Source organism: Alteromonas sp. (assembly GCF_984505615.1).
The window spans coordinates 1-57,671 of sequence record NZ_CFHOXV010000019.1; the positions used below are offsets into that span (position 1 = coordinate 1).

At 46.7% G+C, this 57,671-nt stretch carries 52 protein-coding genes; 13 read left to right on the plus strand and 39 right to left on the minus strand.

Features of this window, described 5'->3' with window-relative positions:
* Positions 1-275: 275 nt before the first annotated feature.
* The 15 genes from AC4PME_RS11740 to AC4PME_RS11810 are packed head-to-tail and all read right to left on the minus strand — an operon-like array spanning position 276 to position 13,652.
* Positions 276-1,580, minus strand: a complete 1,305-nt coding sequence (locus AC4PME_RS11740) for an MFS transporter (protein ID WP_491529600.1) — start codon at positions 1,578-1,580, stop codon at positions 276-278.
* A 17-nt stretch (positions 1,581-1,597) separates the two neighbouring features.
* Positions 1,598-2,530, minus strand: a complete 933-nt coding sequence (locus AC4PME_RS11745; RefSeq protein ID WP_491529601.1) for a sugar phosphate isomerase/epimerase family protein — start codon at positions 2,528-2,530, stop codon at positions 1,598-1,600.
* A gap of 17 nt (positions 2,531-2,547) precedes the next feature.
* Entirely contained in the window at positions 2,548-4,224 is a 1,677-nt protein-coding gene (locus tag AC4PME_RS11750) for a GMC oxidoreductase (protein WP_491529602.1), read from the minus strand.
* Position 4,225: 1 nt separating this feature from the next.
* Entirely contained in the window at positions 4,226-4,786 is a 561-nt protein-coding gene (locus AC4PME_RS11755) for a gluconate 2-dehydrogenase subunit 3 family protein (RefSeq protein ID WP_491529603.1), read from the minus strand.
* Positions 4,773-6,236 (minus strand): amidohydrolase, encoded by a 1,464-nt coding sequence (locus tag AC4PME_RS11760; protein ID WP_202980705.1) that lies wholly within the window; start codon positions 6,234-6,236, stop codon positions 4,773-4,775. Before AC4PME_RS11760 ends, AC4PME_RS11755 begins: the two co-directional genes overlap by 14 nt.
* A 12-nt stretch (positions 6,237-6,248) precedes the next feature.
* The gene (locus tag AC4PME_RS11765; protein WP_161599099.1) at positions 6,249-6,740 is read right to left on the minus strand and encodes a flavin reductase family protein; all 492 of its coding nucleotides are present in this window, start codon (positions 6,738-6,740) and stop codon (positions 6,249-6,251) included.
* A gap of 6 nt (positions 6,741-6,746) precedes the next feature.
* Positions 6,747-6,938, minus strand: coding sequence for a 2-hydroxymuconate tautomerase (thmT, locus tag AC4PME_RS11770; protein WP_119500273.1), 192 nt, complete (start codon positions 6,936-6,938; stop codon positions 6,747-6,749).
* 20 nt (positions 6,939-6,958) lie between these two features.
* Entirely contained in the window at positions 6,959-7,912 is a 954-nt protein-coding gene (locus tag AC4PME_RS11775) for a PDR/VanB family oxidoreductase (protein WP_491529604.1), read from the minus strand.
* 19 nt (positions 7,913-7,931) lie between these two features.
* Positions 7,932-8,675, minus strand: a complete 744-nt coding sequence (locus tag AC4PME_RS11780; protein WP_119500271.1) for an SDR family NAD(P)-dependent oxidoreductase — start codon at positions 8,673-8,675, stop codon at positions 7,932-7,934.
* Positions 8,676-8,691: 16 nt separating this feature from the next.
* Entirely contained in the window at positions 8,692-9,174 is a 483-nt protein-coding gene (locus AC4PME_RS11785) for an aromatic-ring-hydroxylating dioxygenase subunit beta (protein ID WP_491529605.1), read from the minus strand.
* Positions 9,175-9,184: 10 nt separating this feature from the next.
* The gene (locus AC4PME_RS11790) at positions 9,185-10,480 is read right to left on the minus strand and encodes an aromatic ring-hydroxylating oxygenase subunit alpha (RefSeq protein WP_491529606.1); all 1,296 of its coding nucleotides are present in this window, start codon (positions 10,478-10,480) and stop codon (positions 9,185-9,187) included.
* Positions 10,481-10,487: 7 nt separating this feature from the next.
* Positions 10,488-11,006, minus strand: a complete 519-nt coding sequence (locus AC4PME_RS11795) for a nuclear transport factor 2 family protein (protein ID WP_491529607.1) — start codon at positions 11,004-11,006, stop codon at positions 10,488-10,490.
* Complete coding sequence (locus tag AC4PME_RS11800; protein ID WP_119500268.1) at positions 11,003-11,359, minus strand: IacB protein; 357 nt, start codon at positions 11,357-11,359, stop codon at positions 11,003-11,005. The genes AC4PME_RS11795 and AC4PME_RS11800 overlap by 4 nt, the downstream gene beginning before the upstream one ends.
* Positions 11,360-11,375: 16 nt before the next feature.
* A complete protein-coding gene (locus AC4PME_RS11805; RefSeq protein ID WP_491529608.1) occupies positions 11,376-12,518 on the minus strand; it encodes an acyl-CoA dehydrogenase family protein in 1,143 nt (380 codons plus the stop codon).
* A 3-nt stretch (positions 12,519-12,521) separates the two neighbouring features.
* The gene (locus AC4PME_RS11810) at positions 12,522-13,652 is read right to left on the minus strand and encodes an amidase (protein ID WP_491529609.1); all 1,131 of its coding nucleotides are present in this window, start codon (positions 13,650-13,652) and stop codon (positions 12,522-12,524) included.
* Positions 13,653-13,903: 251 nt separating this feature from the next.
* On the opposite strand from AC4PME_RS11810, the gene AC4PME_RS11815 reads away from it, so the two are divergent.
* Positions 13,904-14,362, plus strand: a complete 459-nt coding sequence (locus AC4PME_RS11815; RefSeq protein ID WP_119500265.1) for a MarR family winged helix-turn-helix transcriptional regulator — start codon at positions 13,904-13,906, stop codon at positions 14,360-14,362.
* Positions 14,363-14,400: 38 nt separating this feature from the next.
* On the opposite strand, the gene AC4PME_RS11820 is transcribed toward AC4PME_RS11815, so the two are convergent.
* Positions 14,401-16,518 (minus strand): TonB-dependent receptor, encoded by a 2,118-nt coding sequence (locus tag AC4PME_RS11820; protein ID WP_119500264.1) that lies wholly within the window; start codon positions 16,516-16,518, stop codon positions 14,401-14,403.
* 236 nt (positions 16,519-16,754) lie between these two features.
* On the opposite strand from AC4PME_RS11820, the gene AC4PME_RS11825 reads away from it, so the two are divergent.
* From AC4PME_RS11825 to AC4PME_RS11845, 5 genes are all read left to right on the plus strand, one after another.
* On the plus strand, positions 16,755-17,129 hold the full coding sequence (locus tag AC4PME_RS11825) for an NYN domain-containing protein (protein ID WP_491529617.1): 375 nt from the start codon (positions 16,755-16,757) through the stop codon (positions 17,127-17,129).
* A 574-nt stretch (positions 17,130-17,703) separates the two neighbouring features.
* Positions 17,704-18,354, plus strand: a complete 651-nt coding sequence (gene trhA / locus AC4PME_RS11830) for a PAQR family membrane homeostasis protein TrhA (protein WP_491529610.1) — start codon at positions 17,704-17,706, stop codon at positions 18,352-18,354.
* Between the two features lie 10 nt (positions 18,355-18,364).
* Positions 18,365-18,850 carry a protein-tyrosine phosphatase family protein gene (locus tag AC4PME_RS11835; protein ID WP_491529611.1) on the plus strand — a complete coding sequence of 162 codons (486 nt, stop codon included), beginning with the start codon at positions 18,365-18,367 and terminating at the stop codon, positions 18,848-18,850.
* 208 nt (positions 18,851-19,058) lie between these two features.
* Positions 19,059-21,149 (plus strand): right-handed parallel beta-helix repeat-containing protein, encoded by a 2,091-nt coding sequence (locus AC4PME_RS11840; RefSeq protein WP_491529612.1) that lies wholly within the window; start codon positions 19,059-19,061, stop codon positions 21,147-21,149.
* Positions 21,150-21,196: 47 nt separating this feature from the next.
* A complete protein-coding gene (locus AC4PME_RS11845; protein ID WP_491226049.1) occupies positions 21,197-22,648 on the plus strand; it encodes an oligosaccharide flippase family protein in 1,452 nt (483 codons plus the stop codon).
* Between the two features lie 46 nt (positions 22,649-22,694).
* Here the strand turns inward: AC4PME_RS11845 and AC4PME_RS11850 are convergent, their stop codons facing one another.
* The 4 genes from AC4PME_RS11850 to AC4PME_RS11865 form a co-directional block, all read right to left on the minus strand.
* The gene (locus AC4PME_RS11850) at positions 22,695-23,534 is read right to left on the minus strand and encodes a class II glutamine amidotransferase (RefSeq protein ID WP_303573610.1); all 840 of its coding nucleotides are present in this window, start codon (positions 23,532-23,534) and stop codon (positions 22,695-22,697) included.
* 107 nt (positions 23,535-23,641) lie between these two features.
* Positions 23,642-24,445, minus strand: coding sequence for a polysaccharide pyruvyl transferase family protein (locus AC4PME_RS11855; RefSeq protein WP_491045207.1), 804 nt, complete (start codon positions 24,443-24,445; stop codon positions 23,642-23,644).
* Positions 24,446-24,516: 71 nt separating this feature from the next.
* The gene (locus tag AC4PME_RS11860; RefSeq protein ID WP_491045206.1) at positions 24,517-25,308 is read right to left on the minus strand and encodes a Stf0 family sulfotransferase; all 792 of its coding nucleotides are present in this window, start codon (positions 25,306-25,308) and stop codon (positions 24,517-24,519) included.
* A gap of 31 nt (positions 25,309-25,339) precedes the next feature.
* Positions 25,340-26,200 carry a glycosyltransferase family 2 protein gene (locus AC4PME_RS11865; RefSeq protein ID WP_349584526.1) on the minus strand — a complete coding sequence of 287 codons (861 nt, stop codon included), beginning with the start codon at positions 26,198-26,200 and terminating at the stop codon, positions 25,340-25,342.
* A 77-nt stretch (positions 26,201-26,277) separates the two neighbouring features.
* On the opposite strand from AC4PME_RS11865, the gene AC4PME_RS11870 reads away from it, so the two are divergent.
* Positions 26,278-27,087 carry a sulfotransferase family 2 domain-containing protein gene (locus AC4PME_RS11870; protein ID WP_491045205.1) on the plus strand — a complete coding sequence of 270 codons (810 nt, stop codon included), beginning with the start codon at positions 26,278-26,280 and terminating at the stop codon, positions 27,085-27,087.
* A gap of 67 nt (positions 27,088-27,154) precedes the next feature.
* Here the strand turns inward: AC4PME_RS11870 and AC4PME_RS11875 are convergent, their stop codons facing one another.
* From AC4PME_RS11875 to AC4PME_RS11890, 4 genes are read right to left on the minus strand one after another with little or no spacing between them, the layout of a single operon-like run.
* Positions 27,155-28,144, minus strand: coding sequence for a glycosyltransferase family protein (locus AC4PME_RS11875; RefSeq protein WP_119500254.1), 990 nt, complete (start codon positions 28,142-28,144; stop codon positions 27,155-27,157).
* Positions 28,144-29,271, minus strand: coding sequence for a glycosyltransferase family 4 protein (locus AC4PME_RS11880; protein ID WP_119500253.1), 1,128 nt, complete (start codon positions 29,269-29,271; stop codon positions 28,144-28,146). Before AC4PME_RS11880 ends, AC4PME_RS11875 begins: the two co-directional genes overlap by 1 nt.
* Before the next feature lie 38 nt (positions 29,272-29,309).
* Entirely contained in the window at positions 29,310-30,629 is a 1,320-nt protein-coding gene (locus AC4PME_RS11885) for an O-antigen ligase family protein (protein WP_491045204.1), read from the minus strand.
* A complete protein-coding gene (locus AC4PME_RS11890) occupies positions 30,613-31,782 on the minus strand; it encodes a glycosyltransferase (RefSeq protein WP_119500251.1) in 1,170 nt (389 codons plus the stop codon). Before AC4PME_RS11890 ends, AC4PME_RS11885 begins: the two co-directional genes overlap by 17 nt.
* A 453-nt stretch (positions 31,783-32,235) precedes the next feature.
* Between AC4PME_RS11890 and AC4PME_RS11895 the strand changes: the two genes are divergently transcribed.
* Positions 32,236-32,649, plus strand: a complete 414-nt coding sequence (locus AC4PME_RS11895) for a 3-phosphoshikimate 1-carboxyvinyltransferase (RefSeq protein WP_491045203.1) — start codon at positions 32,236-32,238, stop codon at positions 32,647-32,649.
* A 56-nt stretch (positions 32,650-32,705) separates the two neighbouring features.
* On the opposite strand, the gene AC4PME_RS11900 is transcribed toward AC4PME_RS11895, so the two are convergent.
* The 4 genes from AC4PME_RS11900 to AC4PME_RS11915 all read right to left on the minus strand — a co-directional run bounded on the left by AC4PME_RS11900 (position 32,706) and on the right by AC4PME_RS11915 (position 37,482).
* Positions 32,706-33,434 carry a tyrosine-protein phosphatase gene (locus AC4PME_RS11900; RefSeq protein ID WP_491045202.1) on the minus strand — a complete coding sequence of 243 codons (729 nt, stop codon included), beginning with the start codon at positions 33,432-33,434 and terminating at the stop codon, positions 32,706-32,708.
* A gap of 19 nt (positions 33,435-33,453) precedes the next feature.
* A complete protein-coding gene (locus AC4PME_RS11905) occupies positions 33,454-35,670 on the minus strand; it encodes a GumC family protein (protein WP_491045201.1) in 2,217 nt (738 codons plus the stop codon).
* Positions 35,671-35,731: 61 nt separating this feature from the next.
* Positions 35,732-36,280 (minus strand): polysaccharide biosynthesis/export family protein, encoded by a 549-nt coding sequence (locus tag AC4PME_RS11910; RefSeq protein WP_474852488.1) that lies wholly within the window; start codon positions 36,278-36,280, stop codon positions 35,732-35,734.
* Positions 36,280-37,482, minus strand: coding sequence for an outer membrane beta-barrel protein (locus AC4PME_RS11915; protein ID WP_491045200.1), 1,203 nt, complete (start codon positions 37,480-37,482; stop codon positions 36,280-36,282). The genes AC4PME_RS11910 and AC4PME_RS11915 overlap by 1 nt, the downstream gene beginning before the upstream one ends.
* A gap of 328 nt (positions 37,483-37,810) precedes the next feature.
* Here AC4PME_RS11915 and AC4PME_RS11920 point away from each other — a divergent pair, with 328 nt between their 5' ends.
* Positions 37,811-39,217 carry an undecaprenyl-phosphate glucose phosphotransferase gene (locus tag AC4PME_RS11920; protein ID WP_232373537.1) on the plus strand — a complete coding sequence of 469 codons (1,407 nt, stop codon included), beginning with the start codon at positions 37,811-37,813 and terminating at the stop codon, positions 39,215-39,217.
* Between the two features lie 156 nt (positions 39,218-39,373).
* Here AC4PME_RS11920 and AC4PME_RS11925 read toward each other — a convergent pair whose 3' ends face one another.
* From AC4PME_RS11925 to AC4PME_RS11940, 4 genes are all read right to left on the minus strand, one after another.
* Positions 39,374-40,321 carry a hypothetical protein gene (locus tag AC4PME_RS11925; RefSeq protein ID WP_491045199.1) on the minus strand — a complete coding sequence of 316 codons (948 nt, stop codon included), beginning with the start codon at positions 40,319-40,321 and terminating at the stop codon, positions 39,374-39,376.
* A gap of 15 nt (positions 40,322-40,336) precedes the next feature.
* On the minus strand, positions 40,337-41,002 hold the full coding sequence (locus AC4PME_RS11930) for a hypothetical protein (RefSeq protein WP_491045198.1): 666 nt from the start codon (positions 41,000-41,002) through the stop codon (positions 40,337-40,339).
* Positions 40,989-41,537: an RNA polymerase sigma factor gene (locus AC4PME_RS11935; protein WP_119500243.1), complete on the minus strand. Its 549-nt coding sequence runs from the start codon at positions 41,535-41,537 to the stop codon at positions 40,989-40,991. Before AC4PME_RS11935 ends, AC4PME_RS11930 begins: the two co-directional genes overlap by 14 nt.
* A gap of 233 nt (positions 41,538-41,770) precedes the next feature.
* On the minus strand, positions 41,771-42,679 hold the full coding sequence (locus AC4PME_RS11940) for a hydrogen peroxide-inducible genes activator (RefSeq protein ID WP_119500242.1): 909 nt from the start codon (positions 42,677-42,679) through the stop codon (positions 41,771-41,773).
* A 266-nt stretch (positions 42,680-42,945) separates the two neighbouring features.
* On the opposite strand from AC4PME_RS11940, the gene AC4PME_RS11945 reads away from it, so the two are divergent.
* On the plus strand, positions 42,946-43,926 hold the full coding sequence (locus AC4PME_RS11945; RefSeq protein WP_491045197.1) for a universal stress protein: 981 nt from the start codon (positions 42,946-42,948) through the stop codon (positions 43,924-43,926).
* A 125-nt stretch (positions 43,927-44,051) separates the two neighbouring features.
* Here the strand turns inward: AC4PME_RS11945 and AC4PME_RS11950 are convergent, their stop codons facing one another.
* From AC4PME_RS11950 to AC4PME_RS11970, 5 genes are all read right to left on the minus strand, one after another.
* On the minus strand, positions 44,052-45,323 hold the full coding sequence (locus AC4PME_RS11950; protein ID WP_491045196.1) for an inorganic phosphate transporter: 1,272 nt from the start codon (positions 45,321-45,323) through the stop codon (positions 44,052-44,054).
* A gap of 280 nt (positions 45,324-45,603) precedes the next feature.
* The gene (gene phoU, locus AC4PME_RS11955) at positions 45,604-46,323 is read right to left on the minus strand and encodes a phosphate signaling complex protein PhoU (protein WP_119500239.1); all 720 of its coding nucleotides are present in this window, start codon (positions 46,321-46,323) and stop codon (positions 45,604-45,606) included.
* Positions 46,324-46,335: 12 nt separating this feature from the next.
* Entirely contained in the window at positions 46,336-47,142 is an 807-nt protein-coding gene (pstB, locus tag AC4PME_RS11960) for a phosphate ABC transporter ATP-binding protein PstB (protein WP_491045195.1), read from the minus strand.
* A 2-nt stretch (positions 47,143-47,144) separates the two neighbouring features.
* Positions 47,145-48,719 carry a phosphate ABC transporter permease PstA gene (gene pstA / locus AC4PME_RS11965; RefSeq protein WP_491045194.1) on the minus strand — a complete coding sequence of 525 codons (1,575 nt, stop codon included), beginning with the start codon at positions 48,717-48,719 and terminating at the stop codon, positions 47,145-47,147.
* Positions 48,712-50,886: an ABC transporter permease subunit gene (locus AC4PME_RS11970; RefSeq protein ID WP_491045193.1), complete on the minus strand. Its 2,175-nt coding sequence runs from the start codon at positions 50,884-50,886 to the stop codon at positions 48,712-48,714. Before AC4PME_RS11970 ends, pstA begins: the two co-directional genes overlap by 8 nt.
* Before the next feature lie 170 nt (positions 50,887-51,056).
* Here AC4PME_RS11970 and AC4PME_RS11975 point away from each other — a divergent pair, with 170 nt between their 5' ends.
* The 3 genes from AC4PME_RS11975 (at position 51,057) to ppx (ending at position 55,280) form a co-directional block, all read left to right on the plus strand.
* Entirely contained in the window at positions 51,057-51,563 is a 507-nt protein-coding gene (locus tag AC4PME_RS11975) for a glycine cleavage system transcriptional repressor (protein ID WP_491045192.1), read from the plus strand.
* A gap of 105 nt (positions 51,564-51,668) precedes the next feature.
* Entirely contained in the window at positions 51,669-53,738 is a 2,070-nt protein-coding gene (ppk1, locus tag AC4PME_RS11980; RefSeq protein ID WP_491045211.1) for a polyphosphate kinase 1, read from the plus strand.
* 6 nt (positions 53,739-53,744) lie between these two features.
* Positions 53,745-55,280, plus strand: a complete 1,536-nt coding sequence (gene ppx / locus AC4PME_RS11985; RefSeq protein ID WP_491045191.1) for an exopolyphosphatase — start codon at positions 53,745-53,747, stop codon at positions 55,278-55,280.
* 28 nt (positions 55,281-55,308) lie between these two features.
* Here ppx and AC4PME_RS11990 read toward each other — a convergent pair whose 3' ends face one another.
* Both AC4PME_RS11990 and AC4PME_RS11995 read right to left on the minus strand, forming a co-directional pair.
* A complete protein-coding gene (locus AC4PME_RS11990; RefSeq protein WP_491045190.1) occupies positions 55,309-56,469 on the minus strand; it encodes a GGDEF domain-containing protein in 1,161 nt (386 codons plus the stop codon).
* Positions 56,470-56,732: 263 nt separating this feature from the next.
* On the minus strand, positions 56,733-57,632 hold the full coding sequence (locus AC4PME_RS11995) for a fructose bisphosphate aldolase (RefSeq protein WP_491045189.1): 900 nt from the start codon (positions 57,630-57,632) through the stop codon (positions 56,733-56,735).
* Positions 57,633-57,671: the final 39 nt, after the last annotated feature.

The window sequence follows — 57,671 nt, forward strand, 5'->3', positions numbered from 1 at the left end:
ACCAATAACTTAAATCGGTTATCGCAGACCCACCAATTACAGCTGCCAAAGCGGTCATCGTTAGATCGGACAGGATGATTTGTAATGGTCAAGTAATTTTGCTTCGATACTCCAGGGTGTTTATGCCAGAGCGATTCAAGGTAACGCGAGTTCGGCTGATGCACTTGATGTAGGCTCGCGGGCGGCGCAATTAGCTGTAACCGCAAAGAACCTCCTTGATTAGGTAAACCATGGATGCGACCAGGCTTCTCCTGGTCGCTTGTACTTACAAAGTATCATTTGGTTTCAATCATTATTAAGAATGCTGCAAATGAAGATATTAGAATTGGTAAAGAAAATAGGCCAATGCTCGAAGATGCGCCCGTTCCGTTTGCCAGTAGCACACCAGCAACAGCAGGAGCAATAACAGCGCCTAATCTGCCAATGCCTATTGCCCAACCCACTCCGGTACTTCGTACAGCAGCAGGATAAAGTCTCGTAGCTACAGCATAAAGCGCATTATAAGCACTCTGAAGCGTAAGCCCCACAAAATAGATACTGAATAAGAACATAACTTCGTTTTCCGCACCATAAGCCATTAGCAACATGAACAAGGTAGAGAAAAATAAAAACACTCCGACTAATTTTACAACTTCGAACCTTGAGGATAAAAAACCGAGTAAAAGAATTCCGCATACACCACCGAAACTAAAATAGGAAAATGCAGAATAAGACACTGACTGCTCAAAGCCAATTTGGGTAGCGAGCTTCGGAATCCAGCTCATTAAAAAATAAAGTGTTGATGAACAGGAGCAAAAAACCAACCAGAGCAGCAATGTGGATTTGCGGTTAGATGGTAGAAACAACGCCTGAATATTACTTATAAGACCATTCTTTCGGGTTATTGATTCGAAATGAACCGGGCCATTGCTAATATTAAAATCACTTAAGATCTTTTTTAACTTTACGTCTGCATTCTTAGGCTGCTTAATTAATAAAAACTCGACAGATTCCGGTAGCAGTGTTGAGGAAAGAACGAGAAGAAAGAGTGTCAACGCTCCGCCAATATAGAACATTACATGCCAGCCATATTCGGGTATTACCAAAGTTGCCACGAAGCCGGTAGTCATAGCGCCGATAGGATACCCAGCAGTTACAAATGTAACGCATAATGTTTTATATTTTTCAGGTGAAAACTCACTGACAAGTGTAGCCTGAGCTGCGAGAAGCGCCCCGCCCCCGAGCCCGCTGAGAAAGCGAAAAAATGCAAGTGTTGATAAATTTACAGATAAGGGAGTGCAACTAACACTGATCACAATTGTGGTCAAAGACAAAAGCAATAATACCCGGCGACCAATTAAATCGGAAACAGGAGCAACGACCATTGCACCGATCATCATCCCTGCTAGTGCAAAACTAAAAACAATTCCTTGCGATGCTTCACCAATTTCGAGGGATTTCCCAATATCGGCAATAGTGACAGCAATCATAGTAATGTCGAACCCGTCCACGATATTGAGAAAAAAGCAAATGATTATCAGGACGTACTGTCTGTAAGACACAAATCTATTTTCCGGAATTACGGAAGATGACATGCTCATGTTTTCCTCCCGGAATATTACAAATATCGACTTAAATATGAAAAACCAATCTGAGCTTCTTCCATTGGAGTTTTAGGTAAATCTACCTCTAAAAATCTATGCTTTATGCCCATGCTGTCTAACGCATTAAAAATATCTTTAAATTTAAGATCGCCATGTCCCGGAAGCACCAATTGAGACATTTCAGGAATTGGATATTTTGTAGAATCCAGGCCTGCAGGTATTGAAGATGAATAATCTTTCAAATGTACTGATTGAATGCGGCTTCCATATTTGTTAATCCATTGAACAGGACTGAGCCCTGCCGCTGCAACCCAACCTAAATCCAGTTCAATTGCAACTAAGTTTCTGTCGAGTTGTTGCATAAGATAATCAAAAGCTACAACCCCGCCGACGTTCTTAAATTCCATATTGTGGTTGTGATAGCCGAAGCCAATACCGTGTTTGCTTAGTTTACTGGCCTCGTTATTAAGCCTTTCGCTCATCCGGTCAAGTTGTTCAAGAGACTGAACACCAACAATCCTGGCCCGTCCGCTCGTCCTGTCAACAAACTCCGGCGGCATTGCTATGACAAACCTTTTTATTGCAACGATATCGGCAAGTTCAGCAAGTTTCTCTTCATCATCTACGCTCCCGGCGAGGTGAGCTATCGGGGCAGTAAGACCATTGTTTTTCAACGCTTCAGAAAATCTACGGGGCCCAAGACCAAAGAACGGATCACTGTTGAACAGACTTTTACCAAATCCGAAAAGCTCCACCTCTTTAAAACCAATACCAGCAATTTCCTCCAGAGTTTTCTCCGGCGATTTCTGCATCGATTCTCTAAGCATAAATAGCTGAACGCCAAGACTTGTATTCAGAGACTTTGATTGCACCTGAACAGCGCATGCTCCGGCTCCCACTGAAGCGAATAATACAGTTGAATATTTTATAAATTGTCTTCTGTGCATGTGAGCCACTCCGGTAATTATATTGTTTTAATGTTTTTCGCAGCAAAATCTGCGGCTCTGGCGGTGAGAGCCATGTAGGTTAGTGACGGATTTACACAAGATGATGAGGACATACATGAACCGTCGGTAATAAAGACATTGGGAACTGAATGCATCTGATTCCAGCCGTTGAGTACAGATGTCCCGGCGTCATTCCCCATCCTGGCTGTCCCCATCTCATGTATAGTTCTTCCCGGAACAGGGGGGCGGATGTCGACAGCGACATCCTTACAACCTGCGGTGAGAAGCATAGCTTCAGCTTCCTGACCAATATCTTTCATCATTTCGTGTTCATTTTTCTGATAAGCAAAACTGATTTTGGCCTGAGGAATTCCGAAACGGTCTGTTTTTTCTGCGAGGGTAACCCGGTTGGATTCATCAGGAAGACACTCACCAAGCCCGACTAACGTCATCTTCCACTTTCCGGGAGTTTCCAGATGCTTTTTAAAATCGACACCAAAATCACCAGACTCTGCGAGTTGAGCTCTCCAATCGTCCCTTTTTGCACGTCCCTGAAATCCATATCCCCTCACGAATGGCAGGTTCTCTTCATTCGAGATATTTCTGAACCTGGGAATATATATACCTGTAGGCCTTTGACCAAACTCAGTGTAATCCTGAAACGTGTCGAAATATCCCGTAGCAAATACACCCATAGTGTGATCCATCAAATTGCGGCCGACCTGACCCGAATCGTTTCCGAGTCCATTTGGGAACCTGTCACTTTTGGAATTGAGTAGTATCTGTGCTGTGGCAATAGTCGACGCACACAAAAAGACTATTTTTGAGCGAAATGATTTCTTTTCACCGGTGGTGGCGTTGATAACATGAACAGCTGAAACACGTTTTTTATGTTCATCATATTCAAGCTTTTCAACAACCATGTCGGAGAGTAAAGTAAGGCGGCCGGTTCTTTCAGCAGCAGGTAGGGTAGAGCTTTGACTGGAAAAGTAAGCTCCAACCGAACATCCTCTCTCACAGGGACCGCAATAATGACATTGTCCCCTGCCATTGTGAGGTTTTGTTAGTACGGCAATTCTGCCTATGGTAAGTGTTCTTTCTGCATAGTTGCCGGTAAGTACTTTACGAAAATGCTTCTCAGCAATGTTTAATTCCATTGGCGGCAAATAGTTACCATCAGGAAAGTGCTCTAACCCTTCAGGTTGACCACTTACTCCGATAAAGCTTTCAACATAGTCATACCACGGAGCAATATCCTGATACCTTATTGGCCAGTCAACACCATAACCATCAACATTGTTTGCATTGAAATCCAGGTCACTTAATCTATATGAATGCCTCCCCCACATAAGGGAGCGACCACCAACAACGTCACCCCGAATCCATTCAAAATTGCTATCTCCTGCATCGTAGGGGTTAAGTTTGTCGTTATTCCAGAAGTGTCTCGTCGTTTCATTAAACGCATAGCAATTTCTTTGAACTGCATATTCTTCATCATAAAGTTTGTCAATTGGCATCCCACCGTAGGGTATTTTCCAGGGGGGCATATGCTCCCCTTTATAGTCCCGGACATGTTTAATCATCTTCCCCCTTTCGAGAACAAGAACGTTCAGGCCTTTTTCTGTCAATTCTTTCGCGGCCCAACCACCAGATATGCCCGATCCAACAACGATAGCATCATAATGTTTGTCCATTTTAATACGCCCACTGCTTTGGAAAACCACTAACCTCAACACTTCCATCGTATTTAAGTGGCATAGGGTTGTAAGAAAGTGCCTTAGTAACCCCGTTCATTGAGGTAAAATAGCCGACTGTGATAATGCGCTGCAGAGACTTGTATAGCTCATATGAGTGGCTGGAAAAGGTCGATACAATCTTGTTTTGCTCACTCACCGGGCATTCTGAAAAAGTGAATCCAAACTCTTCTTGCGCAGCTTTGTTCAACTCAGCCAACGCAGTAAAAAACTCACTTTGCGCTTCGGTGGATAACAAGTCTGCGTAAACAGATTCAACAAACTGGGGGACACCTGATTCAATTGCCCCCGGCGTGTCTGTTTTTGGAATAATACATTCGCACAAAGACGCTACCATTGTTTTGGTCTCTTCCGTCCAATCCGTGACCGATGGGTTTATTCGACTGAAAGCAATTGAATAGTCAGCGAGTACCTGACCGGACACACCTGCCAGACTAACGCTTATTGCTTTGAGTAATGAGCGACGGCTGATGGGAGGGAGATTAGAGTTATTGCTGGTCATATTTCACCCTGTAATTCAATGCCGGAGCTCTATCACCTAAAAGTGATTCGTATTGAAATTCATTACCTCTGCGACTCAACCATTCTTCCCGGACCTGCTTCACTTTTTCAGGGTCCTTGATCAAATCAATTGCCGACAAGGCAAGCGTTTTCGCTGCTAGTAGCTCTCCTTTATGACCAATAGACATACCGCTGGCTGCAACAGCTTGCCAACTGTGAAAGGACGTACCAGGTACCCATGTAGCGATATTTATTCCTGCAGTAGGTACAATCCATGACACGTCACCTACATCGGTAGAGCCCGAAGCCAGTACGATTTCATTTGTCAGCGGGGGGATGTAGTTTGCAGAGTCTAACTCTGGCAATTTAGAGCGCGAAACGGTCTTTCGGATTTCGTTGGCATATGCGATTTCTGTTTCGCTGTATTCGACGCCACCAAATTTTCTGAGGTTTGTATCCAATATTGAATTAAGTGTTAAGTTAGCAAGCAGACTATATGTACCCCCTACCTTTTCATAATCCATACGCGTTTCGGTTCCGAGAGCTGCACCATCAGCTGCCTTGACTACCCGATTAAATACTTCCTTAAGCACGTTTACATCCGGACTCCGCACGTAGTAATAAACTTCGGAAAAATTTGGCACTACATTGGGCGCACCGCCACCATCGGTAATAACATAGTGAATTCTTGTCGAGTCAGGTACATGCTCACGCATCATGTTGACCATGTAGTTCATTGATTCCACTGCATCAAGTGCGGACCGTCCTTCTTCAGGTGTCCCGGCGGCATGGGCTGATGTTCCGTAAAACCTGAACTTGGCTGAAATAACGGCAAGCGTCTTCAATAATGAGTTGGTATTGTTAGAGTCACTTGGATGCCAGTGCAGGACAATATCGACGTCATCAAAATAGCCATCCCGGGCAAGATATACTTTCCCTGAACCACCTTCTTCAGCAGGTGCCCCAAAATATTTTACCGTGGCATCTACTTCATTCTCTTCCAGCCATTTCTTTACAAGAACCGCGGCACCAGCAGAAGCAGCTCCAAGTAAGTTATGCCCACACCCATGGCCTGCTACACCGTTAGCTGATTGTCTGAAAGTGTCAGTTGTTTGTGATAATTGAGGTAATGCATCGAACTCACCGAGCAAGGCGATTACCGGTCCTCCGGAACCATATGAGGCGACAAATGCTGTTGGCATGCCTGCCACGTCCATGTCGATCTTAAAATCGTTTTTTTCAAGATAAGCCGCCAATTCAGACGAACTCTTTCGCTCCACAAATCCCACTTCAGCATAGCGCCAAACGGCATCGGAAAGCCGGGTGATTTCACCCGCAATCGCTTTTGTATTTGTTTCTACAAAACGCTTATCATCTAACTCCTCAGAGACAGCCCACTGAATTGAAGACCCGATAAAAAAAAGAAAACAAAGCAAAACTGTAATTTTCAAAAGTCCGGACTCCTAATTTTGCAGTGTAGCCATGGGAACAAGACTGCTATATTGACCCTGCGAAAAAACAAGTGGCTTTAGATTTTCACTGTAATCATACTTTTTAACTTCACCAATTATGATGTAGTGGTCGCCGCCATCATGAACGTTCCAGACTTCACATTGAAAATTAGCTATACAATGATTCAGTAAAGGTACATTCCCCAAACCATTCTCAAAATCCACATCAGAAAACTTATCAGCGCCTTTACTCGCAAATTTGTTTGAAATATCTGTTTGTGATTCGTTGAGTACATTCACCGTGAAATAATCACTGTTTATAAAAATATCGGCGCTGAACGCGGCTTTATCTATGCTCCACAGAATAAGTGGAGGCTCAAGTGACACAGTATTGAAGCTGCTGGCAGTCACACCAACCAATTCGTTGCCTTTTCTGGCCGTCATCACTGTCACACCGGTCGGAAACTGACCTAATGCACGACGCAAATTTTGTTTAATACTCATAGTCATTTACCTTCCGAGCTTATAAGCTTGCTTTGTCCCGATACCCCAATGTGTGTTCGGGTATTCTTTTACCATCACCCTGATGCTTTCTTCAGGGGCTCCTATTGATTCATTAACCGCTTTCGCTACTGATTCGATAAGTTTTTCAATTTGCTCAGGTGTTCTCCCCTGAATCATTTCAACTTTTACAATTGGCATTGTCGGACCTTAAATATCATTTATATATCAAGCACTAATCGTTTTGACTTTGCTCTCGAACAGCACACTGCAATTTGATCATTGTCAGCTTTTTCTTCGTCGCTAAGGAACAGATCACGATGCTCCGGCTCACCTTCAAGAACATCAGTGATACAGGTCCCGCAAACACCTTCAGCACATGACATTTGAACCTTAATGCCTGCAGCTTTCAGGGCATCTGCAATCGTCTCATCAGCTGCTACACTAAGGGTTTTTCCACTTTGCTCACATACGACTTCGAAAGCTTGACCTGATGTGTCAATGTCGCCAGAGAAATACTCTGTATGGATTTGTTTTTCCGTAAAACCTGCTGAGGAAGCACTGGACCGGATTGACTCCATAAATTTATCTGGTCCGCAGATATAAATCTCTTCATTGCCTTCCAACCGGCTAAACAATGCCATCGCGTCTAACTTGTTCGGTGTCGCTGACTGTGACTCATAAATATGAGTAGAATCAGCAAAATTTTGAGCCAGCTCATCAATGAACCCCGCCGTCTTTGACGTCTTCACACAATAGTGAATTTCAAATGGTTTTCCTTCAGACTTTAATTTGTAGGCCATTGACAACAAAGGGGTAATGCCAATCCCACCGCCAATCAGGATTGCTTTACTGACGTTATTTTCCAGAGGGAAATGATTTCTGGGATTGCTGATGAAAACAGTACGTCCTTTGTCGAAATGCTCATAAATAAAACTTGATCCGCCCCGGGACTCCGGATCATTCAAAATGCCGACTTTATAGAGATTAGCGATCTCCGGGCTTCCGCATAAAGAGTACTGACGAGTTATGTCATCACTTACGAATATATCTATGTGTGCTCCGGCAGAAAATGCAGGTAGTTTGCAGCCGTCTCCGGTTAATGAAATAACAGCTACCGAGCCACCATGTGTCTCCCGGGATATAATACGTGCCTTGATAAATTGACTTTTCACTTTGCTCTCCGAAGACCTGTTAACGCATGTAGATGCCGCCGTTGATATCCCATGTGGCGCCTGTAACAGTTTCGGCATCCTTTCTAGCCAGCATCACAACCATATCCGCGATGTACTTTGCCGATGAAAGTGCTTTTACTGGAATGGCATTGTTAACAATGTCTTCGAGTTGTTGTGCTGACAACTTTTCAGACATAGAAGGGACATCAATTGGACCCGGAGCGATAGAATTAACAGTGACCCCCAATGGCGCTAGTTTCCGAGCGAAAATTTTGGTCAGGGTTATTATTCCTGCTTTTGAAGCGGCATAGTGAGCGCCGGATGCAGTCCCCCCCATCTGTCCTGCCAGCGAGCTGATATTAACTATTCTTCCGTAATTTTTTCCTGCCAGGTATTTACCAAAAACCTGGCAGCCTAAAAAAGTACCTCTGAGATTGGTATCAACAACCTCGGAAAATTCCTCGGGGGTAATTTCCATTACATCTGTAGTTGGTGTTATAGCAGCGTTATTGACCAGAAGTTCGCAACTTCCAAACTCTTCAATACAAAACGAAAGCGCATTTTCAAAGTCAGACTTATCTCTGACATCGAGTGCCAAAGTACGATATTTATCATATTCAAGCCCAAGTTCACCTGCGACTAGATCAACCCCCTTGCGTGAACTCGAAGTCATGACGACCTTGTATCCGTCGCCAATTAACGCTTTGACGATTTCAACGCCCAACCCTTTTGACGCACCTGTTACCAGCGCTACTTTATTCATAGTTTTCAAGGCCTTTCTAAAATAAAAAACTTACAGTTGTCAGATACTCATCAGATTTCATAATCCGGACAACCTTTCTCAGAATTTTGTAACCATCTGACGTAACTTTAAGCACAAACTCTACGTTCGCGGGAAATTGCCTGATACCATTCTTATTATTCTCAAACAGACAATAAGCACAGCGAACGGTAAGTTCAGTCCCGGTATTTTCTAAAAGACGAAACCTGGATAAAGTTCTGACAGTCGGAAGTGAGTTAGATGTAGAAACAGCTTCCCCGCCCGTCAGCCTTCTGACTCGCTCAGAACGCATTTCACTGTTGTCGTAAGCAACATTTACAGAGTTTTCAAAATCTGTTGCTGAATGATCTACTGGCACGATATACAGGCCAGCTTCATCCCATAAAGAAAGCCATGCTTCGTACTCTTTATTGTCTAAATAATCTGCTTCACACTCTAAAAATTGTCTGGCTTTTTCATCAAGTAGTTCCAAATCTTGCATCAGGGGCTCCTCAACCTTTTTTAATGGTCATTAGTTTTTTATATTGTTGATAGGCAGCTCTCATTCCCGTTTCAGAACAAACTGCTCCCTGTACATTCCCATCTTCTGAAGTTCTCAGGTTGTTTTGACCCCGGTTGACCATGATCCAGCCGTCAACCCCTGATAACGAACCTTTCTGGACCCGCTCCCAGGCTTCACCATCATCCGGAGTACCGAAGCCCATTGGTCCCTGAAAATGCTCATGCAATCGAATGCGCTTTTGATTAAAAGGAGTTGGTGCGCCGTCTCCACCAATGGCAATATGATGGATTTCTGTTTCCCGGGCTGAAATGGGTACAAGGTTTCGGAAAAAAGCCATGGAACAGGATATATTCGGAAATAAATTCAAGTTGAAGCCGGTTCCGCCCACCGCGCGAACTAATCTCCTGATTTCAGGTTCTTCAATACCTTCACTTCTGAGATCTTGGGCGAGCTCTTCAAACCTTTCTGGTATTAGCTCTTCAAGATTACTTTCCAGGTCGACTAACTCGGGAATCATGACCATCACACTATGTCCGTTCCCAAGGTCTTCGACAAATCCATCCCCGCCCAGGAAATCAAATACTTCTTGTGTTTGCTCGTCTATCGAAGAGATGAAGGATTTATGAACTATTGGAAAGTGGTATGCATCAGTTGTGTTTTCCAGTTGTATTTTCCAATTTCCCGGAAATCTGAACCTGTGGTCTCCGAGTACCTTCATTGGGTAGCCACCAGACTGTTTCATGAATAACTTTATCCACTTTTTTGCACCTGCAAGAAAGTCCTCAAGTGGTTCAAGATCAACGTCAAGTGTTGCAAATATCATCCCCATGAAAGTCTCATGCCGGAGACTTACCAGACCAAATTTTTCTTTCTCTAAAATTCCATCGTATTCTTCCGGGATAGGCAGAGCTCTGAGCTCGCCATCAAGAGCGTAACCCCAACCATGATAAGGACAGCTAAAGGATTTAGTTTTACCTTTTTTACCCTCACAAACTGTTGCGCCTCTGTGACGACACCGGTTCTCTAATACATGAATATTGTTTTTGCGGTCCCTGGCAACAATCACGGGCTGTTTGCCAATCATTGCGGTTTTATAAGATCCTTTGTCTGGAATCTCACTCTCATGTGCGACCCATACCCAAGTGTGGTTAAAGACTTTTTCCAACTCACGATTGAATATCGTTTCATCTGAATAAAGAGATTTATGTACCCGGTCTTCCTGAACGAGTTCATCTTTCCAATTTGATTCTGAAATTTTTTTATCTGTAAATATTATATCTGTCATGGCATACCTACCTTTGTGGTACAGGTTGACTTGTCTGGTCATCCCACTGACTGTTCATAAGCCTGTTAAAAATACTTCTCGTCTGGAAAAGTGTAATTTTCCATTGGTGGTCAATTTTCTTAAATTCTGCAGTAATTTGCGCACAGCTGAGCCTGGATTCCCCGCTACTCATTGAACAGGGTTGCAGTAATGTCCACTCGCCCCTGGCATCGAGGTCGCTTATATGAATAGTTTCGTTTCCCAAAAAGTGGAGATTCATAGAAAAGTGAGGTGGCGCTTTACAGTACTTTGAAAACATCGACCTGATGGCATCCTGTCCATTAATGCTTCCAAAAGAATTACTATAGCGAGAGCCAACTCCTTCCCAGACTGCATTATCAGCAAACAGGCTCAGTAGCTCATTCAGGACTTTTTCCGAATTAAGATCGTCACAGAGCTTCATATATCGCTTCATACACTCCGACACAGCTTTTTCTTCTTCCAGAAGCGTCAGCCTTGATATCAGCTCCTTTTCAACCTGCATCATTCTGGAACCACCAGTTTTCTGCCAATTCGGGCTTCAACTTTTGCGTATTTCCACAATTTGAATTTTCCGTCTCCCACTGGCGTAGTGCGGAAGAAATTGCAGGCTTCTACGACTGTTTGATAATCAGGGACATCTGCCATGATGTAACATGTCCAGGGCGCATCTGCTGAAGCGCCAACCTGGGATTGGTCATCATCCAGAATACCGAGAACATTTACGTCAGGAAGTGATGCTATGGAACTCATCATAGTGCTGAATGCACCCCAAACATCTTTCATCTCCTGTTCGGTACCATCCATAAAATTTTGGTTAATACCTATACAAAACAAAACTCTAAGTGAATCTGACTTCATAATTTTCTACTCCGTTTTAAAGGTAACCAGGAAAAGGATTGGAACCGAAGAACATTCGGCCAGCATTCTGATAGGTGAACTCACCCATGAATGCATGCTGAGTGATGACTTGAGAATCTCTGAAAATTCTCGACATCGTCTGATCCCGGTAGATACCGGCCATTCCCAGTATTCGATATACTGTCTGAATTGCGGATGCACACTCTCTCGCAACATTTGTAGTTGCCAAACGAACAGCGTTTGTCAGATTGTCATCTGACTCCCCGGTCTTCAGTATGTGTGTCCATAGGTCGTGTGTGGCGTTGTAAAAGAATGCACGTGCTGCAAGTACTTTTGCTTCTGCTTTTGCTATATCAATTTGTGCATACTCGCGATCGCCGATACTGGGTGCACCGGTGACAGTTTTGTTCCGGCTTCCAACTTTACGGATGATATTCAACGCTTCGCGCGCAAGCCCTAACTGATTTACTGACAAAACCTGAGCAGCGAGTGCGAGGGACGGATATGTAAAAAATGGAGATTTGATAGTCGGCATACCACCACGGACGAAGGTCCAGTCGTGAGCGACGTGCTGATTCTCGACAACCAGATCAAAACTCCCTGTACCGGTCATACCATGCACATCCCAGGTTTTCTCTATTTTGACCTGTCCAGGCCGTAACACGGCCATTCTGGGCAGTTTTTCATCATTAGAAGGTTTGATTCCGACGCCCAGATAATCTGCACTCATACAGCCACTGGCAAATTTCCATCTGCCGTTAACTGTGTAGAGTCCATTTTCTTCACTTGACGGAGTTGCGGGGAAGATACCTCCGGCAAACACTATATCGGGACTATCCTTCCATATCTGTTGAGCTGTGTGCTCTGGCAGCGCCGCCAGATAAGCGGGGTTCATTCCAAAGCTGGCTACCCAGCCAGTTGAGCCATCTGACTTTGCAATTTCTTCAATCAGTAGTAAAAAGTCGATAGGTGAAACTTCGAGACCACCGAATTTTTTTGGAACAAATGCCCGATAGACACCTATTTTTTTCAAACCGTCTATGATGTCCTGAGAGATAAAGCGCTGCTCTTCAAACTCGTTCGCTCTGCTTCTTATTTCGGTCAGTATCTGGTCCAATTCGTCTTCGGAACCCCAAAGACTTCTATCGATTTCCCACATGTTTCAAAATTCTCCGAATTTGACTAATTTTCTTTTGATTAAATAAGCAGCGCTGCATACAAGTTCGTCCGAACCGTGAGGTCCAATTATTTGTAGAGAGAAAGGTGCTCCTTCCAATGTTCCGGCAGGAATAGCTATAGAGGGATTGCCTGATAAATTGAAAGGCCGGACTAATGCGCTAAGACTCAATACATCTTTACCGTCTTTCACCTCGCTTAAAGTTAATGGGGAAGATGGCAATGTTGGGGTGATTAAAAGATCAGAAGATAAGAAAACTTTGTTCAATTCATTGTTTATATTGTTTTTAATACTCGCAATTTCATGTAGCTTCTTATTAGTCAGAGGTTTTACCTCTTCCAGCCGTTTCTGAACATCAGCACCAAGTTTTTTGTAGGGTAAGAGGTGTTTGAATTCAGTAAACATTTCGGTCCCCATGAGTATGCGGGCCGCTTCATTTGCATCTGACAGAGATTTTATTTCCACAGCTTTTGATTCATCAAATAACTGACTCAGAAGTTCTGTGAATTTAGAATTTATAAGTGGATGAAGTTGAATTACCGGAAAAGCAAATCTCAGTTGCTTAAGTTCAAAGTCAGGAATGCTCCAGTCGAACGTCGGGTCAATGATGGAAAGACCTTTAGTAAGGCATGTAACTTGTGATGAAAGCACGCCAACGCAGTCTAAAGAGCTGTTTTCCGGCAGAACACCTTTTCTGGACACTCTTCCGAAAGTCGGCTTGAACCCATAAACACCGCAACAGGCAGCGGGTAACCTGATCGATCCGCCTGTATCAGTGCCCAATGCAAAATCTGCAATCCCCGAAGCAACAGCAACCGCTGAACCACTAGAAGAACCTCCGGGCATCAAATTCGGATATCGAACATTTACTGGTGTTCCTGCCCAGTGATTAATTCCGGTCATACCGAAAGCCAACTCATGCATCGTGACTCTGCCAACGAGGCTACATTGATTGCTCGCCACTATTCTCTCAACTACTTCTGAATTTTTCTTCGCAGCGTTCATATCCGACAATGCCTTGCTTCCACATGTCGTTACTAACCCTTTGATATCAAAATTATCTTTAATGACAACTTTGATATCTCCGGTGCCACTGATAAAACTATGAGTGAACAAAATAGCCGCCTTACTTGAAAAAGAAGTTGAATATTCAACAAATTAAATGTAACAAGATTTTTATTGTTTGTAGAACTATGCGCCTGTTGCGTGACTATATATTCCACACATTTACTTTACTTTTCAAGTAATTTTTCAAATTATATTTTGTTCATGCCCGTTAACTGTAATAGTTATGTGAAAATTTAAATAAAAATAGTAAAGGCAGGCGGCTTTTAGTAAATTTACAAACAAAATAAACAGGACAAACTATGTCAGATTCACACTTTAAGCCTTTTGATAAAGATTTCGAATTCCGTCAATTCCCGTTTTACTGGATTTCCAGAGTCGGGAACCGGTATGAACACCGTATGGAGTTTGCTTTAAAAAAGGTAGGTATGAACATCACATCATGGCGAGTGTGTATGATCTTGCGAGAAAACGGTGCGATTAGTATGAGCGACATAGCCACTCATGCTGTAGCCAGGTTACCGACTATTACTAAAGTTGTTTATAAACTCAAAGAAAAAGGGCTCGTGGAGGTCAAGCCGAGCCTTGACGATGCCAGAGTTTCTATAGTCAAAATCACCACTGAGGGTGATGAAACACTTCAATCCGTATTAAAGTCAACAACCAAAATATTCAATGAAGCCTTTGAGGGCTTCAACGAAGAAGATATAAAACAATTAAATACTTCTCTTGCGAAACTATTTACTAACATCGAAGGCTAGAAGCAAGAAGCTGTAATCCAGCTTCTTGCCATTTTGATTTAGAAAATGTAAGAAATGCTTGCGCCAAATGTTCTGGGAGCCATCAGACCATAATTGTAGGTACCGAATAAACTACTTTTATTTGCGCTGGTGATAACCACGTCATCCTCGATATTGCGAATATACGCCCTGACATTCCAATCATCTTTGTAATAAGTAAGAATGAGATCTGTTTTTGTGTAAGCATCTCTCGACTGGAAGCCGAAGTTCTCGATACCTAAGAAGGACTCAGACTCGTAATGAGTTTGCACTTTAGCTACAAGCGAAGCGTCGTCCAACAAAAACTCATGTTCGTAACTCAAGTTAAACTGAGAATCTGGCGTCATAGCTGTCTCATTACCAGCATAATCAGTCGCACATACTCCATCTGAGCTATAAGCGAGACATAAATCTTCATATTCTCCGTCCAGAAGCACCACGGAACCATCAACCCGGTCATAACTAGTCACTTGCCATACAAACTCTACTTCTAAACCGTTGATTTTAGATTCCCCGGCATTTTCAATAGCTGATAGACCACTGGCGCCAGTAACTTTAACTTGTTGATCTTTATATTTGTATGTAAAGGCAGATGAATTTATCCGAAGTGAATTATCAAAAAACTGCGATTTCAATCCGACTTCAATAGCATCCAACGTTTCCGGAGAATACGCATCACTTCCAACATCCGTAGAATTATTGAAGCCTCCGGCCTTATATCCACTTGTCGACTTTACATAAAGTAAGGTGTCTTCATTCATTTTCCAGTTAAGGCCAAGGTGGTGCGTAGTTTTAGCACTATCTGCATTGTTATCATAAACACTCGCAGTACCGAATACATCTTGCTGCCCTTTCCGCGATACTTCATCCTTTGAACGGCGCAGGCCCGCTTCGAGCTCCAGCGTTTCTGTTAACTTGTAACCTGTATGAATGAACGCTGCTTTGGACGTTGTTTCAACATCAAAATCAAAAGTCATCATTCCATCTGGCGAATTCGCTACAGCCCAACTTTCGAACACTGAATACAGTGAATTTGTCTCGTTAAAGTAGTTGCCACCAAACTGCCAGCTAAACGCATTATCTGTATTTGAAGAGAATCTTAATTCGTGTGAAACATCCTGAACATCTTCATTTACGTTCATATACCGGTCAGCACGGGCAGTCCCGTCTAAATCTCGTCTTTGACTGTAGTCAGAATTTCGCAATCCACTAAGTAGTGTGATATCCATGAAGTCAAGAGAATAATCAACCTGAACCTGGTAGGTTTCGTAGAAGTGATCTAATTTCTGACTCGGCAAGCTATGTTCTATACCTTCTTTCTCAAAAGAAGGTACTTCATCATTATTCCATTCGTCAATTGCAACCCCTTGTACGGTCGCTCCAACCCCACCAAGATCGGTCCACTGACCGCTGAGTAAAATACTAAGATCATCGCTTGGAGCATAACTTAAGTGCACGCGTCCGCTTTTCATGTCAGCATCATCGCCAGGAGTCGCAGGAGCTTCATTTTCTCTGTATCCGTCATGAGATTTACTAAAAAAAGCAGCACGCATATTGACTTCATCGGTCACTGGTACGTTTAACATACCTTCAGCAGTTATGAGATTATAGTTGCCTATTCCAACGGAAACGCTGCCTTCTTGTTCTGATGTAGGCTTATTTGTAATAAAATTAATTACTCCGCCCGTCGCATTTTTACCGTAAAGAGTGCCTTGAGGGCCTCGTAAAACCTCTACTCGCTGCATGTCATATAGAGCATTTGAAAAAGAATTTGCTCTTTCGATATAAAAGCTATCCTGTGCTATTGCAACTGCAGGGTTACCAGTTTCGTTGGTGTCCTGACTGTTCACACCCCGAATACTGACTATGACATTCGCAGAATTTTGCGTAATTGATACTCCGGGAGCAAGGGTCGCAATGTCAGTAACTTCGCTAACGCCGTTCTCTTTTAAAGTTTCACCTGTAAAGGCACTCATTGCTATTGCTGTATCTTGAAGGCCTGTTGTTCGTTTTGTCGCTGTGACTTCTATTTTCTCGATTCCCTGATCACCATCTTCAGCATAAGCTGAACTCGCAAAACTGACAGAAAAAATACTAATTACCGCACACGCCAATCTGGAATGCTTAAATTCACTCATCTTGTTGTTCCTCGCTGGATCCTGTTGTTTTTTCTACTGAGGGACTTTTGCCCCTTCTTTTCACAGGTATCAAAACTGCTTCGCTCAAATGCCTTGTTTTTGATCAACTTAGCCAGAGTACAAAAACCTGATAATTTGATTGAATTTTCAACCTTCGAACTATCCTTATACAACTTACTTTACTTTTCAAGTAAAAAATCAACAAACTCCATTTATCTAATAGTTACGTTCCGTCAATTCAACAATTTGCCTATACCACTGGGAAGACTGCTACCGACGCATCAATGATTATTGATGCTATGGATCTACTCTATTCTGACCGGATAGACGCTTTTGAACTGGTCAGTAGTGACAGCGATTTTACTAAACTCGCATCCAGATTGAGGGAATCAGAGAAATTCGTATTTGGTGTGGGAGAGAAGAAAACGCCAGTTTCGTTTCGGAATGCTTGCGATGATTTCGTCTTTACTGAAAAGCTGGATACAGGTCAGGATGCCAAACCCGAAAAAGTAGTAGCAGGCCCCTCGCCTGTCAGCTCTTCTAACGGTGCTGAAGAGCTTATTCCGGCATTTCTTAAAGCATGGGAACTCTGTCAAAATGAAGACGGCTAGGTTAACGCTGGTCCTGCTGGTAGTTTCCTGAAACGGGCAAAACCAGACTTCGATCCTCGTACTTATGGTGGTAAGAAAAAGTAATGTTCAGAATCAACTCTCAATGCTTCAAAGTTAAATGGTTGTTTGCAGTATGGTCGAAGTCAGCCTATTGAATTCGGAATTCAAACAACTCTTTTCAAATCAATATAAGTCATTAATCTACGTATATAATATCGACGAAAAAGAATCGTCCAAAAGGTAAGTGTAGCCCATACTCCAAAATTAAATATGGTATTTACTTAACTAGCCGGGAACGGTTCGGTGTCCATTGCATTATTTCCTACTGATCATGCTTTATTTGTGCGTTTAGACAGGGCTGGACTAAAACAGAAGAAACATTCCCCTTGGATAAAAAACCATAAGATACAATAATTTAAATCAAGTCCATAACTTTGAACATAAGTTCAATGGACCTAAAACTCACACGTAATCCCCGGAGAGCGTCATACTTCTGCAGCATTTTGAGTGTACAAGTGTACGCTGAAACTATACACTGGTTTTTATTGACTGGTAAGATCTGTGGGAGCATCACATGACACATTCAGAAAAGCGGCCTGTTGCGGCAAAAGCCTACTCTGTGCTGGAAGAATGGTTAAACAGCATCAGCCATGGTGCGGGGTTTGTTGCGGCCATTGTAGGGCTGGTGTTTTTACTGCTTCGTGCTGAGCAACCGGTAGCCATCGCCGCAGCCGCCGTTTATGGTGCCACGCTGATCCTGATGTTTCTCAGTTCTACCCTTTATCACAGTATCTCCCACACCAAAGTAAAGGGGATGCTGAAGCTGTTTGATCACAGCGCAATATATTTGCTCATTGCCGGGACTTATACTCCCCTGCTTCTGGTCGGTATCGGCGGATGGCTGGGTATTACAATGACCGCAATTGTGTGGATATTAGCTACAGGCGGTGTTGCCTTTAAACTCATTGCCCGGCACCGTTTCCCGAAAGTATCTGTGGCGACTTACCTGCTGATGGGCTGGATTGCCCTTGGTCTGATTTATCCGCTTTATATGGCGCTGCCGGGAGCCGGACTGTGGCTGATTGTTGCCGGGGGATTATGCTTCAGTATCGGTGTGTTATTTTACGTTGCCAAGTCAAAGCGTTACACTCACGCTATCTGGCATTTGTTTGTGCTGGGTGGCTGTAGTTGCCATTTCTTTTCAATTTATTATTTTGTGATGTAAACGCTCAAGCATGAACACAACCAACAAACCGGCTTCTCACCGTCTGATCACCGGAACGGCCTCCATCACACTGGGTGCGGTGCCGGATGCGCAAAGCATTCAGACACTTAAACAACAGGGTATCACCCACGTTATCACGCTGCAGACCTCATCAGAGCATGCTGAACAGGTAGAACGGCTGGTTAAAGATGCGGGCATGCACTGGCGCTGGTTTCCGTTCACCGAAACCCTCGACAGCACGGAGACCGGACTCGAATTACTGAGACAGTATATTCAGGAACTGGGTAAGCTTACCACTGAAGGTAAACAGCTTTATTTTCACTGCAACGATGCCAGAAACCGTTGTATGTTGTTGATTTTTGCCCTGCTCCACCATCGCAGGATCCCGTCATCCAGTGCTTACCCTATGCTACACGACCTGTCATCAGGCTCAGCAAACCGTTTAAGCCGTGCAGAATTACAGTGGGCTGCCAGCCTCGGGTTATCGGTGCATTAATAAGACAACTTGTTGCCTGCAAAGTGTATTCAAAACAAGACACTCCGCAGGTTTCCTCTTACCTCTTTGCGATTCCGACCAGTACTGAACCGGTCGAAACCGCAGAGCCGCAAGGCTTCACCGTTAAATCCCCATTGTGGCCTTTGTTTTGCTTCTGACAGTAATGAGTAATTAGTTTCTTCTCATTTTCCCGTCACGGAGTATCTTAATGCGACTATCGCCGCAATCAGTCTATGCCTCACTGTCACTTCCACAAAATCTTCGCACGTCACGCCCTTCGCACTTCGTTAAAGTACTTGCGTTAGGGTTGTCCTGCCTGACTGTACCCTTCGTACAAGCCGCGAGCGTAGCACCGGCCCAACCGGGCAGCGTGGCGCTGGAGAAAATCGCTGCGCAGGGCGTGTCAGATTTACAAAGTGCAGAGGCATTAGTTGAAGATTTAGCGGCTTCGAAGCGCTACGGACGGATGCTGAATCTGCTCAAGCAGGACTACAACGACGAGTCCGGTGAGATTTTAATGATGATGAGTCACGGCGAGTCACTGGAAAACGCGACATTGAAGTTAGCCAAAAGAGCTGGATCTGAAACCGCGATGGGCCATGTGGTCAAATCGGCATTTATCCTGTTTCCCCTTAATCAGGCTGACTTATACCATTATTTGCAACAACACCTGGGGATACGGGATACGCTGCTGAACAAGTGGGCAGAAAATTCCGGGGTCCTTACTGAACCGACTATGCCGGCACCGGATGATAAAGGTCTGTTTATCCAGCCACTCATTGAGTCAGCCAGTATATCTGTATTTGATGTCACCGCTGACACCCGCGCAGAATTACTTTATCGCCGCTCAGGTGCTGAACAATGGCAGCAGGCAAGGGATTTAAGTTTCGAGCCGGTCAACGGGATCCTGACCGGGCCGGTTGTGTATCTTGAGGCCGGTACGGCGTACGATGTGAAGGTAGTTCTGCATGCTCCTCAGCAGCCTGTCAGGGAAATTGAAAGCCGGTTTACCACCCGCGCGGATAAACCTGTGATTGACCCGGATAAGGTATATAAACTCTCCGACATTTATAAAGGGGGCATGCTGGATCTTGAAGCGCTGGGCATTGAAGGCAGCAAAGACGGGTACGCCAAAATTGTGGGGGACGCCGGCACAGTTATTACCCCTGACGATTCAGATAAATACGCCATTTTTACCGGCGACAACAGCTATATCTACTTTGAGAACATCACCATAGAAGGCGCGAGAGTGCATGCTATTTATGGTGAAAAAGGCCATGATATCTGGATAAACCAGTGTGATATTTCCGGCTGGGGCCGGGCGCCTAACGTCATGAAAAAAGGCATTGCCTATGAAATGGAAGATGCCGGCCCGATTAACTATGACTCAGCCATTTACTTTCGTCAGTCCGGCGTGATCACGGTGGAAAACTGTCACGTGCACGATCCCCGCGCCATTGCCAATGACTGGTCTTATGGTCACCCGAAAGGACCCAACGCGTTTCTTGCACACGCAAACCATCCTGATCCGCAATTTAAAGGCCAGGTGATTGTTCGTAACAATCACTTCACCGGTACGGCAGACCACCGTTTAAATGATGTGATTGAAGGGCGCAAGAATGCAGAGCCTCTTGGCGGTTTTGTCCGTGACTCGGCGATTTATAACAATGTACTGGCATATTCCAACGATGATGCCATTGAAGTGGACGGCGGCCAGCAGAATGTACTGGTTTACAACAACGACATTTCACACACTTACTCGGGGATAAGTATTACGCCGGTCCGCGTTGGCCCGGGCTTTGTGTTCAATAATTATATCCATGATTTGGGCGACTTACGGGGAAAACAGTGGGCATCAATCAAGATGGGTGGCCTGCTCACCAGCCCGCTGGGACAAAGCATTATTTTGCATAATCTGATCACCACAAAACGTAACGGATTAACCGCTTCGCGGTTTAAGGACGACAACACTTTCTGGACGCAGGTACAGAATAATGTGGTAATAAATCAAAAAGACGCGAACCGTTCAGGCTTTGCCGTTTTCGATCCGCAGGGCTATCCGGGATCAGAATATATCAACAATTACTTCTATAACCTTTCTGCGGGCAAGCCGAAAATTCAGGCGAATATTACCGTGCCCTATGAATTTGATGAGGCTAAACTGAATCAGCAAATCGCAGAAGCTTTATTTATAAAAGGCAAAACCGTATTGCTCCCAAATTCTGACAAATACCGTATAAACAACTTCACCAGACTCAATGAAGACGGCACACAAGCAATCTACGGAATTATTGAGTAACAATTAAATAAGCAACATCAAGTGCAGTAACAAGGACGTCAGTCTCTATGTCGTTGAAAGCCAAGTCCCTTAAGGGCGCGTTTTTTAATTTATCCGCGAATGGCGCAGGCCAGCTGGTAAATTTTGTCGTCTACGCCATCATGGCGCGTATTCTGGGCGTTGAAGAGTTCGGTCTGGTGGCTATTTGTCTGATGGTCACCGATTTCTGTAACCTGTTCGTCACCGTGGGCGTATCGCAAAACCTCATTCAGCGAAAAGAATGGGACAACAACTTCGCCAGTTTATCCTTCTGGTTTTTGATGGGTGTGTCACTGGTCATCGCAATTTTGATGTTCGCCGTAGCAGTGCCCGTTGCCTGGTACACCTATTCAGAACTCGCCGCTCAACTTATTGCGGCGCTGGCAATTATTCCGCTGGCCAACGGTTTGCGCCTGGTCCATAAAGCAAAAATGGAAAGGGACTTTGCCAACAAACGGCTGGCAGCCTACGACACAGCGGGCGTGCTGGTTGGTGGTGTAGTGTCTGTCGCTACGGCATTAACCGGTTTCGGCGCATGGGCGATTATTTTCGGCAAAGTTGTTCAGGCATTCGTTTCCACGGCCCTGACCTGGCACGGTTCGGATTTCCGTCCCGGTAAGGTAGAAGATAAGTCCCATCTGCCTGAAATCATCCACTTTGCGAAACCGCTGATCGCCATGTCTTTCATGAATTTCTTCTCCCAGCGTACATCAAACATCGTTATTGCTGCCTTTCTCGGGGCCGCCACCTTCGCCTACACCTCTGTGGCAAGACAAGGGTTTTCAGTATTAAATAACCTCACTTTCCAGCCACTGAACAGAATTGCCCTGGCCGGCCTGGCAAGGGTTGAAGACGACAAACTACCGGCGACCTTCGCCCGTGTGGTCAGTATGACCGCCATCTTTGTTACACCGGTGTACTTCGGCGTCGGTGCAATCGCTCATCCGTTTATTGATGTGGTGTTCGGTGATAAATGGACTGACAGCGCATACTTATTGTCTATTCTGGCGCTGCAAACGCCCTGTAACGTGATGGCGTACTACCTGCCTAACTTGCTGATTGCAAGAGGCTTACCGGCTCAGGCATTTAAACTTAACCTGATAAACCTGACGTTTAACTTCCTGTTTCCGTTAGCTGCTGTTCCCTGGGGTCTGTATGCAGTGATCACCGCGCTGGTTATTGCCAACTTTGTCACCCTGGTGCTGAAATTCATGCTGGTGAAAAAATCACTGAACATTACTCTCACTGACGCATTCAGAGAGACCTGGATGTTCACCCTTACCGGTACAGTTATGTTCTGCGTAGTGTTGTATGTCGAGCGCAATCACTTACTGGGACTGGATAATGTATTTCTTGAGCTCCCCGCTCTGGTTGGCCTTGGCGCACTGATTTATTGCGGCAGCCTGCTACTGTTTTTCCGCAAGAAGACTCTGGCCATTGCGAAAGAATTTAAATCAGGAAAGAAAAAGAAGAAGGTATAGCTGGTTTATCCTGCCGGATTGACCGACAGCCATGCTGAGAGATTTGCTAAGCGCAATCTCTCGGCATGTTTGAGGGACTGACCATGGCGGCTTCAGACTTGTGTACCGGCACATCGACTTTTCCACTGGCAATCACTTCACCCAGTTGCCATAACCGCCATTCTCCCCGTTCATAGATATCCCAGGTTTCATCGTGAGTCAGCGGTTCTGTTGCGATAACACTGACCACGTCTGCCGGCGTGGTTTCAGAAGCAAAATCCACTTCCACCTCCACATCTTTCAGACAGGCCGGTCCGAATGGCGCACGGCGGGTAATGCTGGCCAGTTTGGTACTGCAAAAGGTAAACAGCCAGTCACCGTTACTCAGCAAGCAGTTAAACACGCCCTGCTCTGCATATTCTTTTGACAGGGCCACCAGCGAAGAGGCCAGTTGCTCAGGCATAGCATCGCGGGGCAAAGTCTGACGGATTTGATTCATTAAATCGCAGAACAGCTCTTCACTGTCTGTGTCACCGATAGCTTCGTACATGCCGGCTCTGCGGGTAAACCCGGGGATCTGGCCATTATGGGCAAACACCCAGCAACGCCCCCACAATTCACGGGTAAACGGATGCGTATTAGAAAGGTTGATGTTACCCACATTCGCCTGCCGGATATGGCAGATTGCCGTTTTACTCTTTATCGGTAATTTTGAAACGAATTCAGCGATTTGAGAAGTCGCGCAGGGTTCCGGATCGTGGAAAAGCCGGACGCCCTTTCCTTCATAAAAAGCGACACCCCAGCCATCTTTGTGAGGACCGGTTTCCCCTCCCCTGCGGGTCAGGCCGGTAAAACTGAAACATAAATCGGTTGGCGTATTGGCACTCATGCCAAGGAGTTCGCACACAATGCATTCCTTACAACATTACCTGTTGCAGGAGCATAGCCAAAACCCCGTTGCTATTCAAATTAACAACGGGGCGTGCTGAGCGTTTATTACGTGCTGGTAACGACTTATGCGCCCCAGAGATCGAAGGGGAAAGCCTGATAAAGCTTATCTGTGATTGCGGTGAAATCCGGTGGCGCAGGTAAATCCATAGAGATGCCTTCCGCCAGGCTGGTCACTTTAGGAATTTCAGTACGCCCTGTGCCCTGATAATAATCTTCATACTTAAACATCGACTCGCCGCTGCCGGAATCGTAAAAGATAGCAGGCACGCCGTATGCTTCGGCAATGATGACACCATGTAACGAACTGGAAATAACCCGTTTACTGTTCACAATAGCTTCAATGAACGAGCCGGGATACTGCATGGGTGTAACCAGATCCTTCTCATAGCCTTCGTACTGCGCCATATCATCGTTCATGTGGTTGATAATGATGTAGTCTTTTTTGTGCGCCTTTTCCATCAGGTGCTTTGAATAAAAATGGGGAAGCAGTAACGCCGGGTCACCGTAAACTTCCGGCACACTGATGCCGCGGTTCATAAGATATTCACGGGTAAGGGGGCCACGCACAGCACGGACGTCGAGGTTATCAAACTGAATGACCTTATCGCCCATTTTTTTGTTATAACCTGTGCCCCACAATGTATCTCCGTCCCGCGCAAAATGCAGAACAGAGCCCACACTGACCAGCTTGGTTGAGGGATCCAGTTTGTCTTTGATGAGCTTTCCTTTCATAGCGAGTACGCGCTTTACCAGATCGTAAGCCACATAATCGCCGATATTTGGCCGGTCATCTTTCTTCGACTGCCACCAGTACACCCGCTTTTTCTCTTCTGCCAGTGCCTGTTTTTCTGCCCATTGATTTAACATAGTTTTCCTTTAATACTCACGGCGGATTACGCCGTCGTTCCACTCTTTATCTGGCTCAGAACCTGTCTGATTCAGGATAATTTTTTCGACAACTTGTGCCAGAAACTTTCACGGTTAAAACGTAACAGTTCGTCGTCGCCGTTAAACTCCTGCTGAAACCGTACCTGCCACTGCTTGTTTAAAATGTTACTTTGCTTTTTGGTCACCGGCGTTGGCGGAATACGGTGACTCTCCACCGCCAAATCCATAAAGTCAGCAATTCGGAGTACAGAATTAGCGGTGTTGGCTTTGACATCTGCAAAATTCAATTCCATATATTTGCTGCCGGTTGCCGCCAGGGTATATCGCCAGGACGCATTTTCCAGGCTGACGCGGCGCAGGCCTGCTTCAATATCTTCAAAGTTGTATTCCGGATCTGCCGCCGGCTTTCCCTGCTGTGATATCCAGGACCCGGTTTGTCTGGCTACTGCCAGCGATACAGCCTGAGCCATCACATCTTGGCGGGTAAGCAACACAAAATGCGGATTCGGCAGCATTTTGCACATCGCTTTGAATCCGCCGAACTCTTCGATATGGGAATAGTGCACTTTGATACCGAACACGCCGTTCGGGGATGTCCGCCGCGCCCTGAGCTCATCAAGCACTTCCGGCAAAGTTTTGCGATTGAGACGCAGTTTCCATTCGTCGAGGTTTTTTCTGTTCACGTATTCAAGGGGAAAGCCAAAAGCACCGGTTTCATGAAGAACATGTCCAAGCATATGACTGCCTGAGCGCACGGTTGATGCAATCACCAGTGTTTTTTGGGTTTCCGTCTGATGAGGGAAGTCGTGTTCTGAAGAAAACTGATCCTGATAGAGTTCCATGATTCTTCTCCTGTAATGAGGGTCCGTAACCCTAACTGACCCGCTGTCGCACTTTTTTTACCGTTACCGCAGCCAGGTGGTTCAATGTCACAGACAAACCGGCAATGTGAACAGACTTCATCACCCATTTAAGCTTGTCTTTTTTGAGTGGCAAATACACCAGCAATTGAGCAGCCACCCGTTTACGGTAATTCCCGTCTCCGAGAAACTGGCGGTGTTTGTCTGCTGAGCGCAGGCGCACCACCGCTTCGTCCGGCGTCATTTTCGCTACTTTGGCGCCGATGCCATCCATGTTCATGAAGCGGTATAAGAAGATGGGCTTGGGAATATTCCATAATGAATAGCCCAGCTCTGAAAGCCTCACGTACATATCCCAGTCCTGCCCGTTGGGCAGGGTTTCATCGAAACGTTCCTTCAGAGCGATATCACGTTTCACACTGAAACCACTCATACCGCAATATTGATTCCCAGTGCGGAGTACTTCGCGCTCTACCCGTCTTGAAGGCTGCACGAACAGTTGCTCACCACCTAAAACCTGATAACCGCTGACCACAGCGTCCGCGCCGTTGTCGTAAGCTTTTTTGTGTTCCCACAAATATTCCGGCAACCATATGTCGTCGTCATCGAGAAAGGCGATGTAATCACCTTTTGCGCTGTCTACTCCAATGTTACGAGCCTTGTTCGCACCCGATGATTCTTTCAAAAAGTGATAGTGGAAGTTCGGCTTTTCTGAAAATTCAGTGAGAATGTCATCATATGGCAAGGAAGATGCATCATTCACTACAATCACCTCAAGCGGCTGCTCAACTTGTGCATATACACCGTCCAGCGCTTCTTTGAGTTCTGCAGGTCGATTGAATGTTGTAATAACAACGCTGAATTTGTCGCTCATTGGTATCCCTGTGAGTTGCAATCCGAATAGGAAGTCTGCGTAGATTTCCCGAACATGAATATGATGGAGCAAGAATCATGCAAGAAATCTTAAAGCAGCAATCAGAGAAGTATCTCGCCCGATATCCGAAAATCTTTTTTTGCCACGTTCCTAAGTGTGCCGGCGTCTCTCTGTCTAATGCCATCTATCAGTCTGTCTATCCATCACTGCTGAAAGCAACCCGCTTCACCGGCCATATTGATCTCAGAGCCAGCAGGGAGTGCGAGAAGTTACTGGGAGTGGACATGATGACTGCAAGGGAAACCCAGTTAACTTTCCAACTCAGCAGTAAACACCAGGTATTTACTACCGGCCATTGTGTGGCGCGCCCTGAGGTAGTCAGTAACTTTTACAAAGACTGGCACTTTTTGACGATACTCAGAAAGCCTGCAGACCGCTTTATTTCTGAATATGTATACAACCGCTTTAAAGAATCGGAATGGCAGAAAAACGAAACTGACATCGAAGAATATCTGCAGTCAGAAAAGGCGCTTAACTCGGCAGTCACCTATGCCCGCTATTTTTCCGGATACCGCAATGCCGCTGACATTATGGCGAATACAGATGATGTGATTGCTAAAGCTGTTGCAAATTTGCGTCATTTCTCGGTGTACGGCACGCTGGAGCAAATGGATAAATGGCAGGAAGATTTTAATCAGCGCTTCAGCACCCGTATCAATATTGCCAGCAAAAATACCAGCCCGAATCGTGGTGCCTCATCAGCCATTACCAGTAACCCGAAATTAATGGGCGTTATTACAGAGCTGAACCGCGTTGACCAGGCCATTTATGATGCTGTGTATGCGATGGTGAATGACAAACAAACCTTGCAGGCCAGAGCAAGCTGATTTTTGGCTGCAACGAAAAAGCCCTGCTACGACGCAGGGCTTTTTGTTATGAAACTGCAGGAGATAATCAGGTAGTCAGTACTACCCGCCAGGATTCTCTGATAGCTTCCTCACCGTAGCGGTCTACAGCTTGATTCACTACCACACTGGAATCAACGTACTCCAGATTTGCCAGTTGGGTTTCCAGATTATCCGGTTCAATAATTTTAACGAAAGGAAACTCTCTGGCCTTCATTCGCGCGAAGGCGGAATCGAAACACAGAACATTAGCGCCTAAACTCATAGCCATGTAAAAGGTGCCGGAGGATATCATCGCGTTATCATCGTGGGCCATGATAACAAAGCGCGTGTCAGACACCGCGTCTTCCAGCGTTTCTTCTTTTACAAATTCATTATTCCAGTCCACCTGCAAACCTCTCTGGTCAATAATACTGTACAACCTGGCTGCATATTCCTTGTCGGAACAAAAGCCCATCACCTGCAATTTTTGATTCAGCGGCCATACCTCTAACAGTTTATCGAGGCGCTTGTAGGGCTTAATTGATCCAAAGTACAGAAAATCTATACCTTTTTGGGTATCTCCGATGGCCTCAAAGAATTGAAATAAATCCCTGTCGTTAAAATAAAGCGGGTGCTTCACCACGCTTGATTCTATTCTGTCGGTCATTTCAAGGGTGACAACACGGTCCGCAATAAGCGTCAACAGCTTCAATATGAATGTGTAAAGGGCAGAGTGAGTACTTACATTGTGAGGCTTGTAGTTGTGACGTACCCAAATTACTTTGCTACTGAACAAGGGGATGGAACAGACAGTAAGAAAGAATGCGAGGAGGAAGGCCCAGCGTTTGGGCCCGCTCATGCCCTTGCGAAAGGGCTGATCTTCATACCAGTTTAATACCAGCCAGTTTTCCTTTCTGCTGAACAGGTTTGCCGGACGGAAGAGGTGTTTGAACGGCCGGATATCATATCCCAGCTCGCTGAACGCCCCTTTTATCCTGTCGACAAACCCGTTGCTATGTACAAAAGGATACAGAAACAGCTTACGTCTTTCAGTCATCAGGCCGCCGTGCGTGGTTGAACAGGAATGCCCATAGCAAGGTTATTCGCAATCACGTAAGTATCATCAGAGATGGCATCCCAGTTGAAGGTGTTCAGGAACGCTTCTTTATTAATAGCCAGCTTCATATCATCCACGTGGGTGATTTTGTAGGCCAGCGCGTCAGTATCGCCAACCTTGAAGTAAGCATCTTCCGGCAAACCGATATCAGTGTTCGGTGTAATATCACTGATTAACACTTCTGTACCGGCACTGATGGCTTCCAGTGCAACGATAGGCAAGCCTTCGTGGTAAGACGGTAATACAAACACCCGGGCGAACTTATACAACGCGTTCAGTTCATCCCCCTGACGGCGGCCGGCAAAAATAATTTTATCGCTGGCCTGTTTTTTCAGTTTCATAGAGTATTCATCTTCGTGGTCTGCACCACCTACAATGACCAGTTTCAAATCTGTGTCAGATTTTTTGTAAGCTTCGACTAAGTCGTGAAAGCCTTTCTCAGGAACGAGGCGACCAACAGTAAGTACATACTTACCCGGTTCAATACCTAGATCCTTTGGCAATGCTTCAGCACCCATCTGAGTATCCATATCGGTTTTAGCACCGTTGGGTACGAACAGGATACGGTTCGATTTACCGGAGAAACGGTTCTTCAGCACGCCGGTGAGAGAACGGCCAACCACAATGGCGCGGTCTGAGAATTTCACTGCCATGGTTTCACCAAACTTCAAAATATTTTTGGCAAACTGATTCCATTTCTGTCTGTCATAGTCAGCGCCATGGTGAGTTACCATAACCTGCATACCCAGCAGCTTCGCCAGTGGTGTAAACAGAGCCGGCCCGATACCGTGGATATGTAATACATCCGGCTTCACCACGAAGCGGGCGTAAAAAATAGCCAGGAAGGTGTGTAAAAATGTCTCGATGAACTTATGCTTCAAAGTCCACACAGAACGCAGTTTTACGCCTTTGTATTCTTCAACAGATTGATCCACATACGGTGAGCGGCAAATCACAGTGACATCCATGCCCGATTTGACCAGCCGCGGATACAGTTGCTGGCAATGAGATTCAATTCCGCCCATTACGTCGGGAATTCCTCTTAGTCCTACGGCACATAGTTTCATAACTTTCTCCAAAATCTCAGGACAAACCTGAGTTAAAATCAATTCGCCAAACGAGACGCAAAGGCAGGTGAGTCAAACCATGCATTGCGAGGTAATTTCACCGGTCCGATGGCGTTGCCAATTAAGATGGCAAATAAAATCAACCCCTCGATATTCCAAAGAGGCATGGTGGCGAAGTTCATAATCAAAAATCCCACCATTGATGAACAAAGCATCCAGGCAAACTGCTTGTTCTTAATCCTCATCGCCTGCACTACAAAGCTGGCAGCAGCGAAGAGGAATGTGAGCAGACCAATCAGGCCATACTCATACAAATACGATACGTAGGTGTTGTGTGCGTATTTCGGGAATACGCCGGACCATGATTCAGGGCCCCACCCCACCAGCTGATGTACAAATGAACCGTTCACATACTCATAGATATACAAACTCCAGAGGTACACCCGGGCAGAGAAAATGTCTTTTTCAGCCTCGGAGTAGTAGAACGGTGCCTTGATCAGATCGTCGATACTGGTCAGGAATACAAATACATCAGCAAAACGGTCCTGCATGGTGTACGAGGCCATGAGGAACAACATGCCCATGCCGAAGAACGCGGCAAAGAAAAACACAGTCTGGTAACGCGGTGCGATTTTTGATGACATTGCGGTGTAAGCAAAAATGGCAGCCAGCGGTAATATCGCCAGAACCGAGGTGCGGTAGTTCACCAACACCAGTACTACACAACCTAATGCAAACAGCGCGCCACGAAATCGTATCGCGCCCGGAGACAACAAACCCACCACTAAAATGAACCCGGCGATGATCATCGAAAACGCCGCTTCGTGGTTATAACCCCCGATATAGCTGGCTGAACCATCGGCTTCAGTGGCTTTCACCTCACCCAGCAGCACTGACATCACAGCGAGAGAAACAGGTAAAAAGAAGCTCACCAGCAGTTTCTTTAATACAAAATCTTTGTCAGTTTTTCTTATCGCCATGAACATTGCACACGCTATTGATAAGAAAAACATCCACTTAACCATTACGTTGATCAGGCCGCTTACTCCGCCGTTAATCACTCCGCTGGCTACCACAGCAACAAAGAAAGCGTAAAGGGGCAGCAAAACACGCAACTGGTACACTTTTGGCGGCAGCATCAGTAAACCGGTTGCAGCAATGCCGATTGAAGCCAGGGCATTAATAGAAAATCCGGCAATAAGCGGGTCATAAGTGATTTGATGGAACGCGGAAAGGAAAAAGCGTAACCAAATTGCGACAACTACAAAGGCAAGATACTTATTACAGTGCTGACGAATTGTCTGCCAGACCAGCCAGGCGCTGATAAGGCTGAACAGTAATTTAACGGCCAGAAACATGTTCAGTCTCCGGCTGTGATTGTTGTAATTTAAGGGCTTTAAGCAGTTTTTCGCGGAACACGGCATTACTGAATGTAGCGGCACGTTCAGCACTTCGCTGTTCGTAACGCTGTTTGTTTTCGTCCCGCGACATATAATCCAGAGCACCGGCAACGCCTGATACACTGTTTACTTCACAAATACAGCCGTATGACTGAGCTTCAAATCCTGATACGTTGTACGGATACTCACCGGTAAGAATTTCAGCAGGACCGGACTCACAGTTGGTCGCCACCACGGCCTTGCCCAGGCACATAGCTTCAGCAATGGCGTTGGGGAAACCTTCAGCGTTCGACGTCGACACAAAAAAATCTGCGCCTTTGATATAAGGATACGGATTGGACTTAAAGCCCAATAAATGCAGGCGCCCGCTTAACCCTAAAGACTCAGCCCGTTGCAATAAGGCCTGCTTTTCCTCTCCCTGTCCGAGAATAACGATGTCGTGTCCGACAGAAGATGCCGCTACGGCTTGCAGCAGCAAATCAAAATTCTTATTGCGAACCAGTCTGCCAGTGCCAATGATGTAGGGCTTTGACGGTAAATCATCCACCGGTTGTTGTGCCATGGCGCTGATGTTAGCCATGTTGTACGGGTTGTAGATAGTTTTAATCCGTTCCCGCTTTACCGAAAAGTTTTCGATAAGGTCAGCTTTTACGCCTTCGCTCACAGCAATTACGCAATCAGCAGAAGGATATGTCGCTTTCACCAGGCAACGGGAGATAAAATCTTTGAGGCCACCGGACAGGTGACTGGATGTATTTACCCGTTCGCTGATCACAGCGCGATACCCCAGGCGTTTAGCCAGAGAGACATTAAGCATATTGGCGCGGGTTAAAAAACTTACGCAGGTATGCGGCGCTATTTTTTCCAGCGCTTTTTTCAGTGCGCTGTAGCCACTGTGCAAACTACCTTTCGTATCGAGTACGACCTGATTCACATACTCAGGACACTGCTGTTCCTGCGGCAAATCATCAAGCAGTATTAAATGCACGTTATAGCCAGCGCTCTGAAAATCCGCTTCCATGATAGTCAACAACTTACACATCACCCGCTCAGCTCCACCGCCTTCGAGGGAGTTGATAATAAACGCGATGTTGTGTTTTGCCTGTTGCATGTGCTTTTCCCTGCTGGTCACTTCCGACACATATTTAAATGCGATATACAGGGTCTATTCAGCTTTTATGCCAGATCGTAAAATAATGTACGGGCTTTATGTCTGGCTGAAAGAATATCTAAATCCGATGTTCTCTACTTCTACACCAGCCAAGATTAACCAACTGATTTTAAATCAGTTTTAAAGTTTGGCGTGAATTTATTTTATGCTTGCAGACGGATTAAAGATCCATGCACCAAACCCAAAATTACAACTTTAGTATAAGAAATGGCATTTCAGATCTGAATGACTGTTGCTGTGAAGCAACATTTACGCTGTTGATGGCAATTTATTCCCTGTCACATAAATTTCCTCTGCCCGGATCTCAGTACTTCCTGAAGCAGAGCACATTTATACCGGCTGTCTTTTTGAGTTAAGATGACGGAAAGCCACATCACCGGAAGATTATTTGCCGTGGATAACACACCTCATCCTGTCCATGAGTCACAACTGATCCAAAAACTACTCAGTAAGATGCCCCCGGATATTGCCGAATCTTTTTCAGAAGAACAGCTGATAGCCATGAACAAAGCGATTGGCGGGCGCAGCTGGGCCAGACATAAACTGGATGTCCGGGGCACAATCAATATATGGCGGACGAGTTTCTACTTTGTAGTGCTGGCCGGCAAGAACCGCCGCGAATTGTCCCGGCTTGAGCAGCAGGTTGGACGGGCGACAATGGCTCTGATGTTTGCTCTGTTCATTACATTCAGTGTTCTGAGCGGGCTGCTCATCCTTTATCTGATCAAATCAGCACTGGGAATTAACTTGTTTGAAAACTTTTCGCTGGGGATATGGAGCTGGTTTAAAGCTAACATTCTTAATTAGAGGCTTAACAATACAAAACCCGCCGGATGGCGGGTTTGTTATTAATATTGTATCCGTCACGCAGTTGCACCTGCTGCAATGATATCGCCGGGCGTGGTTTTGAACAGAGTATTCGCCACCTCCTCAGAAGCCAGCTCACTGACCACCGCAAAAGCCTCACCCATATCATTAGGACGACGTTTGGTATCATGGGTGTCCGATGCCACCAGATCAATCTGATTATCCCGCAACATGTCTTTGGCAATCTTTTCTACATGCTCACCGAAGCGTCCGGTGAATGCCCCGGCCGTCACTTGTAGTAAACACCCCTGATTGCGCAGCCACTGGATCTTCTCCGGACGCTTCCATACGTCACGGTTGCGCTCCGGATGAGGGATTAAAGGTTGCACGCCTGCATTCAGTAACCAGCGAAATAATTGATCGAGTCCTGCCGGCATGTTGCTGTGAGGCATTTCCAGCAGTAGTACTTTTTTACCACGGTATTCACCCAGAAAAGGTAGTTTATCCTCCCTGAACCACACCGGCACCATTTCGTTTATCCGCACTTCCCCTGCACGGGATAAAGACAAGGGGATCCCTGCTTTATCGACAGCGTCTTTCAGGGCACTGAATCCTGTGGCAATAATTTCGGGGGTATTGTCAAAAGTGCCCCAGTGAACATGCGGTGTGCATACCAGGTGCGTAACTCCGGCCGCAACAGTCTGCCGCGCCATATCCAGAGCCATGTCCATGTCTCGGGCACCATCATCAATGCCCGGTATTATATGACTGTGTAAATCAATCACAATTTGTCCTCACACTAACTCAGTTAGCATTGTAACCATACTGGTCATAGAAACCACCATAGCGCTCAGACACATCTGATTTTTTAAGATCGACCTGGTTCAATACTACGCCGTCAACACGGTGCCCCACTTGCAGGAACCGGCCCAGACCATTTTTGATCATTTTTTCACTGGTACTGTCAGCACGCACAACATAAATAACCGAGTCACAGCTTTTTGATACAACCATAGCATCAGAAACCGCCTGAGTAGGCGCGGTATCAACAACCACGTATTTGTAGGTTTTCTTAAGATAATTGATCAGTGCTTTAAAGCCGTTACCCGCCAGCAATTCCTGAGGATTCGAAGGAATACTGCCGGCACAAATAATATCAATACCCGATTGCTCGTCATGAACCAGACATTCTTCCAGAGAGTGGGTTTTCATGATCAGGTTAGACAGTCCGGGCTGGTAATTAGGTACATCGAACCGCTTGCCAACGGCCGGACGACGTAAGTCGGCGTCGATAAGAATGGTTTTGTCCAGTTGACCCAGAGCGAAGGACAGGTTGATAGAAACCGTTGTTTTACCTTCTTTCGGCACTGATGACGTCACCAGTATGGCCTGATTCTGCTTCTCAAGATTTATCAGAGATAAACTGGTACGCAGGGTTCTTACCGCCTCGCTGAACTGATGATATTTACCGTCAAAGAAGGCGCGCAGGTCCATGTCTTTACGGCGTTTTACCGAAATAACAGGGATAAGTCCCAACATGCGCTGACCCAATTTCTTCTCAACATCATCCACAGAGCGCACACCGCTGTTCATAGCTTCCAGCACAAAGGCCAGCAGTACGCCAAAACCAAAGCTGGCAATGAATGCCGCCACGATTAACAGCGTTTTATTCGGTGCAGTGGGATTGTTCGGTACCGGAGCAGGATCCAGCACACGGGCATTCGCTGACTCGAAGCCGCCCATCTCACTGGTTTCTTTCAGACGGGTAAACATGGAATTGTACAACTGCTGGTTGATATCCACTTCCCGCTGTAATGCACGCCGTGTATTTTCCAGGTTAGACAACTGACGGTATTCAGATTTAGCCTCTGCAACTTCTTTTTGCAAAGTCACAACCCGTTCCTGTGAAGCACGGTATTGTGTAGTAATACTGGAAATAAGATCGCGGATCTGAGTTTGCAGTGTATCGCGGACGGAATCCAGTTCCGCATTGGCCGCCACCATTTGCGGGTGTTTAGGACCGAATACTTTACTGAGCTCTGATACACGGCTCATGGCTTCCGCCTCCTGACGACGGACGCTTTGAATATTCGGATGATTCAGCACTTCCGGTAAACGGGCCAGCGCACTGTAGTCAGCACCGTTACGCTGAGTTTGTTCATAAATCGTTCTGTTCTGCTTTAACGTAGTTTCAGCTTTCAGCAATTGATTACTGAGTTGCTCAAGCTCTTCCGCTGCCAGACCGACAACACCATTGGTAAGATTTACCAGCTGATTTTTTTCATAAAAGTCAGATAAGTCTTTCTCAGCAGAAGTAAGCTTATCACGCAGGCCTTCCATACTTTCAGTCAGAAAAGAAGTTGCTTTGGTGGTCATTTCCACTTTGGCCTGCAGATAGTTCTCTACATACACATCGCCCATCGTAGTGGCAATGGCGGCAGCCAGACGCGGAGAATCACTGGTCGCAGTAATATTGATGACCTGTGTATTTTCTACCAGTGACACATTAATAGACTTCATCAGTTTATTGATTGCTGCCTGGCGACGCTTTTCTTCCCGCTCGCTTTCGGTTAACTCAGTTTTGGGCGCTTTTTCAATGAAAGGCAAATTAGCGAAAAGCCAGGCTTTCGCTTCTTTAATAAGTGAGATTTCCCCGTCGGAAGGCGGCATAAATACCGGATCATTCGCGAGATCCAGCTCATCCACAGCACGGGCTGCAACCTGCCGGGACTGGATAATTTGATACTGGGTGCGCATGTAGTCTTTGCGGGTAGTGTCAGACTTGTACACTTCCTCAATAGACATCACGTTGGCCGGTTGCGATTCAATCAGCAAACTGGCTGTGGCAGAGTAAATAGGGGTCATTTTCATCACCACTATTGCCACCAGCGCAGTAAAGACAATCGCCAGCGTAATGATGCGACCAAAATAACGTTTAAATACCTGCCAGTAGTGCGCAAAGTCGATGGTTTCATCATCCAGGATGTTCGCTTGCAGCGAGTCCTTCATTTTCAACGACATACTCTATCCTTTAATTCCATTAATCTTCCCGGTGTCAGCGGGGCTGCAAAATACACTACGCTCAGAAAAAACGTTGCGGAATGGTGATGATGTCACCCGGTTGAATCATGTGACTTACGTTTACCTCAAGGGTATCCTGGCCACTTTCCTGCTCGCGGACAATCTGAATGTCTGAACGGGACGCCCGTTCCGTATACCCGCCGGCTAAGGCTGCGGCTTTGTTCACAGTTAAACCCGGCTGATAGGGATAACCGCCGGGATGTTTGACTTCACCATCAATGAAAAACGGGCGGTATTCAACAATAGACACGGCCACGGAAGGATTAACAAGATAATCCCCCTCCAGACCGGTATAAATCAGTTTTTCTACTTCAGAAAGTGTCAGCCCGACAAGCTTTAACTCACCAAGAAACGGATAGTTAATCTTACCTACGTCAGGCAGACGGGTTTCCATCGACAAATCACTTTGACCAAACACATTGATCAGCACTTTGTCACCAACACCCAGGCGATAGGAACTCATACTTGCATTTCCTTCCTGCGCGCCGGCAACACATGCCATGGTCAGCAGAATTAAAGTGGCAAATATCCTTTTCGCATTTGTCATCATTACAAGGTTACCTTTGCTGTTAAACCGTAAACGTTTCTGTCGAACTCAATATCGCTGCGGTTACTTTCACGATCGTTCATTGAGTAGTAAAGACCGAACGTCAACCAGCGACGAAACTCGTAATCAGCCGCTAATGTCAGTTTTTTTGTATCGTCTTCACGTAAGTCTTCTACGTCGCCAACGTAATCATCGTTCATTAATGCCATGGTGGCGGTAGTCGAAAAGCGTTGAACCCAACTATGCTCCCAGCTGATAGCATAGTCTGTGCCACGAATGTAATCCGCACCGGTGGTATTTGTTTCACGGGTGTCCTGTTTTGTGCTGACCGTAAATTCTGAGTAGGAGTATGGCAGCCAGCTCATTCCGACTTCCCATGCCAGACCGGAGAAGTCATCACGGCTTGCGGCATCAAAGGATTTCTCTTTGTAGCCAACCTTGGCATAGCTTTGCGTTACCGCGTTAACATCCCAGCTGAAGCCTGCCAGCAGACGATTCTCAATGCTATCCAGTGGATTGGCCGGGTTTGCATCATAGTCATAACGTATTTCGTTGCGGTCAGCGTCCAGTAACAAATTCGTCCCGTCGACAATGCGATAAACAAATTCGGCACCGTATTTCGTCGTGCTTCTGTCGCGAATAAGATACAGTTCTGTGTCGCCGTCATAGTCCATGTCTTCGAAGCCTACTGACAGATCAATACGGCCAAAAGCAGACAATGCACCGTAGGAATAAATGGCTCCGATTTCAGAGTTTTTGTAGGTATCCACACTGGTCAGTTCGTTACCAAAACCGTTCGAATATCTGCGGCCACGCTCATCGTGTCCGGCCTCATAGGTGGCAACGCCCTTAAATCTGTTTCTGTCATTAATTTCAAAGTCGCCTTTTAGATGAGCGAAATGGTCGGTGTAGTCATCGGCATCGGTAGAATAATAGTCCCCGCGCTCAAGGCGGTAGCCCATTTCAATGATATGCCCGTTAAACTCAGTGTAAGCATCAATTTTCGGTGAAACGACTGATACCCAGCTGTCTATTTCATCAGCTTCTTCGCTGGCGTAAGTCACGTTATCGATATGAAGAACATCGGTGGTCAGGCCGGGTTTTATATCAAACTTCCCCACCTGAATAGCGCCTTTATCCTGCGCATGGGCAACATTGCCGGCAAATAAGGTGACAAGAATTGCGCCTGAAGTCCGTTTAATCATAGTTTCTCCCGGAGTTTGAGATTGAATAGCTACTCCCTTCCTTTTTTAAGGAGGCGAGCCGGTTCGTCCGGATGAGGCTATGCGATTACTGTGCCATTGCTATCAGTCTATTAGTACTTTTACATTATTTACCATTGTCTTCAAAAAATGTGGAACGGGATCTGCATTAACTCATGCAGGAAACGGTTTTATCTGTGACGTAAATGATATGAGATACCGGTAGTTATCCTGTAACCCATTGATTATCAAAGAACGTCACGATTCGGAGAGACGAAAAATGAAATTCAATTTGCTGCAGAGCCAGACGCTGAATGGCAACGTTACGAGAATGAGCGATGAACGCAGTGGTCTTTCAGGCTCTTATCAAAGTAGCTTTTCTACTATTTACCGGTTAGTCGACCTGACCGCTATCACATTGTGTTTCTATGTCGCGATGTTCTACTACGCCGTGCCTGTGACTACTGGTGCTTTGATCCTCTTATTCATTAATGTTGTGGCATTTCAGGTATCCGCTGAAGCGCTTGATCTGTACCGCTCCTGGCGTTCCAGCAATACCAGCGCAATGATGAAAATGGCAGCCGTTGCCGGTATTATCAGCTTTGTTGCAACACTGGTTTTCGCGTTTGCATTTGCCCACACACTGTCCACCACTGTTGCGGTAACCGGAATGTGGTTCGGCGGCTCGCTAATCACTCTGACAAGCTGGCGTTTTGTGATGCGTCAGTTCCTGTTTAAGGTACGCCGCAGCGGGCTTAACAGCCGCTCAGCAATTATCATTGGTGCCACCGAAGCAGGCTATAATATGGCTGTACAGATGATGGAAAACGATCAGCTCGGTATTCGTTTCGAAGGGGTTTATGATGACCGTCCTCAGGACCGTGTTACCGGTGAATTTCGTAACCAGATCAAGGGCAGCATTGATGAAGCCATTGAGCTGGCGAAGACCCACAAGGTAGATTATATCTATATTGCTTTGCCTACGGCTGCAGAAGATCGCATTAAAGCGATTCTGGAAAAGTGCAGTGATACCACCGCTAACGTGTATCTGATCCCTAACTTCTTTATGTACACACTGCTTAACTCTCGCTGGCAAAGTGTAGGAAATGTTCAGGCTCTGAGTATTTATGACACGCCTTTCCAGGGTGCTAACAACATTCTTAAACGTATTGAAGATGTGGTTGTAAGTATGGGTATTCTTACTGTACTGGCAATTCCCATGCTGTGCATCGCTGCCGCTGTGAAGCTGTCTTCACCGGGTCCTGCTATCTTCCGTCAGAAGCGTTATGGCCTCGATGGTAAAGAAATTACTGTGTATAAGTTCCGCTCCATGTCGACACAGGATAATGGTTCTGTGGTAAAACAAGCGACTAAAAATGATCCCCGGGTCACTAAATTAGGAGCGTTTTTACGCCGTACTTCACTGGATGAATTACCTCAGTTTATCAATGTGTTACAAGGACGGATGTCAATCGTTGGACCACGTCCTCATGCGGTCGCGCACAACGAAGAATACCGCAAACTGATCACGGGTTATATGTTGCGACACAAAGTGCGTCCGGGAATTACCGGCTGGGCTCAGGTCAATGGTCTGCGCGGCGAAACGGACACACTGGATAAAATGGCGAAGCGTGTGGAATATGATCTGGATTATATGCACCGCTGGTCTATCCCGTTTGACTTGAAGATCATTCTGCAAACAGTCACCGGGGGCTTTAGTGATAAAAATGCTTATTAACGCCCGTAAATAAGCACCAGACTGATTAAATAAAAACGCCGCAGCCTGAAAGTTGCGGCGTTTTTTTTTGAGGCGTGTGTAATCTTTGCGTTGCCAGTTGTACGAGTGCTCAACACACTTTTTTAACAACTATTTCATGCCATAACTGTCTTGCAGTTAAAAATCGTAAACATTGGCACTGTTTAGCAGTCCGTCAGTATTCAATTTTTCTTTTACGCAATCTTCAATTTTTGATTTCTTAAACACATACACTTTATCATTCTGTCCTGACTGACCGCCCTGAACAAAACCTTTCAGCACAAAAGTCACATGCTCATCATCGGGTAACGCCCGCATTCCGCCGCCAAAGCGACAAAGCGCTTCCCCTATCCCTGCTTCAAAATTACTCAGAAAGGCTTTTGCTGCTTTCAACTGTGCCTGCTTTCGGGCGTCTGCACTTTCCTGTCTTTGCTGCTCGATACTTTCTCTGCGGGCACGCAGAGAGCCTTCTTTGCTGCTCAGCGCCGCCAGTTCTTTTTCAAGGGTGTCCACTTCATCTTTGATAGCTTTTGCCCGCGCTTTATCAGCCTGTCCGGCTTCAAATTCAAGATCTCTTTTGCGACGCTCAATATCTCTGCGTTCCCAGGCAATTTCCCGTTCTTCACTTCGTAAGTCATACATCTGTTCTGTAGATTCAGCGAAGGCTTCACCAAACCGGGAGGCAGTCTCGTCAGCAAAGGCTTCCCATTCGCGACTTAATTCAATATCGATTTCACCGTTACTGACGATCGCCGGTACATCAGGAACCGGGGGGATGGGAGGAATGCGATCAACAATATCTGTTATACGCGACATCCAGTTACCGTTTCCGGTTGAGGAAACCGTAAATACAACACCTTGCCCTGCCAGATACATAGCATCCAGTGAACGGTAACGTATTCCCTCTGAACGCTGTTGCTGCTTCAGAGAGGTATCGACAATACCTTTCACAATTTCAATTTCTTTAGCCAGCCCGGAATAATTCTCAGCGACTGCAGATCCCGTATGACATACCGCCACTGTCAATACAGCCAGTGTTGAACGGTTAATGATTTTAGCCAGTTTCGTTTTGTTCAGTTTACGCATACCCAAGTCCTCGTATTATTCGGTTACCGGTAAATCCGCGCTGTAGCTATTTTCCATCGCGTTGATTTCCTGTTTAAGATGATTTAACTGGCGGGCCATAAAGCGTTGGTCGTCGTCCCGCTGTTGATTAATAAACTTTACGAATTCAGCAAAATCTTCACGGCGCTCCTGTCTGCCGGACGCCAGTAAATATTGAGTCAGTTGCGCTGAACTCTCTCTTTGCTGGGCAGCCATGGCATCGGCATATTTGCTGAACATCAATTCATTGAGCTTCTGATATTTCTGTAATTTCTCATCGACGATGGCTGCGACTTCGTTTTCTTTGTGAGCCGGCTGACTGAATCCTATCGTCACGCCACCTTCGGATATCTGCAGTTGAAAGCCACTGACAACCATCACCAGGGCAACCAATGACATCGCTACTGACATAGCTGGCAAGCCCTGCCATTGCCACCATCTCTGCTTTTCAGGAGCGGTAAAAGTACTGTCACGGTTCCACTCCGGTACATTCATATTTTCGCCGGTGAGCGTTGCCAGCTCAGTTAAATGCCGTGCAGCGGCAACCCGTTCTGCAAAATCAGTATTTTGCGCGCAGAGTGCCTCAAACTGTTCCTGCTCAGTGTTAGTCAGCGTACCTTCCAGCCACCCTGCCAGCAGTTTTTCCTGTTCATGCTTTTGCATGCTCATCCTCCATCAACACTTTCAGTCTCGTCAGCGCGCTGTATAAGCGCGACTTCACTGTATTTGGTGATAAACCTGTTTGCTGAGCAATCTCATCAAATGTGAATTGCCCGAAAAATTTAAGCTCGACTACTGCCTTCTGAGCCAGAGGCAGGGTTTGCATTGCTTTTAGCAGTGCCTGTCCCGACAGGGTTTCCAGCATGACGGTTTCCGGACAAGGCTGACCACTGTCTGGTTCCGGTATATCCTCAAGCCCCTGCTCAGGCTTTCTTTTGCGATAGAATTCGATACACCGGTAGTGCGCTACCTTAAATAACCAGCCTTTGAAACTGCCCTCCCCGCGGTAGTTTCCGAGGCTTTTAAACACGGACACAAAAATATCCTGCATCAGGTCAGCGGCGTCATCTCTGCTGCCTGTCATACGAACCCCGTAACTGAACACAGCTTTTTCATAGCGTTTAATCAGTGTTATCCACGCCCGCTTCTGCCCTTTCAGCGCGCTGGCCACAAGCTGGTCGTCGTGTTTTTCAAACACGTGTATTCCTTATTACTGTTTAATTGGTTTTCCGGCAGACGGTTATGTCTGCTATGCCGCTTTTTCTCTGAAGCTTACAAGTAAAGTCGGAGTGACACAGAAAATAGTTTGAAGTGTTTTTGAATTTTTTCGAAAAAGGTAGTGGAGAGGATTTTTGACTTATCCGGGAAGGAATTACCGGAGGAGCTGACGGCCTGCAATCATCGTGGTTGCGGGCCGTCCATAAAGTAGAACTATTTTAGTACCGGAACCGGTAATAAAGGTGACAGTACTTCACCAATTCTTCTGAACAAACGCATCCGTGTGGTACCGGAACGCCATACCAGGCCAATCTCCCGGTATGCATTGTCTTCCGCGGGTAATGCCTTCAGTTCGGTATTTTTAATGATATTCTGATTCAGTGCCAGCTCAGGCATGAAGGTATAGCCCAGTTTACTGTTAGCCAGTTGCACCAATGTGTATAAACTGCTGGCGGCCAGACTGCTTACCTGCTCACGATGTTGCAGATTACAGGCGCTTACGGCATGACCGGTCATACAGTGCTCCTGTTGTAACAGGAAAATACTGTTGTTAGGCAGAGTCGTGATATCAAAGGGTTCCGGCAATGTGCTGGCAAGGCTTTCGTGAGCCACCAGATGAAACGGATCATGGCCCAGCACCATCTGCTTGCATCCCGGTGTTTCCATAGGCAACGCAAGGATAAGCAAATCCAGCTGGCCATCAGTGAGTTGCTGAAGCAAGTTGTGGGTTGTGTCTTCCTGAAGCTCCAGACTGATGTCCGGCAGAAATGTTTTGAATGCGCCAATCATGCCTTCAAACATGAAAGGGGCAATGGTGGGGATCACACCCAGCTTCAGCTTACCTTTTTCCCAGTTACCGGCATTCTGCGCAAATTCCACCAGTTCACCGGCTTCCTGCAGCAACACTTTACTGCGCTCAACAATCTCCAGTCCCAGCGAAGTAAAGACAAACGTCTTGTGCTCCCGCTCCAGTAACTGACTGCCAAAGTGCTCTTCCAGATTCTGGATGGCTGTACTCAGTGTCGACTGGCTGACATTACATCGCTGGGCAGCACGGTGAAAATGCTGTTCCTGATGCAAGGTCACCAGATAATGCAGATGTTTCAGGTTAGGCCATTTCATAGTCATAAATCAGATTAGAAAACGATAATTTAATCTAACATAAAGATTAAAAGCACTACAACAATTATCCATGTTTTCTCTGGTTTGAAGCATCTGGTGTGCAGATTGGTGAAATGTATAAAATCCGTCACCAAATATTCATCAACAGGGGCTGATGCGGGATTATTTAAAAACTATAATTAAAAAGATAATGTATAAATGTGATCACAGCAGTTTTGTGCTTCCGGTAATACGTGTCATTTTTTGCCGGAAAAGGAGGGGAATAAATGAAAGGGCAATTTAGTAATATACTGTGCGTGTTGCACGACACACACGGCCAGGACGTGCTGGTAGAACGGGCGATGCAAATTGCAAGCAAGCATAACGCATCACTGACTATCATGCTGGCACTTGAGGCACTTCCCCCTAATGCCCGTATGATTATGCAGTCCTTTGAATACCTGGAGTCAGATTCATCGCTGACTCAGTCTGCACAAAGCTGGCTGGATGAGCAGATTGCGGTGTGGAGTAAACAATACCCGGCCAAAGGCATTGTCAGCACCGGTCACCGGTTTATCAATATTATCCGGCAGGTCGTGTCGGCGGGCCATGATCTGGTTATTAAGCTGAATGAAAACGACGTTGTCAGTAAAATTACCGGCAGTGATGACAGGCACCTGCTGCGCAAGTGCCCCTGCCCTGTCTGGATCATGCACAAAGTACGCACCACATCGCTGCAAAACGTAGTGGCAGCCGTCGATGTAAATTATCATTACCCTCAACACGAAGTGGCTATCCGCAAACAACTGGCTCTGGATATCCTCAATACGGCCTGGCGTGTGGCTGAAGCGGAAAATGCCTCCCTGCATGTTGTGCATGTGTATGACGCGGTGCCTGAAAATATCCTGCGGCAGGGCTTTATCAGCGTTGATGAAGACGCGGTGCAGCACGATTTAAGCAAAATCAAACTGGAGCGTGAAGAAGAGGTCAACCGGTTACTGGGACTGATTGCTCTGGATCACAACGACAAAGCACCAACCATAGCGGAACCTGCCGTTCATCTTGTGCGGGGCTATCCCCGCCGTGACATTGCCGCTACAGCAAATGCATGTAACGCCGACCTAATTGTAATGGGAACATTGTCCCGCCTTGGCGTGCCCGGCTACATCATGGGCGGTACCGCAGAAGAAACCATTGAGCAGATTGATTGCGCGGTGGTGGGCTTAAAGCCTGACGGCTTTGTAACACCGGTGGATGTTGACGGCTAAACCACAACAAGCGGAAGATTTTTGGCCGGATTTGAGCGCCGGCCTGAAACGAAAAAAGCGAAACAGTGACTGTTTCGCTTTTTTTGTTTGTCCGGTTTCAACGGGCTGGCAATCAGCTTTATTGCTTACTCAACGCCAAACCAGGCTTTAAGGCCAAAGAAGCAGATAATCGCCAGAATGGCACCTGCAGGCAGCGTAATAACCCAGGAGACGACGATATTGCGTACGATACCCAGATTAAGCGCTGAAACACCCCGTGCCATACCCACACCTAACACCGCGCCCACCAGGGTTTGCGTAGTGGAGATAGGCAAACCTGTGCCCGAAGCAATAACAACCGTACAGGCAGCAGCAAGCTCTGCAGCAAAGCCACGGCTCGGTGTCAGATGGGTGATCCCCTGACCGATCGTTTTAATAACACGATGACCGAATAACGCCAGGCCAGCCACAATACCTAAACCGCCCAGTGGCAGGATCCATGGCGCAAGCTCTGAGTTTGCGTTAATTTCACCGCCAGAGGTAACCACACTGACGACTGCCGCCAGCGGACCAATGGCATTGGCTACATCATTTGAGCCGTGAGCGAAAGCCATACAACAGGCCGTTACTACCATTAGCATTGCGAATATCTTTTCGATATTGGCACTTTGAATATCAGCACTCTGATTTTCAGAAAATGTCATGCGGGAAATCGCATACCGGCCCAGGCCTGCCAGCATAATGGCAATAACAATGGCCAGCACATATCCCATTTCCGGAGACAGTGTCAGACCAACATGTTTAAGACCTTTCTTGATGGTAACCAGCGACATGACGAAGCCTGCCAGCCCCATGTAAAACGGTACAAAGCGTTTGGCGTTTTTAAACGGCGTGGCCGTATCAAAAATAAGCTTATGTGCACTGATGAAAATAAGATAAGCAATGATGCCGGAAATAGCAGGTGTCACCACCCAGCTACCTACAATGCCGCCCACTTCGCCCCATTCAACGGCATCCATACTTACGCCGGTGGCAGTGAACCCGATGATGGCACCAATGATAGAGTGCGTAGTTGATACAGGCCAGCCTAACCAGGACGCCAGTCCCAGCCAGATACCTGCGGCAAATAACGATGCAATCATCCCCAGAACCAGATAATCCGGCCTGTCGGTGAAGAACATGGGATCGATGATCCCTTTACGAATAGTGCTGGTGACTTCCCCTCCCGCCAGATAAGCTCCGGCAAATTCGAAAATCATCGCAATGATAATTGCTTGCTTGATGGTTAAGGCTTTAGATCCTACCGATGTACCCATTGCATTGGCTACATCATTGGCACCGATCCCCCACGCCATTATAAAGCCGACTACCGCGGCCAGGATAATAAGCGTCATGCCATAACTTTGCAGAAGTTCCACAGGTCTCGCTCCTGGATTATTCGCTGACTAAGCTAGAAAACGCCATTTGGCGCAAAGTAAAGGAGGTTTTATCTTCGCAGTCGAAAATGACAACCGGCGCTAACGGTGTGATATCTGGCATAGATTATTTTTTAAACGTTTCCAATTCGGCTGCGGCGCATGATAACGAAATTCAATCCAATGCAATAGTGTAAATTTGCGGAATAAGTTAAATCGCAATAAAACTACGCGCGTCCGCTTATTTATACACCAAATATTTCAATTTTGTGACAGATCGCCACTAACTCAGGTGCTTTAATTTCTGTTGCATGTTCTCTAACGGTGAATGCCGCACATCGGTTCCCCGCGATAAGTAAACAACATACTCACAAATATTTTTACACCGGTCACCAATCCGTTCCAGAGAACGTAATGCCCACAGTACTTCCAGCCAGTCCTGCATATCGTCAGTACTTTTCTGCATTTCTCCGGTGGTGTATTTCAGCAACTTCTTATATTCCGCATCAATGCGGTTATCCTGCTCATACACTTCCAGCGCAGAATTTTCATTTTGCCGCGCCAGAGCATCGAAGGTACCCCGCATCATTTGTACAACCCGATCACCAATCAGAATCATGCTGCTTTTAATCGTTTCTGAAGCAGGCAGCTTATTTTTCGTTACCAGACGGGCTATTCGTTCTATCTCATCACCCATGCGCTCAATATCGGTAATGGCTTTCGACACCATCATCACCAGCCGTAAATCTGAAGCGGTGGGATGTCTTCTGGCTATGATGCGTAAGCACTCTTCATCAATCTGCATTTCCATGGCATTGATCTTGAGATCATTTAATATGACTTTTTCAGCCAGACCGGCATTATTCTGCTTAATCGCCCGCAGGGTATCCACCAGTTGCAGCTCGACTTCACCTCCCATGGTAAGCACGGAATTTCTGAGGTTCTCCAGCTCAGTATTAAACTTGCCGGAGATATGGGTATTTAACGCAATCTGACGTGGCATGAATATCTCCCGTTAACCATAACGGCCTGTAATGTAATCTTCTGTCTGTTTATGTTCGGGCATGGTAAAGAGCGAATCGCTGTCAGCATATTCAATCAGTTTCCCCTGATGCAAAAATGCTGTGTAATCAGACACCCGCGCAGCCTGTTGCATATTATGGGTGACAATCACAATAGTGCATCGTTTCTTCAGGCCGGCCATCAGCTCTTCAATAAACAGTGTGGTCAGCGGATCCAGTGCCGATGTAGGCTCATCCAGCAACAGGATCTCCGGCTTCAATGCCAGCGCCCTCGCAATGACAAGCCGCTGCTGCTGACCACCGGACAAAATATGTGCTGATTCAAACAGCCGGTCTTTAACTTCTTCCCATAGCGCAGCTTCTTTCAGCGACTGTTCAACAGCATCATCAAGAAAACGTCTAACCCGTATTCCCTGCAAACGCAAACCATAGCAGACATTGTCATAAATACTCATAGGGAACGGATTAGGTCGCTGAAACACCATGCCGACTTTGGTACGGAGCTGAGACACGTTTTCCTTGCGGCCATTAATATCCCGGCCGCCGATGTAAATGCTGCCGTCGTAACGACAGTCAGCAACCAGGTCATTCATCCGGTTGAAAGCGCTGATAAGGGTAGATTTACCGCAACCGCTTTGTCCGATAAATGCCGTTATACGGTTCTTCGGAATGCTCATGCTGATGTCCTGCAGCACATGCTTCTGACCAAAGCGCAGATTAAGATGCTCCACCTTAATGGCCGCATCGTCATCATTCAGGTGATGGACATCCAGCGTTTCATGTTCAAATAACTTCAGCATAATCAGCTCGCTAAGTACCGTTTTCTTAACCGTGCTCTGAGTAACACCGCCAGAATATTAAGGATGAGCACCACCAGCAATAACAGCAAACAGGTGGCGAACATCATGGAAGCCCCTTCTGCGTCAGTCTGGCTGTGGAAAGCACCGTCGTATATAAGCACACCCAGATGCATAAATTGCCTTTCCAGATGGAGATAGGGAAACTCGCCGTCAAAAGGTAAGTTCGGCGCAAACTTCACAGCCCCCACCAGCATCAGTGGTGCAACTTCGCCGGCAGCCCGCGCAATCGCAAGGATGACACCGGTCATGATGCCGGGCGAAGCCATGGGCAATACAGTATGCATAATGGTTTCCGCCTTCGTCGCTCCCAGGGCGTAGCTTCCCGCCCGTAATCCCCGCGGTACCCTCCGCAACCCCTCTTCGGTGGCAACAATCACCACTGGGAGAGTAAGAATTGCCATGGTCAGCGCAGCCCAGAACAGTCCGGGCGTCCCCATAGTTGGCGAGGGTAATGTGTCTGAGAAGAACAACGAATCGATGTTACCGCCCACAATATAAACAAAGAAGCCCAGGCCGAATACGCCATAAACAATGGAAGGCACACCCGCCATGTTCGACACACTGATGCGGATGGTTGCTGTGAGGATATTATCCGGTGCATATTCATTGAGGTACACCGCGGCCAGCACACCAAACGGCGTTACAATAATGGTCATGATAAATACCATCAACACTGTGCCGAACAGCGCAGGGAACACGCCACCGGCGGTATTGGCCTGCTTGGGTGCCTGGATCAGGAACTGTCCGATATGACTCAGCGTTACCCCGATTTTACCGGCAATGCCAAGCTGACCCGGAAAAATCATTTCCTGTATGCTCGCCACCGGAATCGTAATAACTGAACCGTCAGCCATGGCAATGTGCAGTGTGTAACTGTCCCGCTCGGTTTCCAGTGCAATAATTTTGCTTTGCCACTGCCGGAAGGCATCATTCAGCTTTTCCCGCGCCGGCGCATCTGCAGCCACTCCCCGCGTATCCAGTTCAGCCAGTTTCTGGTGGATCCCTGACAACCAGCGGGTACGTAAATCATCAATGCTTTCTTCCAGACGGCTGACTTTTTCAGTGACCGTGCCGTAGGCTGACTCATCGAAAACATGCTGCCCGCCGGCAGTGATCTCTACCGGCACACCCAGTACGGACAGCCCGTCATTGAGGGTGATGTCGGCACTGTTTACCGATTCCACCAGCGTAAGCGTGCGATCTTCGTCTACAAGCGCCTGTGTACCGTGGGGATTTTGCTCCGACGAATACACCACCCAGCGCACGGTGTTATTGTTTTCCCTGTACTCACTGAAAACCTGGGCGTAAACAGACCTGGCCTCTTCGGTCTGCTCATCGATAAACGTGAGTGAATATACCGGTGCAGGCCAGAAATAAGCGACTCCCCGGTAAATGATCAGGGCGAGAATACTGACAAGCGCCAGCAATAACAGCGTGGTTAAAAATGCGGTGAAGCTGATAACAAACGACTGACGCTGTGCCGGCGTCATAATGACTTCAATTTTGGATTTAATCATGACGGGCATTGACCCGGAGTTTTTGCCGCAACAGTTCAGCCAGCGTATTCACAATGAAAGTGAAGCCGAACAGGATACAGGCAGTTAAAAATAAGATCTGATAGTGCGCGCCCTGCACGTCGGTTTCCGGCAGTTCGATGGCCAGGTTCGCGGTAAGTGCCCGCAGTCCCTCCAGCAGACTCCAGTCGGAAACCGGCGTATTCCCTGTGACCATCAGTACGATCATGGTTTCACCAAAGGCGCGGCCAAAACCGAGCATAATCGCTGCCAGAATACCGGGCATGGCCATTTGCAAGACCACGTATTGCAATGTCTGTAACCTTGTTGCCCCGAGGGCAAAAGACGCGTGCTTGAGGTAATCAGGTACCCCGCTGATTGCATCTTCAGCCAGTGAATAAATTGTCGGGGAAATAGCCACGCCGAGGGCCAGCGCAACCACGATAGTGGTTTTTCCCACCGGTGTTTCAGACGATGCCGACAAGGCTTCAAAACCGTCTACGCCCGCCAGACCGAATATCCATTCCGGCGCCCATTGCATGCTGACATAGCCCAGACAGAATACCATCAAAGGCAAAACAACCAGTTCTGTGCCCTGACGCAATACATGAGGTAATTTTCGCGCTACGCGGTTTTGTACAAAAGCCGCTGCAAATAAAATCAACGGCACAACCACAAGGAAAAACGCAAAGGAAAAAAGCACCCGCTCAGCCATAGGAGCCAGCCAGATAGCGGCCACAAAGCCAATAAGCACAGAGGGCACTGCTTCCAGTAATTCCAGAGCTGGTTTCAGCCAGTGCCTGAGCGCTGCTCTGGAGAAATATGCAGAATACACCGCAGCCCCTACGGCTACAGGTATCGCAATGATAAGAGCCAGCACTGAAGCTTTCAGACTGCCGATTAATAGTGGCACAAGGCTGTATTTTGTTTCCTGATAATCTGAGCCACTGGTGGTTTGCCAGATGGTTCCGTCTTCTTGGTATCCTTCATATTGCTGGGGACTGAACAACGAGGACCAGGTGGTGATACCGGTGAGCCAGTTTACTTTCTCAACCGACACACCAGAGTCTGACCACAGGTAAAGCCGCTTTCCGTACCAGCTGATATGACTTTGTGGCATTGCATTCCTGAAATGGCTTACCACTTCACCGGTGACTCTGTTCATCAGCAACACCTGTTGTTGCTTTGTGAGCAGCGCCAGACCGTTGGTGGTTGCATGGGCAGCCACATCAGCGGGGAGCTGCTTTTCTGGTAGTGTGGTGGTCCAGGTTGGATAGTAACGCATCTTACCGTCAGTATTTTGCAGCACCCAGCGGGTTAACTTCCCTTCCGGCGACGCCATCAGCACCGTACGATCTTTTGGCAGGCTGTGCCACCAGGAAACCGGCTCTCTGGTGAGCTTTTCTTCAGGAGCGCCTTTCAGGGGATATTGTCCGAGCACGCCATTCTCATAAACCAGCGTGATGCCACTGCCGGGCAAAGGCAGTACACTGGCATCAGAGGAATAATGATGATCCGTTATTTTCACCGGGTTTCTGCGGTTTACCCAGCGGACGAAAATTTGAGACGGCGTGTGAACAACAGCGACAATCCACTGCTCCCCTAATTCAATTTGCCAGCGGATACGCCCGTCCCAGATATCCTGCGGTAATGCAAAGCTGATTAATCCGGCGCCGATTGTTCGCGGCTCACCGGCATTAAATTGTGGTTCAGCGGTACTCAGAGCCAGCGACTGTACTTCAACAATCCTTACCTGACCGGAAGAGGAGACATCAGCAATGAAATGCTGTCCGGTTTCACTTACCACGCGGGTTTCATGATCGCAGGGACGAATATAGTCATGAAAAGGCTCAAAGCCTGTTTTTTTGCCGTTCAGCGCCAGCATTTTCACCCGGCATTCATCTGACCGTGTCATTAACGGCTGACCTTCCATCAGATCGCCGCTGGCCAGAACCACCTGTCCCTGCTTTATCTGTTCCGGGCTGAGTGACGCACTGGTCACATTAACCACATCAGGGCGCATAGCCAGTGGCATTGCCTGTGAAATAAGGTGAGTAATGAGCAATACCAACGTGAACAGCACCATGCCACCAAACAGTGTCACGATGAATGTCAGGCGCTTGTCTTTACGCTGCCTTTTCTTAATTTGTTTGTCCGCAGGTGACTTCATTATTGTAAAAGCAACTTTTGCCTGATTTTTCAGAAGATCAGATAGGGTTGATTGCCAATGATGTGTTATTTTAATACTTCTAATCAAGTGAAAGTTACGCAGTCTCTCTGCGCCAACCCACTCGTCAGCACCGTTGCCGGGTGCCGTCATTCAAAATAACAGGAGTGCCAATGCAACCTCTGATCATTACTATCATGGGCAAGGACAAACCCGGTCTGGTTGATGCCCTTGCCAAGTGTGTTTATCGTCACGATGCCAACTGGTTGGGCAGCAGCTTTGCTCATATGGCTGGACTGTTTACCGGTTTCGTTGAGGTACATGTTCCCAAAGAAAAACACGATGATTTGGTATCGGCCTTAGACAGCCTGCCCGATTTAACTGTGCAGTCTGTCACTGTTGCTGAGAATTCTCAGACCTTCAGCGACACCCTTAAAGTAGAAATCATGGGTAACGATAAGCCCGGCATCGTACAGGAACTGACAAATATTCTAAACCAGTTCAACCTGAATATTGTCTCTTTTGATTCCCGTTGCGAGAGTGCCCCCAACTGGGGAAGTCTGATGTTTAAAGCTAAAGCGGTTATCGCCGTGCCGGAGTCATTCGACGACTGTGCACTGCAAACAGCGCTGGAAGGTATCGCAAACGACCTGGTTGTCGACATCAACACCAGCGTATAACGCTACGAAAATTACTTCCGGTTCCGTGCCGGAAACCCCGCCTGTCACACGGTTGTCACGGATAAGTGGCAGGCTTTGCAACTTTTGAATTGTAAAACCGTAAGTATGGAACACAACGAACTGTATTACCCCAAAGAACTTAGCTGGCTGGCCTTTAATGAACGGGTGCTGCAGGAGGCTGCCGACAAAAATAATCCGGCAGTGGAGCGCATTCGCTTTTTGGGCATTTATTCGAACAACCTGGACGAATTCTACCGTGTCCGCGCCGCCGACGTAAAACGTCAAATCACGATTGCAGAAGACAATGGCAGTGATGATGAAGCCAATAAACTGATGGCTTTAATGGCGGAAATTCAGAAGAAAGTGGTACATCTTTCCAACAAGTTCGATGAAATTCACAAAGATGTGCTGAAGGCTCTGGCCCGTTACAACATTTTCATTCTGCGAAAAGATGAACTGAACGATTACCAGCGGGTGTGGTTGCGCAACCTCTTCGTCAATAAAATTCTGCGCCACATTGCGCCTATCCTGATTGACAAAAAAACCGATCTGCTGAGCCGCCTTAACGGCACATCCGTTTACTTGTATGTGGCATTACGTCGCACAGGCAAAAATACCCGATACGCCGTTGTTCAGGTGCCCACGTCAGAAACCTCACGTTTCATCCTGATCCCGCCGGAAAAAAGCCGTAAGAAAAAGCACATTATTTTGCTGGATGACGTCATCCAGCTTTGTCTTGAAGAAATATTCCGTGGCTTCGTGAAATACGATTCTCTTGAAGCTTATTCCTTTAAAATGACCCGCGACTCTGAATACTCCATCAATGACGAAATTGATGAGAGCTATATGGACAAGATGTCCGAGAGTATGAAGCAACGCCTGATCGCCGAACCTGTACGTGTTATCTACGACTACTCCATGCCGGAAGACATGGTAGTGGATTTACGTAAACGCCTGAAAGTCACTAAGCTGGACACCATGCATGCTGCAGGTCATTACCGGAACTTCAAAGACTTCATCGGCTTTCCGAATGTAGGCCGCGAGTACCTGGAAAATCCAAAGCTGCCGGCCATCGACACGAAGATGTTCTCAACCCACAATACCGTCTTCGATGCCATTACCGCTCACGATATACTGCTGTACTATCCGTATCACCGCTTTCTGCATTTCACCGAGTTTTTACGTCAGGCAGCTTTCGACCCGAGCGTAAAGTCTATTCGTATTAACATTTACCGGGTTGCAAGCAATTCGCGGATCATTAACTCGCTCATTGATGCAGTAGACAACGGCAAGAAAGTAACCGTAGTCGTAGAGCTTCGTGCCCGTTTCGATGAAGAAGCCAACATTGAATGGTCCCGCCGGATGACAAACGCGGGTATCCGCGTTGTGTTAGGCGTTCCCACGTTAAAAATTCACAGTAAGCTGTGTCTGGTAACCCGTGAGGAACGGGGATCGCTGGTCAATTACGCGCACTTCGGTACCGGTAACTTTAACGAGAAAACCGCGAAGATTTATACCGACTTCAGTTTGTTTACCCGTAATCAGGAACTGGCAGAAGAAGCCGCCAGTGTTTTCGATCTCATTCAGTACCCGTACCGCCGCTATAAGTTCCAGCATCTGCAAATTTCGCCGCTGAACAGCCGTAATAAAATTCAGTCGCTAATCCGCCAGGAAATTCAGTATTTAAAGGAAGGCCACAAAGCCCAGATCACCTTCAAAATAAACAACCTGGTCGACAAGGAGCTGATTGACGACCTGTACCGCGCCAGTCAGGCCGGCATGAAGATTCGCGGTATTGTGCGGGGCATGTGTTCTCTGGTCCCGGGTCTTCCGGGCATAAGCGAAAACATCACTATTACCAGCATCGTTGACCGGTTCCTGGAACACCCCAGGGTGATGGTATTTGAAGGTGGCGGTGACAGAAAAGTATTTATCTCATCGGCGGACTGGATGACCCGTAACATGGACAACCGGATTGAAGTAGGTTGTCCGGTATACGATAAACGTCTGCAACAGCAAATTGTCGATGTCCTTGAGCTGCAATTTAAAGACACGTTGAAAGCGCGGGTGATTGACAAGGAACAGACGAATAAGTACGTTCGTAGGGGTAACCGTAAAAAACTACGCTCACAGATAGAAATCTATGACTATCTTAAGCGTCTCGAAGATGAGTAACGCCATTTGAGTCCCTCCGAATCCGTATTTGAAGCTGTTGAAAGCCGTGACACTACTAAGGTTGCGGCGCTTGATATTGGCTCAAACAGCTTCCACCTGGTGGTTGCCCGTATTAATGCGGGCTCCGTTCAGATCCTTCACCGCCTGAAAGAAAAAGTTCGTCTGGTGGCGGGCTTAAGCGAAGACAACGTATTGTCTGATGAAGCGATTGAGCGTGGCCTTAAAATGCTGCAACTGGTGGCTGACAGCCTGCGGGGCTTCGAACCGGATTCGGTGCGTATTGTTGCAACGCATACCCTTCGCCGTGCAGTCAATGCCCGTGCATTTATCAATGCAGCCCGTGAAGTATTGCCCTACCCCATCGAAATTATCTCCGGTGTGGAAGAAGCCCGCTTAATTTATCAGGGCGTAGCCCATACCAACCACAGCGACGGCCGCCGTTTAGTGGCTGACATTGGCGGCGGCTCCACAGAATTCGTTATTGGCGAAGGCTTTGACCCGCTGATTTGCCGCTCTTTACAAATGGGATGCGTCAGTTATACCAATCGCTTCTTTGCTGACGGTGAATTAAAAGCCAAAAACTTCAACCGTGCCATTACTGCGGCGAAGCAAGAACTTGAAATGATTGAGAACCGCTACAAGCAGTTAGGCTGGTCTCAGTGTATCGGTACGTCCGGCACAATTAAAACCCTGTTCAGCCTTGCCCAGCGCGACAAATCCAACGGTCACGATGAGCCGGTGACGCTGAAAAGTTTGCGCAATCTGATGAAGTCTTTCATCGAGGCAGGCCACACCGACAAACTCACTATGCCGGAAATCAGTGATGACCGTCGTGGAGTAATAGCTGGCGGTCTGGCCATTCTTATCGGTATTTTTGAGTCATTAGGTATCGACACCCTGCAATACTCCCCGGCCGCTCTGCGGGAAGGAGTGTTGTATCAGATGGAAGATGAACTTAAACACACCGATATCCGTGAGCGGACAGCAAAGAGCCTCGCCACGCGGTACGATGTGGACACCGATCAGGCGAACATGGTGCTTACCACTACCCTGAGTCTTTTTGACCAGGCGTCCGGTGACTGGAAGTTCAAAAACAAAGATTTCCGCGCCATGCTGGGATGGGCAGCCCTGTTACACGAAGTCGGTTTACAAATAAACTCCCGTGGTGTGCAGCGGCACTCGGCTTATATTTTAGCGAATGTGGATATGCCCGGCTTTACCCAAGAGCAACAGGATTTACTGGCCACGCTGGTTCGTTTTCACCGTAAGAAAATTAAAGTGGCTGAGATCCCTGAGTTTCAACTGTTTGACAGTAATGCCGTGAAACGGGCCATTTGTCTTATTCGTCTGGGCGCATTACTGAACATCAAACGTCAGGAAGCGTTTCTGCCGGAAATGAAAGTGAATGCATCCAAACATGCCCTGACACTTACGTTTCCTACCGGATGGCTGGAAACCAAACCCATCATGTCAGCGGATCTTCAGCAAGAAATCCTTTACTGGAAAACACTGGAACTGGAGTTAGTGATTCAGGAAAACTGAGTAATGCAGAGCTGTTTATAAGCCAGATTCAGCTCTGTGCCCGTTTTACCTGATCGCGGCCTGATGCCTTGGCTCTGTAAAGGGCTTCATCAGCGTAGCGGATACCATCGAAAATAGTCTCATCTTCGCTGATACCGGCAACACCAAATGACGCTGTGAGTGTGATCGTCGCTTTTTCCAGTTGTATTTCGCTGCTGCGGACCTGCTCACAAAGCCGTTCAGCCAGAGTACTGGCCTCCATCAGCTTGCTGTTCGGAAGCAGGATCAAAAACTCTTCGCCACCCATACGAATCATGGTATCGCCATCCCGCAGAGATGTTTCCACAATTTCAGTAAATCGCCTCAGGGCAATATCTCCCATGGGATGACCGACCTTGTCATTCACAGCTTTGAAATAATCAATGTCGCAGGCCACCAGGGACAGGGGCTGGTTATGCCGGCGTGTATGAGACAGCATTTTCGGTGCTTCTTTGTAGAGAAAGTGGCGATTTTTCGTGCCTGTCAAAGCATCGATATACACCTGGGTACTGAGTCGCTGAAATAAGGATTGCATCAGACTGGTGGGAAAGCCCAGCATGAACAGGATAGTCAGAAAAAAGATCGCGACAAACGCCACATTGGTACTGACTGACTCCCCTTCTTCCAGCATGGAGAGATAAACCGGCACCCCGAAAACGACGCCCACAGTAGTAATAGCGACTACGACGAAAATCATTTCATCGCCGCCCTTATTTTGCGGAATATGCCGGTAAATGAGCTTCAGAGCCATTCCCAGCGGTACCAGCACACATGCGGAGACAATGAGTTCCCTGATAAGCACCTGGTCATTGACCAGATAAAAATACAAAGACACGGCTTCACACAAGATAAGGTGACACACTATGCCGGCAGCTTCCAGCGGCCTGAGAGGTAATCCATAGCGCCGCATTACCACCATCAGCAACATATACATCGCCAGTAAAATACACAGGTTCAGGGTGGCCGCGCTGGCCAGAGGATAGCCCAGCGGTTCCAGACAAATAGCCAGAAATGCAAACCAGACTGAAATGAGGAACAGCCGGCCAAAAACCGGCGATTGCGCTTTATAGCGGTGATTAGGCACAGGCAGGGCGAAAGTAAACACAACACCTACCGTTACCAGCAAACCAAGAATGCCAATTAAAAAATAGATGTGTTCTGTATTGCTCACTACAACGGATCCCTTTTATTGGCGAAGTATTCCGGCGCATGCCTTCGCGCCGCTTTGTTGGAGTTTTAGCCAATGTGAAACCATAGTCCAGCCGGCTTCAATCTGTCAATTTCGTAGCATGAAATGCTTAATAAACTACACTCAGACAGGATATAAATTAGAATCTACTAATAAAGTATAAAGCAGAACTTAAAGACAGCAAAGTGTGTGAGGAAAAAGAAAGCAAACCGGTAAGCAGGATCTTACCGGTTTGTTGATATGAATTAAGATTTTGACGCCTGATAGATCGACTCAATGGCAGCATCCAGCGTACTGTCGAACTCTTCCTGCGACTGCTGAGCGCTTACACCCTCGGTTAATGCTCGGGAGAACGAGGCGATGATACCCGGGTTTTCTGCCAGTTTTGCATTCGCTTCATCACGTGTATAACCCCCTGACAATGCCACTACTTTAATCACTTTAGGGTGATCAACCAGTTCTTTATAGAAATTGTTCTGTGTTGGCAAGGTAAGTTTCAGCATCACCTCCTGGCCTTCATTCAGCAGATTAAGCTGCGTCATAATTTCCAGTTTAAGCAATGCTTCTGCTTCCGCCTTCTCCGGGCTGTTGATATCGACTTCAGGCTCGATGATAGGCACCAGACCTGCAGCCAGGATTTGCTTACCCACCTCAAACTGTTGCGCAACGATGGCTTTAATTCCTTCATGATTAGCCAGTTTGACCACTGAACGCATCTTGGTACCGAATACGTCCTGCGCCACAGCTTTAGCAAGCAGGGTATCCAGGGTAGGAATAGGCTTCATCAGCTGAACACCGTTTGCCTCATCCTCAAGTCCCTTGTCTACCTTGAGGAAAGGAACCACACGCTTTTTCTCCCACAGGAATTTTGCCGAAGGCATGCCTTCGATTTCCCGGTCGAGGGTATTTTCAAACAGAATAGCACCCAGAACGCGTTCACCACTGAACACATCACTGGTAATAATGCGGGTTCGCATGGCATGTACCATGTCGAACATTTCTTCGTCTGTGCTGTAAGCAGACGGATCGATGCCATAAAGTTTCAGAGCTTTAGGTGTACTGCCTCCGCTTTGATCGAGGGCTGCAATGAAACCTTTTTGGACTTTAATTTTATCCAGCATAGCCTGCTGCGCTTGTGATGCCATGAGCAACACTCCTTTTTATGTGCCGCGTGTAAAGACGGC

Coding starts and splice junctions, on each gene's coding strand:
- AC4PME_RS11945 (WP_491045197.1), top strand. CDS start 42,946: ATGAAAGGGCAATTTAGTAATATACTGTGCGTGTTGCACGACACACAC.
- AC4PME_RS11860 (WP_491045206.1), bottom strand. CDS start 25,308: ATGGAACTCTATCAGGATCAGTTTTCTTCAGAACACGACTTCCCTCAT.
- AC4PME_RS11875 (WP_119500254.1), bottom strand. CDS start 28,144: ATGACTGAAAGACGTAAGCTGTTTCTGTATCCTTTTGTACATAGCAAC.
- ppk1 (WP_491045211.1), top strand. CDS start 51,669: ATGGAACACAACGAACTGTATTACCCCAAAGAACTTAGCTGGCTGGCC.
- AC4PME_RS11800 (WP_119500268.1), bottom strand. CDS start 11,359: ATGAAGTCAGATTCACTTAGAGTTTTGTTTTGTATAGGTATTAACCAA.
- AC4PME_RS11840 (WP_491529612.1), top strand. CDS start 19,059: ATGCGACTATCGCCGCAATCAGTCTATGCCTCACTGTCACTTCCACAA.
- AC4PME_RS11995 (WP_491045189.1), bottom strand. CDS start 57,632: ATGGCATCACAAGCGCAGCAGGCTATGCTGGATAAAATTAAAGTCCAA.
- AC4PME_RS11885 (WP_491045204.1), bottom strand. CDS start 30,629: ATGTTTCTGGCCGTTAAATTACTGTTCAGCCTTATCAGCGCCTGGCTG.
- AC4PME_RS11905 (WP_491045201.1), bottom strand. CDS start 35,670: ATGTCGTTGAAAATGAAGGACTCGCTGCAAGCGAACATCCTGGATGAT.
- AC4PME_RS11755 (WP_491529603.1), bottom strand. CDS start 4,786: ATGACCAGCAATAACTCTAATCTCCCTCCCATCAGCCGTCGCTCATTA.
- AC4PME_RS11970 (WP_491045193.1), bottom strand. CDS start 50,886: ATGAAGTCACCTGCGGACAAACAAATTAAGAAAAGGCAGCGTAAAGAC.
- AC4PME_RS11795 (WP_491529607.1), bottom strand. CDS start 11,006: ATGATGCAGGTTGAAAAGGAGCTGATATCAAGGCTGACGCTTCTGGAA.
- AC4PME_RS11890 (WP_119500251.1), bottom strand. CDS start 31,782: ATGCAACAGGCAAAACACAACATCGCGTTTATTATCAACTCCCTCGAA.
- pstB (WP_491045195.1), bottom strand. CDS start 47,142: ATGCTGAAGTTATTTGAACATGAAACGCTGGATGTCCATCACCTGAAT.
- AC4PME_RS11855 (WP_491045207.1), bottom strand. CDS start 24,445: ATGTTAAATCAATGGGCAGAAAAACAGGCACTGGCAGAAGAGAAAAAG.
- AC4PME_RS11785 (WP_491529605.1), bottom strand. CDS start 9,174: ATGCAAGATTTGGAACTACTTGATGAAAAAGCCAGACAATTTTTAGAG.
- AC4PME_RS11880 (WP_119500253.1), bottom strand. CDS start 29,271: ATGAAACTATGTGCCGTAGGACTAAGAGGAATTCCCGACGTAATGGGC.
- AC4PME_RS11870 (WP_491045205.1), top strand. CDS start 26,278: ATGCAAGAAATCTTAAAGCAGCAATCAGAGAAGTATCTCGCCCGATAT.
- AC4PME_RS11750 (WP_491529602.1), bottom strand. CDS start 4,224: ATGGACAAACATTATGATGCTATCGTTGTTGGATCGGGCATATCTGGT.
- pstA (WP_491045194.1), bottom strand. CDS start 48,719: ATGATTAAATCCAAAATTGAAGTCATTATGACGCCGGCACAGCGTCAG.
- AC4PME_RS11915 (WP_491045200.1), bottom strand. CDS start 37,482: ATGATTAAACGGACTTCAGGCGCAATTCTTGTCACCTTATTTGCCGGC.
- AC4PME_RS11780 (WP_119500271.1), bottom strand. CDS start 8,675: ATGAATAAAGTAGCGCTGGTAACAGGTGCGTCAAAAGGGTTGGGCGTT.
- AC4PME_RS11805 (WP_491529608.1), bottom strand. CDS start 12,518: ATGTGGGAAATCGATAGAAGTCTTTGGGGTTCCGAAGACGAATTGGAC.
- AC4PME_RS11920 (WP_232373537.1), top strand. CDS start 37,811: ATGAGCGATGAACGCAGTGGTCTTTCAGGCTCTTATCAAAGTAGCTTT.
- phoU (WP_119500239.1), bottom strand. CDS start 46,323: ATGCCACGTCAGATTGCGTTAAATACCCATATCTCCGGCAAGTTTAAT.
- AC4PME_RS11835 (WP_491529611.1), top strand. CDS start 18,365: ATGAACACAACCAACAAACCGGCTTCTCACCGTCTGATCACCGGAACG.
- AC4PME_RS11765 (WP_161599099.1), bottom strand. CDS start 6,740: ATGAGTATTAAACAAAATTTGCGTCGTGCATTAGGTCAGTTTCCGACC.
- AC4PME_RS11975 (WP_491045192.1), top strand. CDS start 51,057: ATGCAACCTCTGATCATTACTATCATGGGCAAGGACAAACCCGGTCTG.
- AC4PME_RS11940 (WP_119500242.1), bottom strand. CDS start 42,679: ATGAAATGGCCTAACCTGAAACATCTGCATTATCTGGTGACCTTGCAT.
- thmT (WP_119500273.1), bottom strand. CDS start 6,938: ATGCCAATTGTAAAAGTTGAAATGATTCAGGGGAGAACACCTGAGCAA.
- AC4PME_RS11740 (WP_491529600.1), bottom strand. CDS start 1,580: ATGAGCATGTCATCTTCCGTAATTCCGGAAAATAGATTTGTGTCTTAC.
- AC4PME_RS11815 (WP_119500265.1), top strand. CDS start 13,904: ATGTCAGATTCACACTTTAAGCCTTTTGATAAAGATTTCGAATTCCGT.
- AC4PME_RS11930 (WP_491045198.1), bottom strand. CDS start 41,002: ATGCAAAAGCATGAACAGGAAAAACTGCTGGCAGGGTGGCTGGAAGGT.
- trhA (WP_491529610.1), top strand. CDS start 17,704: ATGACACATTCAGAAAAGCGGCCTGTTGCGGCAAAAGCCTACTCTGTG.
- AC4PME_RS11820 (WP_119500264.1), bottom strand. CDS start 16,518: ATGAGTGAATTTAAGCATTCCAGATTGGCGTGTGCGGTAATTAGTATT.
- AC4PME_RS11745 (WP_491529601.1), bottom strand. CDS start 2,530: ATGCACAGAAGACAATTTATAAAATATTCAACTGTATTATTCGCTTCA.
- AC4PME_RS11865 (WP_349584526.1), bottom strand. CDS start 26,200: ATGAGCGACAAATTCAGCGTTGTTATTACAACATTCAATCGACCTGCA.
- AC4PME_RS11925 (WP_491045199.1), bottom strand. CDS start 40,321: ATGCGTAAACTGAACAAAACGAAACTGGCTAAAATCATTAACCGTTCA.
- AC4PME_RS11790 (WP_491529606.1), bottom strand. CDS start 10,480: ATGACAGATATAATATTTACAGATAAAAAAATTTCAGAATCAAATTGG.
- AC4PME_RS11910 (WP_474852488.1), bottom strand. CDS start 36,280: ATGATGACAAATGCGAAAAGGATATTTGCCACTTTAATTCTGCTGACC.
- AC4PME_RS11845 (WP_491226049.1), top strand. CDS start 21,197: ATGTCGTTGAAAGCCAAGTCCCTTAAGGGCGCGTTTTTTAATTTATCC.